We start from the raw sequence: 57,671 nt of genomic DNA, 5'->3' as shown, positions 1-57,671 counted from the left end.
GCAGCACTTCCGGCTCTACGGCGATGGTGCGCGCGATGACCAGACGTTGCTGTTGACCACCGGACAAGCCCAGTGCCGATTCATGCAGACGGTCTTTGACCTCGTCCCACAGCGCCGCGCCTTTCAACGCCCACTCGACGGCTTCATCGAGAATGCGCTTCTTGTTGATGCCCTGGATGCGCAGGCCGTACACCACGTTCTCGTAGATGGTTTTCGGGAACGGGTTAGGCTTCTGAAACACCATGCCGACGCGACGACGCAACTCGGCAACGTCTTCGCCCTTGCGGTAGATGTTGTTGCCATACAGATTGATCGCGCCTTCAACGCGGCAGCCGTCGACCAGATCGTTCATACGGTTGAACGTACGCAACAGCGTTGACTTGCCGCAGCCGGACGGCCCGATGAAAGCGGTCACGCGCTGTTTCGGAATGTTCAGGCTGACGTCGTACAGCGCTTGTTTGTCGCCGTAGAACAGGTTCAGGCCCGGCACTTCGATGGCCACGGTTTCCTGCTCGAGGTTCAGGCTCTGCTTGTCGCGACCCAGGGCCGACATGTTAATGCCGTGGGTATGAGTTTCGTGCTGCATGGTCTCACTCCGTTCGTAGCTGCGAGCTTCTAGCTGCAAGCTGCAAGATTTGAGCAAATGCGGCTTGTAGCTTGCCGCTTGTGGCTAATGGCTTTAGCTATCCAGCGCTTTGTATTTTTCGCGCAGGTGATTTCGGATGTAGACGGCCGACAGGTTCAGTGTCGCGATCACCAGCACCAGCAGGAACGCTGTGGCGTACACCAGCGGCCGCGCGGCTTCAACGTTAGGGCTCTGGAAGCCAACGTCATAAATATGGAAGCCAAGGTGCATGATCTTCTGGTCAAGGTGAAGGTACGGGTAGTTGCCATCCAGCGGCAGCGACGGCGCCAGTTTCACCACGCCCACCAGCATCAGCGGCGCCACTTCACCCGCGGCACGCGCTACAGCGAGAATCATGCCGGTCATCATCGCCGGGCTGGCCATTGGCAGCACAATTTTCCACAAGGTTTCCGCTTTGGTGGCGCCAAGCGCCAGCGAGCCCTCACGCACAGTGCGCGGAATCCGCGCCAGGCCTTCTTCCGTGGCGACGATCACCACCGGCACCGCCAGCAGCGCCAGGGTCAGGGAAGCCCAGAGCAGGCCCGGTGTACCGAAGGTCGGCGCCGGCAATGCTTCCGGGAAGAACAAGCGGTCGACCGAGCCGCCCAGCACGTACACGAAGAAGCCCAGGCCGAACACACCGTAAACGATCGCCGGCACACCGGCCAGGTTGTTCACCGCGATGCGGATGATCCGGGTCAATGCGTTCTGTTTGGCATACTCCCGTAGATAAACCGCTGCCAGTACGCCGAACGGCGTCACGATCATCGCCATGATCAACGTCATCATCACGGTACCGAAGATCGCCGGGAAGATGCCGCCTTCAGTGTTCGCTTCTCGCGGATCGTCGCTCAGGAACTCCCAGACTTTGCTGAAGTAGAAGCGGATCTTGGTGAATGTGCCCATCGCGTTCGGCTGAAAAGCGTGAACCACTTTGCCGATCTCGATCACCACTTCTTTGCCGTTGGCATCGCGGGCGGTGAGGCTGTCGCGGTTGAACTGGGCATGCAAATCGGCCAGGCGCGCTTCGATGTCCTGATAGCGAGCGTTCAGTTCAGCGCGATCGGCGTCCATGTCTGCTTGTGCAGCGGCGTCGACGCCACCGGAGAGTTCCAGCTTGCGACCCTGCAAACGGATGCGTTCGAGCCCGGCGTTGATGGCGCCAATGTCGACCTTCTCCAGGGTCTTGAGTTGAGCCGCGAGCTCGTTGACGCGAGCAACACGGGCCTGCAGCTCCGGCCACGCCGCTTCGCCTTCAGCGATGACTTTGCCACCCTCTTTGACGTTGACCAGGTAACCGTAAAAGTTACCCCACTCGCGACGTTCGATGGCCATCAACTCCGGCGGCGTCGTCTGATTGGTCAGCCACTCGCCGACGATCCAGGTGAAGTCGTTGCCGTTCAGGTCACGGTTGCCGACCTTGATCAGCTCGCGGGTCATGAACTCCGGGCCTTCGTCCGGCACCGGCAGGCCCGCGCTTTTGAGGCGCTCGCGCGGCACTTGCTCTTTCTGCACCACTTCGCCGATCACCAGGTGATTGGCCTGGCCCGGCACGTCGTAGCTGGCGTGCACCAGGTCCGCCGGCCAGAAATGACCCAGACCGCGCACGGCAATCACTGCCAGCAGGCCAATGGTCATGATGACCGAGATGGACACCGCGCCACCGCTGATCCAGACGCCCGGGGCGCCGCTCTTGAACCATCCGTTCAGGGAGTTCTGTTTCACAGACTTCTACCTTTCTTAAAGCGACGAGTATTTCTTGCGCAGGCGCTGACGAATCAGTTCTGCGAGGGTGTTCATGACGAAGGTGAACAACAGCAGCACCAGCGCCGATAGGAACAGCACGCGGTAGTGGCTGCCGCCGACTTCCGATTCGGGCATTTCCACCGCGACGTTGGCGGCCAGCGTACGCAGACCTTCGAACAGGTTCATTTCCATGACCGGGGTGTTGCCGGTGGCCATCAGCACGATCATGGTTTCCCCGACGGCACGGCCCATGCCGATCATCAGCGCCGAGAAAATACCCGGGCTGGCGGTAAGGATCACCACCCGCGTCATGGTCTGCCACGGTGTGGCACCGAGGGCCAGGGAACCGAGGGTCAAGCCACGCGGTACGCTGAATACGGCGTCTTCGGCAATCGAATAGATGTTCGGGATCACCGCAAAGCCCATGGCCAGGCCCACCACCAGTGCGTTGCGCTGGTCGTAGGTGATGCCCAGGTCGTGGGAGATCCACATGCGCATGTCGCCGCCGAAGAACCAGTTTTCCATGTACGGGCTCATGTACAGCGAGAGCCAGCCTATGAACAGGATAACCGGGATCAGAATCGCGCTTTCCCAGCCTTCAGGCACTCTCAGGCGGATCGATTCAGGCAGGCGACTGAAGATGAAACCAGCCACCAGAATGCCGATCGGCAACAACATCAACAGGCTGAAGATGCCCGGCAGATGCCCTTCGACGTAAGGCGCGAGGAACAGGCCCGCGAAGAAACCGAGGATCACCGTCGGCATCGCTTCCATCAATTCGATAACCGGCTTGACCTTGCGGCGCAGGCTCGGGGCCATGAAATAAGCGGTGTAGATGGCGGCGGCAACAGCCAGCGGCGCGGCGAGCAGCATGGCGTAGAACGCAGCCTTCAGCGTACCGAAGGTCAGTGGTGCCAGGCTCATCTTGGGTTCGAAATCGGTGTTGGCGGCGGTCGATTGCCAGACGTATTTAGGCTCGTCGTAGTTTTCGTACCAGACCTTGCTCCACAGCGCGCTCCAGGAAACTTCCGGGTGCGGGTTCTCCAGCAGCAACGGTTGCAGCTTGCCGCCCTGCTCCACGATGATCCGGTTGGCCCGCGGCGACAGACCAAACAGGCCCTGGCCATCGACCACTTGATCCACCAGCAGGGTGCGGTGAGCGGTGCTGTGGAACACGCCGAGCTTGCCGGACGCGTCCAGCGCGACGAAACCTTTGCGGCGTTCTTCGGCAGTGATTTCAACGATCGGTGTGGTGCCCATGTGGAAGGTGCGGATCTGCTTCAAGCGCGATTCGCCATCCGCGTCACGCGCCATGAACCATTGGGCCAGACCGCCCTTGGAGTCACCGAGAATCAACGAGATGCCGCCCACCAGCTGAGCACTGGCAGTGATCTGGTCATCGCCGTTCTCGAGCAGTTTGTAGCGACCGTTGAGACTCTTGTCGCGCAGGCTGAACACGTCGGCTTGAGCACGACCGTTGATCACGTACAGCCACTGTTGGCGCGGGTCGACGAAGATGTTCTTCACCGGCTCGGTCATCTGCGGCAAATCAATGCGCTGCTGCTCGTTGGTCACTTCGCCCGTCATCATGTTCTCTTCGCTGGTGAGCGATAGAACATTAAGTTGCGAACCGGTGGAACCGACCAGCATCAGGGTCGAATCGGTAGCGTTGAGGCTGACGTGCTCCAGCGGACCACCTGCCTCGTTGAGCGCAATCGGCGACTCGCCGTATGGATACTCGATCGCCGGTGAAATGGTTTTCTTGCCGTCCGGGTAGGAGACTTTATAGGTGTGACGGAACACCAGCGCCTGACCGTTGGAAAAACCCACCGCTACCAGCGGTTGGCCGGGCTGGTCTTTGCCGATGGCGGTAACGCTGGCCCCGGCTGGCACCGGCAGGTCGACGCGCTTGAGTTCGGCGCCGCTGTCGATATCAAAGAACAATGCCTGGCCCTTGTCGGACACGCGCATGGCGACCTGATTCTGTTCTTCCAGGGAAATCATCAGCGGCTTGCCAGCATCCTGCATCCAGGCCGGCGTGATCGCGTCCTGCACTTCCAGGTCGGCACCTTTGAACAGCGGCGCAACCACGTAAGCGAGGAAGAAGAAGATCAGGGTGATCGCTGCCAGCACCGCGAGGCCGCCAATCAGGACGTACCAGCGCGTGAAGCGATCCTTGAGCGCGCGAATACGGCGCTTGCGTTGCAACTCAGGCGTATTGAAATCAATTCGCTTGGGGGGATTTGTAGTCATGGGAGCATTGGCCAGATCATTCATGCGCACACCCTAGCGATCCTGTATGACAGAAAGATGACAGTGCAGTGACGCGACAAATCCGCCGCGTGTATGGACAGGCAGCGGATTGAGAATTCGGGTTGTAGGAGACGGCTCGCTGGCGATTCTGTCGACTTGGTCGGACGGTCTCACCGGGGTGAGGCCATCGCCAGCAAGCCGGCTCCTACAAAAATCCGGGGGTTAACCCGGACCTAGGGTTTTACTTCTTTACTACGCTGCCGCCTTCTTGCAGGCCCAGGTCAGCCAGTGCTTTGGCAGCGACTTTGGCTGGCAGCGGGATGTAGCCGTCTTTCACTACAACTTCCTGACCTTGCTTGGACAGAACCAGCTTGATGAACTCAGCTTCCAGCGGAGCCAGAGGCTTGTTCGGAGCCTTGTTGACGTAAACGTAGAGGAAACGCGACAGCGGGTACTTGCCGTTCAGGGCGTTTTCTTCGGTGTCTTCGATGTACTCAGTGCTGCCTTTCTTGGCCAGAGCCACTGTCTTCACGCTGGCGGTCTTGTAACCGATGCCCGAGTAGCCTACGCCGTTCAGCGAAGAGCTGATCGATTGCACAACCGAAGCAGAACCTGGTTGTTCGTTCACGTTGGCCTTGAAGTCGCCTTTGCACAGGGCTTCTTCTTTGAAATAGCCGTAAGTGCCGGATACCGAGTTACGACCGAACAGTTGCACCGGCTTGTTCGCCAGATCGCCAGTCACACCCAGATCACCCCAGGTTTTTACGTCGGCTTTACCGCCGCACAGACGCGTCGAAGAGAAAATCGCATCGACTTGTTCCATGCTCAGACCCTTGATCGGGTTGTCCTTGTGTACGAATACCGCCAGGGCGTCCACGGCCACCGGGATAGCGGTTGGCTTGTAGCCGTATTTGGTTTCGAAGGCTTGCAGCTCGTTGTCCTTCATCTTGCGGCTCATCGGGCCCAGGTTAGCGGTGCCTTCAGTCAACGCAGGTGGCGCGGTGGACGAACCGGCGGCCTGAATCTGGATGTTTACGTTCGGGTATTCTTTTTTGTAGTTCTCGGCCCAGAGGGTCATGAGGTTGGCCAGGGTATCGGAACCGACGCTGGACAGGTTGCCCGACACACCAGTGGTCTTGGTGTAGCCCGGAATAGCAGGGTCAACAGCGGCAACCGCGTTGGCAGTCGCAACGCCAGCAGCGACGAAAGTCATTGCCGCCATCAAACGCTTCAGTTTCATGCCTTACTCCTAGCAGATAGGGTGTTTAAGTCGGGGCCAAGTATCAGCAGGCCGTGTGAACACTCTATGGCTGAAATATGACAATTGGATGAAAGGCCACTATTGAGTGTCTAGCGTTGTACCGCGTGATCGTTCATCGCGAGCAGGCTCGCTCCCACAGGGGATTTGCGGCGTACACAAAACCGGTGGGAGCGAGCCTGCTCGCGATGGGGCCAGTGCAGTCGATGCAAAGCGTTGGCCTAACGCCCCTTCTTCCAAAGATACCCACCCACCGCAATCCCCACGCCGCACAGCACGGCCACATAATAGGCAGGCCCCATCGGGCTTTCTTTCAGGAGCAGGCTGACAATCATCGGCGTCAAACCGCCGAAGATCGCGTAGGCGACGTTGTACGAGAACGACAAACCGCTGAACCGCACCACGGGCGGGAACGCTTTGACCATCACGTACGGCACCGCCCCTATCGTGCCCACCAGAAAACCGGTCAATGCGTACAGCGGGAACAGCCAGTCCGGGTGATCTGCCAGGCTGTGATAAAACGTCCAGGAACTGACCAGCAGCCCGGCGCAACCGATTGCAAGTACTTTGCCCGCGCCGATGCGGTCCGCCAGGGCGCCGGCGATGATGCAGCCGATGCTCAGGAACAAGATCGCGATGCTGTTGGACTGCAGCGCCGTGGTTGGCGAAAAGTGGTAGACCGTCTGCAGCACAGTCGGCGTCATCAGGATCAGCACCACGACACCGGCGGACAGCAACCAGGTCAGCAGCATCGAAATCAGGATCGCCCCGCGATGATCACGCAACACGGCGCGCAGCGGCACCTCTTCCGCCAGGGCTTTACGCAATTGCAGCTCGGCGAACACCGGTGTCTCGTGCAGCCAGCGACGCAGGTACACCGAGAACAGGCCAAACACACCGCCCAGCAGGAACGGGATGCGCCAGGCGTAATCCGAGACTTCCGCCGGTGTATAAATGCTGTTGATCGCCGTCGCGACCAGTGAGCCCAGCAGGATGCCCGCCGTCAAGCCACTGGTCAGGGTGCCGCAGGCGTAGCCTATGTGTCGCTGCGGTACATGTTCGGAAACGAAGACCCACGCGCCCGGCACTTCACCGCCGATCGCCGCGCCCTGAATCACCCGCATCAGCAGCAACAGGATCGGCGCCCACATGCCGATCTGCGCATACGTCGGCAGCAAACCCATGATCAGGGTCGGTACCGCCATCATGAAGATGCTCAGGGTGAACATCTTCTTGCGCCCCAGCAAATCACCGAAATGCGCCATGACAATGCCGCCCAGCGGCCGCGCCAGGTAGCCGGCGGCGAAGATGCCGAAGGTCTGCATCAGCCGCAGCCACTCTGGCATGTCCGCCGGGAAGAACAGCTTGCCGACCACCGTGGCGAAGAACACGAAAATGATGAAGTCGTAGAACTCCAGCGCGCCGCCCAGGGCGGACAGCGATAAAGTCTTGTAGTCATTGCGGGTCAATGGACGCGCGGGCTGTGTCGGTTGCGCGACGCTCGAGGGCGCTGTGGTCATGGCAAGGGCTTCTCTTATAGTCGAATCTGCAACCCCGACAACGCTGGCCGAGGCTTGGGCAGGTCCGGCACGATAACAAATTGTTCGAAAAAGCACATGAAGGTGCGTAATAGACGGTCAAAATCAGAACCGGACGGTCGTCTCGGAGTCAACCGACCGATATACTCGCGGTCCTGCAACAGTTTGAAAGGGTTGCTGTGCGAAAACGCCTGCCCGCTTCACAGGCGATTTCGCAGAGTTTCCCTTCAGGCGCCTTACGAAAAACACTACGAACAGCGTATGTTCGGGGCTGGATCGTTTTTCCAAGACGGCTACTTATCCGCAATACCAATGAAGAGTCACGGGTCAGAGGCACCCCCGGCATGATAGAGCTCGAACAAGAAGATCCAATCCCGCAAGGCGACCTGGCCCTGCAAATTACCGCGCTCCCTCGCGAAACCAATGGCTTTGGCGATATTTTCGGTGGCTGGCTGGTGGCGCAGATGGATCTGGCCGGCACCGCAATGGCCAGCAAAGTGGCTGGCGGGCGCGTGGCGACGGTTGCCATCGATCGCATGGCGTTTCTGGTCCCGGTGGCCGTCGGCGCCCAACTCTCCTTTTATACCCAGGCGCTGGAAATCGGCCGTAGCTCGATCCAGATGATGGTTGAAGTGTGGAGTGACGATCCACTGTCCAGCGAATGGCGCAAAGTGACCGAAGCGGTGTTCGTGTTTGTCGCCATCGATGGCAGCGGTCGCACCCGTTCCGTGCCGTCCAGAGCTCGTTAAACCAGGCAGCGTTAAACGCAGCGACCGTTTCGCGGTCCATTGCAGTCATTGTTCCTGATCGAGAGTTGCCCCCATGAGCACGCCCAACGTTGAAGCCATGAAACTGGATGACCTGAACTGCTGGCGCATTCGCCACGGTCAGGCGGAATTGCTGGTCGCCCAACAGGGCGCGCACATCCTCAGTTATCAGCTGGCCGGCCAGCCGCCGCTGATCTGGCTCAACGACGAAGCTGTGTTCAAGACCGGCAAAAGCATCCGCGCCGGTGTGCCAGTGTGCTGGCCGTGGTTCGGCAATCTCGCGCGCAACCCGCAAAGCGTTCAAGCGATGCGCGTCAGTCATGAGGAGCCGCCGGCTCACGGCCTGGTACGCGCGATGGACTGGGAACTGGGCAGCATCGAAACCGAAGGTGAGAGCCTGAAAGTGGAGTTCGTCCTGCCCTACCCCGAAGGCGGCTTGCCGGGCTGGCCGCACCAAGTGGACTTGAAGCTCAGCATCCGTCTGGACGAACAACTGCACATCAGCCTGACCAGCCTTAATCAAGGCGCCAACGAGGTCACCATCAGCCAGGCATTGCACAGCTATTTCGCCGTCAGCGATGTGCGCAATGTGCATGTTGAAGGCGTGAGTGGCCTGAGTTACATCGAGACGCTGGAAGACTGGAAGCTCAAGCCTCAGGTCGGTGACTTGCGGTTTACCGGCGAGACTGACCGGATCTATCTTGATACGCCTGCGCTGCTGAGCATTGTTGATCCGGCGTGGGAACGGCGCGTCGAGCTGACCAGCAGCGGATCGCGTTCGGCCGTGATCTGGAACCCATGGATTGATCGCGCGGCGGCGTTCAGCGATATGGCGGATGACGGTTGGCAGCGGATGCTGTGCATCGAGACGGCGAATGTGATGGATGACGTGGTCACGCTGGCGCCGGGCGCGAGTCATACCCTCGGGGTCAGCATCGGTAGCAAGCCTCTGTAAGCAACACCGCAAAACCAAAGTAGGAGTGAGCCTGCTCGCGATAGCGCCGGGTCAGCCGACTCAAGTGTCGACTGACTCCGCCCCATCGCGAGCAGGCTCACTCCTACATTTTGATCGTTGCAGGCTGCTACAAATCCGATTCCTGCACCACTCTGACTGTCGCCGCATCCAGCGCATACGCCGCGTCAGCCAGGTCATTGCTGACCTTCTCTACTTTCAGCGTGCCCGTTACCCACAACGGCGTGTAGATATCCTCCAGCTTCAATCCCTTCGGATAACGCACCAGCACCAGTTGGTTAGGCGGTGGCGGTGGCACGTGGATGCAGGCGCCCGGGTAGGGCACGAGGAAGAACAAGGTGCTGCGTCCTTCAGCATCGGACTCCAGTGGCACCGGATAGCCACCCAGACGAATATTCCTGTCGTTCATCGACGCCACGGTTTTTGTCGAATACATCACGGCCGGCAAACCCTTGCTCTGCTTCATGCCACCTTTTTCGGTAAAGGTGCCGTTGGCTTCGGGCGAGTCGTGATCGATTTCGGGCATGGCCTCGAGGGCCTTCTGGTCCGACTTGGGCATCAGCTCCAGCCAGTCGGTTTCTGGCAGGTCGCCGGCGTGGGCATAGCCCGAACCCAGTAAAAGGAAGGTCAGTAAAAGATGGCGCATGAAGGTGCTCGGCAGAAGAAAGGACTGTAAAACGCCGAGCATTCTAGCCCTCCCCGCGCGTTTGGCAGAGAGGGCTTTGTCGCCTGGATCAGCGCTTCTTGATCAAACCGTAGATCACCAGCAGCACCACGGCGCCAACCAGCGCACCCAGGAAGCCTGCACCTTCGCCCGCGCGATAGATGCCCAGCGCCTGGCCGCCATATGTAGCCGCCAGCGAACCGCCGATACCGAGCAGGATGGTCATGATCCAACCCATGCTGTCATCACCCGGTTTCAGGAACCGGGCCAGCAGGCCGACGATCAAGCCGATAAAGATGGTTCCGATAATTCCCATGACATTCCCCTCTGATTGATTAGCTATGCGAAAGCCTAGTCAGACTTTGGCATCCTGCCATGAGAGAACGGCGGCCCCGGAATGGTTCCGCCGATGTCTGCAGAAACTATTCGGCGATGAGCGCTTCGACCTTGAGGATCTGCTCAGCCAGGGTTTCACGGTTTGCACAACGCAGGTTGGCGTGACCCACCTTGCGGCCGACCTTGAAGGCCTTGCCGTAGTGATGCAAATGGCAATCGGCGATGGCCAGGACCTTTTCGGTGTCTGGCACTTTACCGATGAAGTTGAGCATCGCGCTCTCGCCGACCTTGGCGGTCGAACCCAGCGGCAAGCCGGCCACCGCCCGCAGGTGGTTTTCGAACTGGCTGCATTCGGCGCCTTCGGTGGTCCAGTGCCCGGAGTTGTGCACGCGCGGGGCGATTTCGTTGGCCTTGAGGCCGCCGTCAACTTCAAAAAACTCGAACGCCATCACGCCGACATAATTCAGCTGTGTGAGCACGCGGCTGGAATAATCTTCCGCGAGCGCTTGCAGCGGATGATCGGTACTGGCCACGGACAGCTTGAGAATGCCGCTGTCATGGGTGTTGTGAACCAGCGGATAGAACTTCGTTTCACCATCGCGAGCACGTACAGCGATCAGCGACACTTCACCGGTGAAGGCCACGAAGCCTTCCAGCAGGCAGGCAACGCTGCCCAGTTCGGCGAATGTGTCGACCACATCTTCAGGCTTGCGCAGGACTTTCTGGCCCTTGCCGTCGTAACCCAGCGTGCGGGTTTTCAGCACGGCGGGCAGACCGATCGCAGCTACTGCGGCGTCCAGATCAGCTTGCGACTGAATGTCGGCGAACGCAGGCGTCGGGATGCCCAGGTCCTTGAACATGCTTTTCTCGAACCAGCGATCACGGGCGATGCGCAGCGCTTCGGCGCTCGGGTAGACCGGCACGAATTGCGAGAGGAATGCGACGGTTTCCGCCGGGACGCTTTCGAACTCGAAGGTCACCAGATCGACTTCATCGGCCAGCTGACGCAGGTGATCCTGATCGCCGTAATCGGCTCGCAGGTGTTCGCCCAACGCGGCTGCGCAAGCGTCTGGCGCAGGGTCCAGAAAAGCGAAGTTCATGCCCAGCGGAGTGCCCGCCAGCGCCAACATGCGACCCAACTGGCCGCCACCGATTACACCGATCTTCATCGTCAACAACCTCAGGCGATGCGTGGGTCTGGATTGTCCAGAACGCTGTCTGTCTGCTCAGCGCGGAAGGTTTTCAGCACCTCGTGGTACTGCGGATGCTTGGCGCCCAGGATGCTCGCCGACAGCAGCGCGGCGTTGATCGCGCCGGCCTTGCCGATGGCCAGGGTGGCAACCGGGATACCCGCTGGCATCTGCACGATGGAGAGCAGCGAATCGACGCCCGAGAGCATTGACGACTGCACCGGAACGCCCAGCACCGGCAGGTGGGTTTTGGCCGCACACATGCCTGGCAGATGGGCCGCGCCACCGGCACCGGCGATGATCACCTCGATGCCACGCGCTTCGGCCTCTTCGGCGTACTGGAACAGCAGGTCCGGGGTGCGGTGGGCAGAAACCACTTTCACCTCGTAAGGGATGCCGAGCTTTTCCAGCATATCGGCGGTGTGGCTAAGGGTGGACCAATCGGACTTGGAGCCCATGATCACGCCAACCAGTGCACTCATCGTCGTGCCTCTTCTCTCTGGGCGCCCGCAGGCGCGTCAAAAAACAACAAGCCACGCAAAAAAGCGTGGCTTGTTGTACGAATTTTGGCCAGTCGAGCCGGCCGAAGGCCGCGCAGTATACCGCAATGAAGCCAATAAACAGCCCCCATAGCGACCATCTGTCATACGGCGCAAAAGCCCGGTTTTATTGACTGGAAGGTCAGGCAAAACACCACCACCCCTGTAGGAGCCGGCTTGCTGGCGATCCAGTCAACGCGGTGTGACAGAAGGACCGTATCGACTGGATCGCCAGCAAGCCGGCTCCTACAGTCCGGTGGGTGTCTGGGCCGCACCGCCTTCCAGCTTGCGCCACAACAACCGCACATTCGCCTTGCGCACCAGCGCGCAGCGGTACAAACGAATCTCCAGCGGCACATGCCATTGCGGCCCACCGCAGACCACCAGTTCACCGCGCGCCAACTCCGCCCGCACGCTGAGCTGCGGCACCCAGGCGATCCCCAACCCTTCCAGCGCCATGCTTTTCAGGCTGTCGGCCATGGCGGTTTCGTAAATGGTGGTGAAGCGCAGCCCGCGCTGGCGCAGCAACAGGTTCACCGAACGCCCGAGGAATGCTCCGGCGCTGTAAGCGAGCAACGGCACACTGGCGTCGCCTTCCAGATCGAACAGCGGCTTGCCGTCGGCGTCCGCAGCGCAGACCGGCAGCATCTCGGTCTGACCGAGGTGTAGCCACGGGAAGATTTCCGGGTCCATCTGCATCGCTGCATCCGGGTCATAGAAGGCCAGCATCAGATCGCAGCCGCCCTCGCGCAGGGCATGCACAGCATCGCCGACGTTGGTGGCCACCAGACGCGTCGCGATGTTCAGGCCTTCATTGCGCAACTGTGCGATCCAGCGCGGAAAGAATCCGAGCGCCAGAGAATGCGCGGCAGCGACCTGCATCACCTCGCCTTGCCCGCCTTCCAGGTGATGAAGATGACGCAGCACTTCCCCGAGTTGTTCGACCACGGTTCGCGCCGTCACCAGAAACAATTGCCCCGCCGCGGTCAGCTCGATCGGCGTGCGCGAGCGGTTGACCAGTTGCAACCCCAGCGCGGCTTCCAGGCTACGGATACGCCGACTGAACGCCGGTTGCGTGACGAAACGCCGCTCGGCCGCCTGGGAGAAGCTGCGGGTGGCGGCCAGAGCACTGAAGTCCTCAAGCCATTTACTTTCCAGATTCATCACGTCCTCCCGGACACGCACCAAATGAGGTCACACGCTCGCCGCGATCACGGCGTCACATGGGCATTATGCCGAATGTGCATAGGCCAGTGTTTAACAGCATTGGCCGAAAAATCTCTACAAGCCTAGCATTTGCAGTGTTCCGGCACAGACCGGGTTCTTATCGAGATGATTTCTATCATGTCCTCCGCTGCATCATTCCGCACAGAAAAAGACTTGCTTGGCGTACTTGAAGTACCGGCTCAAGCGTATTACGGCATCCAGACCCTGCGAGCGGTGAACAACTTCCGTCTCTCCGGCGTCCCGATTTCGCATTACCCGAAGCTGGTCGTCGGCCTGGCGATGGTCAAACAGGCCGCCGCTGACGCCAACCGTGAGCTGGGTCATCTGAGCGAAGCCAAGCACGCTGCCATCAGCGAAGCCTGTGCACGATTGATCCGCGGCGACTTCCACGAAGAGTTCGTGGTCGACATGATTCAAGGCGGCGCCGGCACTTCAACCAACATGAATGCCAACGAAGTCATCGCCAACATCGCGCTGGAGGCCATGGGTCACCAGAAGGGCGAATATCAATACCTGCACCCCAACAACGACGTGAACATGGCGCAGTCGACCAACGACGCCTACCCGACCGCGATCCGTCTGGGTCTGCTGCTCGGGCACGATGCTTTGCTGGCCAGCCTCGACAGCCTGATTCAGGCATTCGCCGCCAAAGGTGAAGAATTCGGCCACGTGCTGAAGATGGGCCGTACCCAACTGCAGGATGCGGTGCCGATGACCCTCGGTCAGGAATTCCGTGCCTTCGCCACCACGTTGGGCGAAGACCTGGGGCGCCTGAAAACCCTCGCTCCGGAGCTGCTGACCGAAGTGAACCTGGGTGGCACCGCGATCGGCACCGGCATCAACGCTGACCCGCGTTATCAGCACCTGGCCGTTCAGCGTCTTGCCTTGATCAGCGGCCAACCGCTGGTGCCTGCCGCCGACCTGATCGAAGCCACGTCCGACATGGGCGCTTTCGTGCTGTTCTCCGGCATGCTCAAGCGCACCGCGGTCAAGCTGTCGAAGATCTGCAACGACTTGCGCCTGCTGTCCAGCGGCCCACGCACCGGTATCAACGAAATCAACTTGCCGGCGCGTCAGCCAGGCAGCTCGATCATGCCCGGCAAGGTCAACCCGGTCATCCCGGAAGCGGTCAACCAGGTCGCGTTCCAGATCATCGGCAACGACCTGGCGCTGACCATCGCGGCCGAAGGCGGCCAGCTGCAACTGAACGTGATGGAGCCGCTGATCGCGTTCAAGATCTTCGACTCGATCCGCCTGCTGCAACGCGCCATGGACATGCTGCGCGAACATTGCATCGTCGGCATCACCGCTAACGAAGCACGCTGCCGTGAGCTGGTCGAACACTCGATCGGCCTGGTCACCGCGCTGAACCCGTATATCGGCTATGAAAACGCCACCCGCATCGCCCGCATCGCGCTGGAAAGCGGCCGCGGCGTGCTGGAACTGGTGCGTGAAGAAGGTTTGCTCGACGAAGAAATGCTCGCCGACATCCTGCGCCCGGAAAACATGATTGCTCCGCGTCTGGTTCCGCTTAAAGCCTGAACCGACACGTTACCTGTAGCACCGCTCACCAGGTCGAGGGACTAGACACCTCTCACCTTTTGAGGGCTTGGGGATTTATTCCCCGGGCCCTTTTTTTTATCCGCAGCACCGCAACGCCTGTAGGAGTGAGCCTGCTCGCGATCGCGGTTGTCCATTCAACATTGTTGGCGACTGACATACCGCTATCGCGAGCAGGCTCGCTCCCACAGGAAAGCATCGGTATAGTGCCGCCCCTCTTCGTATGAGCGGTCGTCGGTAACGAGGCTTTAACCCATGCGATACCCGAACTAACAACAAACCCGCGATTTGGAACCGGGACGAAACCTCTGCCTCGCCTGTTTTGCCGTGCGCAAACCGGTGTAACACGATGTTTCTGCCTATCCAGCTTCTGCTTACATAAAAAACAGCGAGGAATACTCCATGCTCGAAGTCATCAACGGCTTCCTCTCAGAGAAAGTACTGATCGTGCTCATTGTCGGGCTCGGTGGTTACTTCACGATCCGCTCGCGTTTCGTACAGCTGCGTCACTTTTTCCACATGTTCGCGGTGTTCCGCGACAGCCTGAAAAGCAGCGCCGGTCAGCTCAGCTCGTTTCAGGCGCTGATGCTCAGCCTTGCCGGTCGCGTCGGTGCGGGCAACATTGCCGGTGTCGGCATCGCCGTCACCATGGGTGGCCCGGGCGCGGTGTTCTGGATGTGGGTGACCGCGCTGGTCGGCATGTCCAGCAGCTTCTTCGAATGTTCCCTCGGCCAGCTCTACAAGCGCTGCGATAGCGACGGCAGTTATCGCGGCGGCCCGTCCTACTACATTCAGCATGGTTTGCAAAAACGCTGGCTGGGCATGGTCATGGCGTTCCTGCTGCTGGTGACCTTCGGGTTTGCCTTCAACGGTCTGCAATCTCACGCGGTGACTCACTCGCTGCAGGACGCTTTCAAACTTGACCCGACTTACTCCGGTGCGGCGCTGGCCGTGTTGCTGGGGTTGGTGTTTTTCGGCGGGATCAAGCGCATTGCCAAGGTCGCAGACCTGCTGGTACCGGTGAAAACCCTGGTGTACATCGGCGTGACCGTTTACGTGATCGTGCTGCAATTCGACCAGGTTCCGGCGATGCTGATGACCATCGTCAGAAGTGCCTTTGGCCTGGATCAGGCTTTCGGCGGGCTGATCGGCAGCGCGATCATCATGGGCGTTAAGCGTGGCGTGTTCGCCAACGAAGCTGGCCTGGGCAGCGCGCCAAACGTGGCCGCCGTGGCGTCGGTCGAGCACCCGGTGGCGCAGGGTGTGGTTCAGGCGTTCAGCGTTTTTCTCGATACGTTCGTGATCTGCACCTGCACCGCGTTGTTGATTCTATTGTCGGGTTTCTACACCCCGGGCTTCGAAGGCGACGGCATTGCCCTGACACAGAACTCGCTGGCCGCCGTGGTCGGTGACTGGGGCCGCAGCTTCATCTCCGTGGCGCTGTCGTTGTTCGTGTTTACCTCGATCCTCTACAACTACTACCTGGGCGAGAGCAACCTGCGTTTCCTGATCGGTGAAAACCGCGCGGCGCTGATGGCTTATCGCGCCCTGGTACTGGTGCTGATCTATTGGGGCGCCATCGAAAACCTTGGCACAGTGTTCGCGTTTGCCGACATCACCATGACCCTGCTGGCGTTCGTCAACCTGATCGCACTGTTCCTGCTGTTCAAGATCGCCATGCGCGTGCTGCGTGACTACGATGACCAGCGCGCCGCTGGCGTCAAGACGCCGGTGTTCGATTCGAGCAAGTTTCCTGATCTGGACCTGGACCTGAACGCCTGGCCGGCCAACCCGCCTGCTGCCGCAGTCAAGGCTGATGTCGAGTCGCAAGGCATACCCGCAGCGCAACGCTGATCGGTTAAAGTGCGCAAAATCCCTGTGGGGGCGGGCTTGGTCTGGGCGGCATTCCGACGAAGCGTTGTATCAGTCGACACCCATGTTGAATGAAACAATGTATTCGTCGGAATGCCGCCCAGACCAAGCCCGCTCCCACAAGACGTCATCGTTCTCGGAGCACCTCCATGAATTCCTCGACCTACCCAGCCGCCCAACACGTCATGGTGCTCTACACCGGGGGCACCATCGGCATGCAGGCCAGCGCCAACGGCCTGGCCCCGGCGTCCGGATTCGAAGCGCGGATGCGCGAGTATCTGCACAGCCAGCCTGAGCTGGCGGTGCCGCAGTGGCGCTTTCGCGAGATGTCGCCGCTGATCGACAGCGCCAATATGAGCCCGGCGTATTGGCAGCAGCTGCGTGAAGCGGTGGTCGATGCGGTTGATGTACAGGGCTGCGACAGCGTGCTGATCCTGCACGGCACCGACACCCTCGCCTACAGCGCGGCGGCCATGAGTTTCCAGTTGCTCGGCCTGCACGCTCGCGTGGTGTTCACCGGTTCCATGCTGCCGGCCGGCGTGGCTGACAGCGACGCATGGGAAAATCTCGGTGGTGCGCTGGTCGCTCTGGGCCAGGGCGTGGCACCGGGCGTTCACCTGCATTTCCACGGCGAATTGCTCGATCCGACCCGCTGCGCAAAGGTGCGCAGTTTCGGCCGTCATCCCTTCAAGCGGCTGGAGCGTCAGGGCGGCGGTATCAAAGCAACGAGCCTGCCGCCGCAGCTCAACTACAACCAGCCCGGGCAAATGGCGAACGTCGCGGTGCTGCCGCTGTTTCCCGGCATCGGCGCCGAGCTGCTGGATGCTGTGCTCAACAGCGGTATTCAGGGCCTGGTGCTGGAGTGCTACGGCAGCGGGACTGGACCGAGCGACTATCCCGAGTTCCTCGCCGCTCTTTCGCGAGCGCGCGATAACGGTGTGGTGGTGATTGCCGTTACGCAATGCCATGAAGGCGGCGTGGAGCTGGATGTCTACGAAGCCGGAAGTCGCCTGCGCGGTGTTGGCGTTTTGTCCGGTGGCGGCATGACCCGTGAAGCGGCATTCGGCAAGCTGCATGGGTTGTTGGGGGCCGGACTTGAGATCACTGAAGTGCGACGCCTGGTCGAACTCGACCTCTGCGGCGAACTCAGCTGACTTCACACTGATCGCGTCCCAGAGGCATTCCCACGCAGACGGTTCGACGTGGAAACGATCAACACAACACCTACCCTGTGGGAGCGAACCTGCTCGCGATAGCAGTCGACCATTCAACATTAATAGTGGCTGATACGACGCTATCGCGAGCAGGCCCGCTCCCACAAGGATCTGCGTCGGGCACATAACTTGCTGCCGTTCCAGCATCCCAGTGCTGGAACATCCCATGCTCCACTCCCACCTCACCACTCTCAACGCCGTTTCCCTGGTGCTCAACACCTTCAAGGCCGAAGGCTTGCCCAGCGAAGCACTGCTGGCAGGCAGCGGCATCAGCCCGGCGGATTTACACCGTGCGGACACGCGCATCACCACCAATCAGGAGATGCAGGTCTGCGCCAACGCCGTCGCGCTCAAGCGTGACATTGGCCTGGAACTGGGTCGGCGCATGCACGTTTCCTCGTACGGCATACTTGGCTACGCGCTGCTCACCAGTGCCACCTTCGGTGACGCTTTGCGGTTGGCGATGCGTTATCCGGCGCTGTTGGGAACACTTTTCGAACTGAGCCTTGAGGAGGATGGCGAGCGTGTCTGGTTTGTCGCTGCCGATTACCGGGAAAACCCGGCACTGGCGGTGTTCAACGCCGAGTTTTGTCTGGTATCGCTGAAAGTCATCTGCGACGACCTGCTCGGGCATTCGTTGCCGCTGGTGAGTGCGCGCTTCGAACACACCGCGCCCGATTATCAAGCGAGCTACAGCGAGCACTTCAATTGCCCGCTGCACTTCGGCGCGCCGGACAACGCCTTCGCTTTCGACAGACAGTGGCTTGATCAGCCTCTGCCGCTCGCCGACGCGATCACTCATCAGGCCATGATCGAGCGCTGCCGCAAACAGAACACTGAATTCACCGGCCGCCAGCTGTGGCTCGGGCGAATCCGCCAGTTACTCAGTGCGCAGTTGAATGCCGCGCCCGGCCTCGAAGGCTTGGCCGAACAGATGAACTGCTCGGCGCGCACCCTGCGACGGCACCTCAAGGAACTGGGCTGCAGTTATCAGGAACTGCTCGATGAACTGAGGTTCGAGCAGGCCAAGTACATGCTCTGCGAAGAGCACATGCCGATCTATCAGATCGCCGAGGCGCTGGGCTTCAGCGAGACCGCGAGTTTCCGCCATGCGTTTGTACGCTGGAGTGGCGTGGCGCCGAGTCAGTTCCGTCCGTAATAAGCTCCGTAGGAGCCGGCTTGCTGGCGATCCCTTCAACGCGGTGTATCAGATACAGCGCGCTCTCATTTTTTCGCCAGCAAGCCTGCTCCTACAAAAAAGTGCACCTAAGGGAGGCATGTTTGCGCCAACAAGGGGCGAATTTCGGTCAAACGTTTTGGCCATATCAATCCCCTTTTGGCCTCTCCTGCCGTTCTCTTCGAAGCTGTGCGCCGCAAGACTGTGGTCAACCGAATCAGCCTGCGGAGAACAAGAAAATGCTGACGATCTACTCGGACGATCACCACCTGCACCATGGCCGTTGTGAATTGATGGACGGGCAACTGATGCCCTGCTTCGAAATGCCGTCGCGCGCCGATCACGTGCTGCAACGCGTACAGACCCAGAACCTCGGCCCCGTGCAGGCACCCACGGATTTCGGCGTGGACCCCATCGCGCGCGTTCACAGCCGCGAGTACCTCGACTTTTTCAAAGGCGCCTGGGCGCGCTGGACCGAGTTCAACACCGACGGCGATTTGCTGCCCTACACCTGGCCGGCCCGCACCCTGCGCCGAATCATGCCGACCAGCCTGCACGGCCAACTCGGTTATTACAGCTTCGACGGCGGTGCGCCGATCACCGCTGGCACCTGGCAAGCCGCCTACAGTGCAGCGCAAGTCGCCCTCACTGCCCAGGCTGAAATCCAGCGTGGCGCGCGCAGTGCTTTCGCGTTGTGCCGTCCACCGGGTCACCACGCCGCCAGCGATTTGATGGGCGGTTATTGCTACCTCAACAACGCCGCCATCGCCGCTCAAGCGTTCATTGATCAAGGCCACAAAAAAGTCGCAATCCTCGACGTCGATTACCATCACGGCAACGGCACGCAATCGATTTTCTACGAGCGCAGCGACGTGCTGTTCACCTCGATCCATGGCCATCCGGAAGCCGAGTTTCCGTTCTTCCTCGGTTACGACGACGAGCTCGGCGAAGGGCCGGGTGAAGGCTTCAACTTCAACTACCCTTTGCCCGCCGGCTCGGGCTGGGACACGTGGAGCGCCGCGCTCGATCAAGCCTGCGAGGAAATCGAGAAGTACGCTGCAGACATCGTCGTCGTGTCCTTGGGTGTCGATACGTTCAAGGATGACCCGATCTCGCAATTCAAGCTCGACAGCCCAGATTACCTAGCCATGGGCGCACGCATCGCCAAGCTCGGCAAACCGACCCTGTTCGTGATGGAAGGCGGCTACGCTGTGGAAGAAATCGGCATCAATGCCGTGAACGTTCTCGAAGGTTTTGAAAGCGCCCACTGAGGAATGAAAAGAATGAAAAGACTCAAGCGTTTTATCGCGCCGGCGCTTTGCGCTGCGGTGCTCAGTAGCGCGGTGCAAGCTGAAGAGCGAACGTTGCGCGTGCTCAACTGGTTCGACTACATCACGCCCAAAGCGCTGGAAGACTTCAAGGCGCAGAACACCCAGACCAACCTGATCTACGACATCTTCGACACCAACGAGGCGCTGGAAGCCAAGCTGCTGACCGGCAACTCCGGCTATGACGTGGTGGTACCTTCCAATGTGTTTCTTGCCAAGCAGATCGAGGCTGGAGTATTCCAGCCGCTGGATCGCAGCAAGTTGCCGAACTGGAAGCACCTCGATCCCAAGCTGATGAAGTTGATCGAGGCCAACGACCCGGGCAACAAATTCGCCGTGCCGTACATGTACGGCACCATCCTGATTGGCTTCAACCCGGACAAGATCAAAGCCGCGCTCGGCGACAATGCGCCGGTGGACAGTTGGGACCTGATCTTCAAGGAAGAGAACCTCAGCAAGCTCAAGCAGTGTGGCGTCGCCCTGCTCGATTCACCGTCGGAAATCCTGCCGCTGGCCCTGGCGCATCTTGGCCTCGACCCAAACAGCAACAAGCCTGCGGATTACGAGAAAGCTGAGGCATTGCTGATGAAAATTCGGCCATACGTCACCTACTTCCACTCCTCCAAATACATGGCCGACATCGCCAACGGCGACATCTGTGTGGCCGTCGGTTATTCCGGCAGTTTCTCCCAGGCCGCGAACCGCGCCAAGGAAGCCAAAAACGGCGTAACCGTCGACATGCGCCTGCCGAAAGAAGGCGCGCCGATCTGGTTTGACATGCTCGCCATCCCGAAAGGCGCGAAGAACCCGCAAGACGCCTACACCTTCATCAACTACCTGCTGCAACCGCAGGTGATCGCGCCGGTCAGCGATTTTGTCGGTTACCCGAACCCGAACAAGGACGCCACTGAAATGGTCAACCCGGCGATTCGCAACAATCCGAACCTGTACCCGACCGAGGCGGCGATGGGCACGCTGTACACCTTGCAACCATTACCACGCGACGCCGAGCGGGCTCGCACCCGGGCCTGGACCAAGATCAAATCCGGGACCTGATCCAAAGGTGAAATGACAAAACTGGAGCAGGCGTCAGTGGCGCCCGCTCCTTTTTTAGCCCGTGATAATTAGTTACCGCACTTCAGGCCGTGCCGCCTTTTACCTTCGATGCCATCGCCAGGAATTCATCCTGATTACCAGCATCGAAGGAAACAGCCATGCAAAACCACACTGCGGACAGTGACAGTTCCGATCCCCTGGTGGAGAAAAATGATCAGGTCAACCTGATCAGTCGCGGCCCGCTGCTGCATGAGGTCGCTTCGCAGTTACTGCGTCGAATGCTCAAGGAAAGCTACCCCGACCTGAAGATTGATCCTGATAAAACAATGATCGGTTTCCCGCAGTGGCAAGTGGTCGATGGTCAGGTGGAAAAGGGTCCGCTCCTCTTCGAATCGCTGACGTTTGCGCTGATGCAATACGGCCTGGATGGCACGACGGCCGATTTCATTGAAGGCGAACAATTCCTGACCCTTGAGCCGCAGACCGAGGACCCGGTTCAACTGTCGGTGGGCATTGAGGACATCGCCAGGACGCTCAACCAAGCCGCCGCGATATTGTTCGTCGAGCTGCAGGACCGTCAGCTCAATTACTGGAACGCAACCAGCCATGGCCACATACGCTGGCAGGCGTTATCCAATTCGCTGCGCAAAGCGTTCAACGTCAAACAGGTCAAGGGCTGGGACGCCAACGAATGCGCCATGGCCCGTGCCATATTTGCCGACCCTGACAGAGAGACGCGCGCGAATGCCGCCACCGGTTTTACTGACCTCAAGGCGTGCCTGATCGATATCGATATCGTTGAAAACGGAAAAACCCGACACCTGCTGATGGGCGGCGCGCTGGTCGCACAGGCGACCTACGATGATCGCAAGCTCATCGTGATGTACACGGTCGATTACGGTTATGAGTCTTTCAGCACGCTGGAAAAGTTGGGCGATTCACTGCCTCAACGTCTTGATCGAGCCGAAGGTACCGAGCTGAAATGGCGCTTGTACGAGCCCGATGGCGACGTGTTCGATCACATGGCCCTCGCCTTGGTTTCATCGCAGATCGAGAGCATTGATTCGCTGGGTCATGCCAGTGAGTTCGCCGAATCGGCAGAGCCGGAAAGCGGCCTGGATACCGACGAGCAGGCGCATTACAAAACACTCGACGCGGCAATTCCGCAGTGGCTGCGCAAGGCGCTGCCCAACGACCTGGATGATTACCGCCGCTACATCACGGCATTGGGCAAACTGTACCGAGACCCCAAGCATCAGGTTGCCCGCCTCGAAATCCCTTCAATGGCGCGATACGCCCACCAAAAAATGAAGGACGCGATTATTGCCGACAAGCGTGCGGACGCCGCTGCAAAACTGCCTTGGGATCAGTTGCGCATCAAAATCACCAACAGCTTTACCGTCGACAACCTGGTATTACCCAACCCGCACGATCAGCACACTGAAACCCTGGCCGAATACGCGATGGAAAACGACGCGCCGTACATGGCCAGTCTTTCCTTCAAAACCGGTGAGAAAGTACCCGCCTGGTTGACGGCTGAATTTCTGACCGAGATTGCCGGCCAGGTCGACATCGGCAGCGCTTACCCCGCGTTGATCAAACGCCAACTGATCGATGATCCGCTGACCTCAAAACGCCAGGCGAGCTTGCACCGCGAACAACTGCATTCGCTGCTGCCGCTCAAGGCGCTGGAGGGAAAGATCAAGAAGGAGGCCGGCATCGACGAACAGGGCTACCAGATCATCTGCGAATGGATGGATGGGGTCGGCGAGGCAAACGACGACATTGCGCTCTATGCGCTGTCGATGACGCCGCAACATCGTCTGATCCGCTCAAGCGATACCGTGACCAACATGTACATCATCAGCCCGCGGGTCCGCCAAAACGCTCCATGCCTGCTGTATCGGCCGATGCAGGATACGCCGCTGATGCAATTCCCTTCGCGGCAGAATTTGCTGTATGCCCTGCACCAACCGGGTGAACTGCGCGATTCGATACTGGCGTGGCTGCCGAGCAAAACGCTGAGTTTCGAGTATTCGCAATACGTCTTCCCTACCGGATGGCCGTCGCCATGGCTGACCGTCGAAGAACTGGTCAATCCCACCCACCGCGCCGACCAGTTTGGCCGTGTGGTGCTGGATGGCGAGGAAATCACCGGGAACGTTCTCTCCGAGTTGTTCAAACGCAATGCGCAAGCGCTGGTCACGCTGGCGGACCGTCAATCGCAATCGAACGCTGAACGTCGTTGGACCTTATTGAAGGACAGCAGCTGGGCCTTGTTTGGGGCGGCGGCCAATTGCCTCAGCGGTGCGGTGGGTACTGCTGTCTGGGCCTGGCAAACCATCGAGCAGATTCAGCAAACCGTTGATGCTCATAAACGCGGCGACACGTTCGTGCAGTGGAAGTCCACGGCCGATATTCTGCTGGCGCTGGGCATTCTGCTCAGCCATCACGCGGCGATGCGGCACAAGGCGCTGTCCAGCAAGCTGCGGGGCGTTGCCGCACCTGTGGCGGAGGTCGCCACCTCCGAGCAGGAGATTATTGAACCGGTAAAGGAAGTTACCGAACCTGAGGCAGAGATCACTGAACCGGTGCAGGATATCTCCCAGCCTGTGAAAGACGTCACCGCGCCCTCCACGACGACTATCACGCTGGACCCGGACGCCTTGGTCGGCAAGCTCCCCTCAGCCCACGAACCCGCGGTGGACCCTGGCGCAGCGGTGCCAAGACGGACCCCGGCAGGACTGGTGGTTTATCTGGACTCCCTTCAGGTGACACTCACCGATCTCAAATCCGACGACGCGGCTGGCAGCCAGAGCGCCGCACGTTATCTGCACAAAGTGGCGGACAAAACCTACGCCCAGGTCGGCAAGCGCTGGTTCAATGTCAGTGTCAACGAGGATGCGGACGCAGATCCACAACTGCAAATTCTCGACCCGAAGAATTCGAAAATTACTGGCCCGTATCTGACCGCTGATCCCGACGGTCGCTGGGTGATGGATCTGCGTATGCGCTTGCGAGGCGCCGGGCCGACAGGTCGCCTCAAGGCTCTGAAAGCAGCCAATGAGCTGCGCAGAACCGAGCTGAAAAAAGAACTTCACCAGTTTCAACGCCGCAAGCTCAACCAGACTGATGAAGGCGGGACCGAGATTCAAAAGCAGGCTCAGGTGCGCAAGGCGCAGGCTGATTACGTGGCTGCGACAGACGAGAACCGCGACCAATTGTCGGCGACGTTTACAGAACAACTGGACGACTTGATCAGCGCGTATCAAAAGGCCCTCGAGCAATCGAAGGAGTGGCACAACCTGGGGGGAGGCCCTGGCTACATCAACGATTCACTACGGATGCATACCGAGTTACAAAAATACATTTCAATATGGTTCGCCGTTAAACGAAATGAATATGCCCTGGGCACGCGTCTGCTGCAGTCCGAAACCACAATCACCCAAGACACCAGGGACGCCCATGTCGTGCAGGTCAAGCACGTAACGGACCTGAGCGAGGCCATGGTCAAGAAACTTTCGATCTCACAGAAGGCACTAGACGCCCTGAACGCACTTGGAAGAGCCGGTATCGAACAAGCATCGAACATCCACAAGCTACTGCCGAGTTTCACTGAATGGGACCTCAAAGCAAACGAAATAGGCATCGCGCAGGAGCTGTGCATGGAGGAGCCGATAACTTCGGTGTTCTCGCACGCTCACGACCAGGTCGGTGACCTGCTCTACCGAGGCGCCGGGGCCGCACATCGGGTTTCGCAGCTGCTCAAAGGCACACCGGGGGAATCCACCCCGCAAGGTCAGGTTGAAGAACTCAGCGCAATAATCGACACGTTTGCCGACGTTGACCAGAGACTGGGCGATCTGCCGGAGAGCTACCCGGGTGCCTTTAAGCAATCTCAACTCGAGCATTTGCGCGGCCTGCTCGGCGCGTTCGCTGCACACGCGCAATCTTTGCGATCCTCGTTACTCGACGAAGACCAGATTGCCCTGCGGAAAGAGCCTTCACGGCCATCGACCTCGGGCGGATCTCGCCAAACGGTGAAAATCAGGAAGACCCGCCCGCGCCAACCTGCCAAAGAGGAAACAGCGCCCGAGGCTGCGGCGCCCATTGGCGCGATCGCCTTGGAAGTGCGGCAGCGACCCACTCCCACACTTGATGACAGAGACATCATCAGCACCAGCCTGAATCTGGTCTTGGAGGCGCCTGCATTCATAAAACGCACCCTGAAAGACGCTGATAAGCCCTCTCGTATCCCTGCGGACATGCAGGACATCTTCGATCAGCAAGCCAGCAAGCTTGAACAAAGCGCAGCCAGCGTCGATGAGATTCTGGCCCGCACCAAAGAATTTCCAGTGCACACCCTCGGGGAGGAATTGCGCGCCGCTGCGGTGACAATGCGTGAGTCTGGCATCAGTGTGCGCGCCAATCTGTACAAACTCAGGAAGCCCACCCAAAGCACCCTGCGCTGGATGCATGAGAATGGCCAAATCAAACTGCTGCGAGACAAAGGCCGGATCAAAACCAAACAGCTGGGCGACTATTTTCAGGAGTACCGGGTACTCGACAAGAAACATGACGACAAGGAGCTATGGGTCGCGCATTTCCATTACGAGAGCCTGAAAAGCCCGGTCGGTAATCCCACTGCGGCGCATTTGAAAATTGCCGACACATATTTGCAGAGCCTTACCGCGGAACAACAAAAAACCCTGACCACCTTCGAACCGGTGGACGGCGTGCTGCGCAAGATCAACGATGCGGATGTGCGCCAGTGGTTTTTTGACCTCGAACCGCCCGCCAGGAAATGAGCCATTGAACGACAGGCTTAGGTAAGCCAAACCCGGCGCAGTCGCTCAAGTGCTGCACTGATATCAGCCTCGCGCACCGCCGCAAACCCCAGGACCAGCCCTGCTCGCTGCTCCGGGGTTAGCGTCGAGTCCGGCAGCCAATAGCTGCTGAGCGGATTGATTTCCACGTCAACGCTTGCAGCTTTTTCAATCAGCTCCTGCTCTCGGGCCAGCGACTCGACCGCCACTGTCAGGTGCAACCCGGCCGCGACCGTCGGCAATTGGCCGACACCGGCAACGTCCTTCGGCCAACCACTCAACAGCCTGTTGAGCCGACTCAACGCCGCCCGGCGCATGCGGCGAATGTGTCGCTGAAAATGTCCTGTCGCCATGAATTCGGCCATCACCGCCTGAGTGCTGACCTCCGAGTGGCGCATGTCCACCGCTCGGCGCTGGGTAAAGGCTTCCACCAATGCGGGGGGCAACACCAGATAACCAAGCCTCAGCGCCGGGAACGCAACCTTGCCAAATGTGCCGACATACAACACGCGACCCTGCTGATCGAGCGCAGCCAATGGCGCCAGCGGTGCGCCGCTGTAACGGTATTCGCCGTCGTAGTCGTCCTCGACAATCCAGCCCTGATTACGCTCCGCCCAGGCCAGCAATTCCAGGCGTCGCGCCAGGCTCATGACCACACCGGTCGGGTACTGATGAGACGGCGTGACGTAGGCCAGTCGGCAGCCACTCAAGGCGTTGAGCTCTGCGCAACTGAGGCCCTCGGCGTCTACCGCAACACCGTGCAATGTTGCTCCTGCCACAGCGAAGGCATGGCCCGCCGCTCGGTACCCTGGATTCTCGATCGCCACCCCATCCCCAGGCTCTACCAGCAGCTGTGCACAAAGGCTTATTCCCTGCTGCGCGCCACTGGTGATCACTATTTGTTCAGCCGTGCACTGCAGGCCACGGGAGCTGCGCAAATACGCGGCAATCAGATCGCGCAAGCGTTCATCACCGGCCGGATTGCCGTAGCACAACATCTGCAAATCGGGCTTTCGCCAGAAAGCCGCATTCAGCTTGGCCCAAACGTCGAATGGGAATAAATCAAATGCCGGCACACCGACCCGAAAAGCGCGAGGCGGACCACTGGGAGGCAGGGCTAAATGGTTGTTTTTAATCCGGTCGAAACGCTCATTGTGGATAACTTTACTGGATGGAATCACAGGTAAATCCAGCCAATTTGTGGATAAAGCTGTGGATAAGCCTGTTGAAAACCCTGTGGATACTTTTGTGGATAGTTTTTTTGCGATGGGTGAGGTTTGCGGCAACTGGGCGACGTAAGTGCCATCACCGATCCGCCCTTCAATGAAGCCCTCGGCGTAGAGTTGGTCATAGGCCCGGACCACGCTGTTGCGCGAAATGCAGAGTGCGGCAGCCAGGTCGCGACTTGCCGGCAATCGTGTGCCGCTGACCAGCCGGCCATCCAATACCCGAACTCGCAAAGCCTGGTACAGCTGACGACTCAACCCTTGGCGACGATCCAGTTCGATGCCCGCAGGATTGAAGGACAGGGAAAGCGAGGTATCAGCCATGGCATTGGACCTACGAAATTGGCGGTTAATGGCTCTTACAACAGACCAATAGCCTGCCTAGGATGTGTGCATTCGCCAAGGGAAATCTCCATGTATACGCCAAGCAGTTTCGCCTTCAATGACTTGCATGAACTGCATCAGCACATACTTGGCACTCGCCTCGCCGTGTTGGTCACGCACGGTGAAGATGGGCTGCAAGCAAGCCATCTGCCGCTTCTGCTGAATCCTGATGAAGGTGCCAAAGGCACGCTTTACGGTCACTTCGCCCGCGCCAATCCGCAGTGGAAAGCCTTGCAGCAAGGCGCCGAAGCTATGGTTATTTTTTCCGGTGCCGACGCTTACATTACGCCGGCGTTTTACCCGGCCAAAGCCGAGCATGGCAAAGTCGTACCGACCTGGAATTACGTCGCCGTTCATGCGTATGGCACAGCCGAAGTGTTCACTGACGCGGACCGCTTGCTCCAGCTTGTGAGTGCGCTCACGGATCGTCACGAATCCGCGCGTGACCAGCCATGGAAAGTCGCCGATGCTCCGGCTGATTACATCGACGGCATGCTCAAGGCCATCGTCGGTTTTGCCCTGCCGATCCAGCGCCTGGAAGGCAAGCGCAAACTCAGCCAGAACCGGAGCACTGCAGACATTGCCGGCGTGCGCGAGGGGCTTGCTGCCAGCCCCGATGTGCACGATCAGGCACTCGCCCACTTGATGCGTTAGAGGATCGAACATGAATCAGATCGACATTCGCCAGGTCAGCGGCGATGACTACGCCGCCTGGTTGCCGCTGTGGCAAGCCTACCTGCGTTTCTACAACACCGAATTGCCTGAAGCCGTCACCCAAAGCACCTGGCAGCGCATGCTCGACCCCAACGAGCCGACTCACGCCGCGTTGGCCTGGGCTGGCGATGAGGCGGTGGGCATGGTGCACTTCATCTACCATCGTTCGAACTGGAGCATCGAAAACTCCTGCTACCTGCAAGACTTGCTGGTGACGCCTGAAACGCGCGGCACCGGCGTGGGGCGGCAGTTGATCGAATACGTTTACGCCACAGCCAAACAGGACGGTTGCTGCAAAGTCCACTGGCTGACCCACGAAACCAACGCTACCGCGATCCAGCTCTACGAGCGCATCGCCGAACGCCCTGGTTTCATCCAGTTTCGTAAAGGCCTCTAAGGTTCAAGGAGAACACCATGTCGACTTCCCTCGCCGACTGGAAAGGCGCCCCGGCGCCGTCGGTAAAAACGATCGAAGGGCGTTTCATCCGCCTGGAAAAATTAGACCCTGCGCGTCATGGCGACGATTTGTGGAATGCCCTGCAAGGTCCGGGCGGCGATCCGAAGCTGTGGGACTATCTGCCTTACGGTCCTTTCCCGGAACGTCAAGGTTTCAACGACTGGCTGAACAACCATGCGGCGAGCAGCGATCCGTACTTCTTCACCGTGATCGACCGTGCCAGCGGTGAAGCGCAAGGGCTCCTCAGCCTGATGTCGATCGTGCCGTCCCAAGGCCGCATCGAAATCGGCCACGTGACCTTCGGTGCACCGATGCAGCGCTCGCCAAAAAGCACAGAAGCGGTTTACCTGCTGGCGAAGGAATCTTTTGCCTTGGGTAACCGGCGTCTGGAGTGGAAGTGCAATAACGGCAACGCGCGCTCCAAATATGCGGCCGAGCGGTTGGGCTTCAGTTTTGAAGGTGTGTTTCGCCAGCACATGGTGGTCAAGGGACAGAACCGCGATACCGCGTGGTATTCGATTCTGGACGCGGAATGGCCGGCGATTGGCGCAGGGTTTGAACGCTGGTTGAGCGATGAGAACCAGACGAGTTCGGGACAGGTTAAAACGCTGGCCGAATGCCGCGCCTGAACGATTGTTCCCACGTTTCTGGCGTGGGGAACCCTTGCGCTAAGGCTATGCCATTAACTGAAATCGCGCCGAATCCGCACGACGCCCATCTTCAAGCCAAAAGGACGAAACACCGAATTCAACGATTTCAACGTCTGATTCCCTTCGCCATGTTCGATATGCACCAGGGTGCGTACCGAGATTTTGCACATTTTGGCGAATTGGCTTTGATGTAAACCCGTAACCTCGACACGCAAGCGCCGCACCGCCTCGCCAATCTCCAGCGTGCCCTGGGCCAGCCCGTCCTGGATGCTTTCGATCACTAATGCGCGGGCGTCGATGGAGAGAGTCATTTCAGCCCCCAGTGCTGCATTCGTTGGTCGAGGTTTCGCAAGGCAATCGCAGGATGGTTCAGCGTGGCTTCGGGCAGGCCACTGGCTGAGAGAATGTCCGGCAACGCCAGGAAGCGGCGCGCGTCGTCGCGCAGACCTTCGAACAACGCCTCTGGATCTCCGATCATCGACAATGCTTCGCAGACGGCGCGCCATTTCACCTCGCCGCCCACTTCGAGGTCCTTCGACCATTTGGTCGTCCGGGTCACGCCCTCGTCGTCCATGACCATCGGTGCCAAATCGTAGATGGGGGCAAGACGCACACTGCTTTCCTCGCGAATGATGGATATGTTGCGGCCGTGATTGTCGGAGTTGCCGAGAATTTTATTGAGCAAATCACGACGCAGATAATCGGCGATCAAATCAGGGATCTGCTCGGCCTGTCCTGCTTGTTTCCACAGGCGTGCCAACAGCTGGATGACTTCCATATGGTCCATATAGCTGCCCGGGACGGTCACACCGGCGAGCGAGTAAACCGACTCAACGGCTAATCGCTCAACGCCTAGCGGGCTCACCGTGCGATCAAAGCGCTTCATCCAGAGACTGGGCTTGGTAGCCTCTTCCAGGGCAAGGCCATCCGCAGCCACTGTCTCGATTCCGAGTGTGTGCAGCGCTTTGTAGTAATGGAACTCGCTTTTAAGGATGGTCTGGTCCATCTGGGTTGCCCGGTTACGGGCAAATTTCACAAACCAGTGCTGTGCGACCTGATCATCTGACAGGACTGCGTCTGGATACAGCAACCCGTCGCGAGCTTGCGCCATAAGCAATTTCGGCGCTTCTCCCCCCGCCCCGGTTGCGCCACCGATTGCAGCGCCCTGCTCGTAGGCGTACTCCAGAAAAGAGTTGTCCCGCGCGATGACCTCCTCGCGACTAAACCCCATGACGGCCCGGTCATCCAAAGCCTCGATGGATTCCTTGACGCGCAGATGGCCGATGGGTGCAGGCGTGGATCGTCCCAGCAGAAACAAATCGGCGCTAAGGTCCTCAGGCTTATCCTGTCCAAGGCGTGCCATGAGAAAGCGCCGGGCCGCCCCCGCAGGCGCGATATCGAACAGGAAGGCAGGCGCTTTCTTCAGCGAAGTGCTGTCCCAGTCCAATGGCAACCTGGCACTGACTGCCTTGCAAAACGGCAGATCAATCGATTCCAGATGATTGGCGATGTAGTCAGTCTTGTAGCCGATTCGGCAAGCGCCTTCGAAGCCCTTTTCCGGCTCGACGAATATCAGCGTCATTGCGTCTGACCATTGTCGGTTGGCATACGCCTGCAACGTAAGTGTGTACATTTTTAACCGCCCCACATTGCGCCTTGGCTTTTTAACAGAAATCCCCGTACGCAATATAGTGCATAAAATAATCTTCTGCAGTTTTAGAAATGCAAAATAATGCGTAAATCACCCATTTCACCTTTGAAAAATGCATTTAAATGCAGGGATGAAACTTTCAACAGACATCAATCTGTAAACACCTTCCGCTATACAGGACGCCCCGCTTATAACAAAAAGGCTGTTAGCTCATGTCCTTCTCGCCCCATCGTCTCGCGCTGACCATCGCTCTTTTGGCGAGCGCTTCAGCCCATGCCAAAACCGTGCAAATCGACACGGCCACGACTGCCGCGCAAACACTCGGCGGCAGCGACTCGCTGAAAATTTCGGCACCCGGCAGCATCACCAACAGCGGCAAAACCGTGAGTCTGAAAGACAGCACCAGCGGCGTGGGCGTGGTGATCGATAACGCGGGCAAGATCGTTTCCACAGGCGGGCGGGCGATCGACAGCAGCGGCGACCTTACCAAGGCCCGCAATTACAGCATCTACAACCGCGCTGGCGGGCAAATCCTCGGCGCTAACGATGCGCTGCGCATCGACAGCAATTTTGTCAGCGGCGCATTGTTGATCGATAACAGTGGCGTGATCCGCTCCAGCACGGGTCAGGGCCTGGACCTTGATGCGTTGCGCAGTGACGGCGCCACCACCACGATTATCAACCGTGCAGGCGGACTGATTCGCGGCGAGGCCAGCGACGGCATGAAGACCGGCGCCAACGCGAGCATCACCAACCATGGCGAGATTTCGACCGGCGACTCGCGCAGCGCCGATGACAAGTTCGACGGTATCGACATCGACACCGCGACCGGTGTGAACGTGACCAACTACGGGACGATTTCCGGCGGTCGGCATGGCATCACCACCGACCTCGGCGCCACCCTGACAAACTACGGGACCATCACTGGCCGCAACGGCTCGGGCTTCGGCTCCGACGGCGACGGCACGGTGATCAACCACGGCACCATCACCGGCGCCTACTCCGGTCTGCAAGCCAACGGCGACGGCGATGGCGTAGACATCGACAACCTCGCGCACATCGAAAACTACGGTGTCATTCAGGGCATCGGCGCGGGTGGCGTGGACAAGGGCGGCTTTGCCAACGGCAGCGAAGGCATCGCCCTGGGCGGTGGTTACGTATTGAACGCCAAGGACGCGCTGATCAGCGGCGCCACCAGTGCGATCCTGGTCGATGACGGCAGCGGCGGCGCGAGCATGGCAGCGACCACACTGGAAAACTTCGGCACCATTCAGGGCCTCGACGGCTTCGGCGTGAAGCTGGTGGGCGAGTACGACGACCGCGTCATCAACGGCGGCACGATCAGTGGCAGCAGCGGCCTGGCACTGGATCTTGGCGCTGGCGACGACGAGCTTGCATTGCGTAGCGGCAGCCGCTTTGTCGGCGTGGTCGACGGTGGCACAGGATACGATCGCGTGGTGATGGCTGACTCGGCCGGCGGCAGTTTTGCGGCCAGCCGACATTTCGAATGGCTGGAGGTTAGCCAAGGCGCATGGACACTCACCGGCCAAGGCGACTTCAGTGACGGCGGCGCGGTGCGTAATGGCGCGACCCTGATCAATCAGGGCGGGGTTGCCGGCGATCTGACTGTCGACTCGGGCGGCGTGTACGCCGGCGGCGGGTCGGTGGGCAATCTTCTGGTCAATGGCACCCTGCGCACCGATACCCGGCTGGGCACGGCGACGGTGGTCGGTGACCTGACCATGGGCAGCGGCTCGACCCTGGCCTATGGCGTCAACGCCGACGGCAGCAGCGCACCGATTCAGGTGGGCGGCGTTGCCAGCCTGAATGGCGCAACACTGGCGGTGAATCCGGGCAGCGGAACCTGGCCGTGGCAGAGCCGCTACACCGTGCTGCAAGCCGCGAGCATCGACGGCACTTTCGGCAGTGTCACCAGCGATTACGCGTTCCTCACGCCGACCCTCGCCTACACGCCCACCGAGGTCGACCTGACTTATACGCGCAACGACATCGCCTTCAACCAATTCGCTAACACCGCCAACGGCAGCAGTGCGGCGAACAGCCTGGCGTCGATGAGCAAGAACAATGCGCTCTATAACGCGTTGCTCAATACCACCAGTGCCACCGCCGGCAACGCAATCGAACAATTGGCCGGCGCGAGCAACGCCAACCTGACCAGCGCAACACTGAGTGCGAGCAGCCAGATCGGTGGCAGCATGCTCTCGGCGATGCAGCAGATGAGTACCGGCTCAGGTTTGCTGGCAGGCCTCGATCAACACGACACGCCAATGCTCGCAGCCACCGGCGTACCCTCCGACGCGCGCAACCTCAACGATCCCAACGCTCGGGGTCGGCTCTGGCTGCAAGGCATTGGTGGCTACGGCAAGCTTAATGGGGAACACGGCAGCAGCGGTCTGGAACAGCGCACAAAAGGCAGCGTGATTGGGGCCGATTGGGCACTCGATCCGCAATGGCGTCTCGGGGTGCTCGGCGGTTATTCGAAGACAGATCTGGACGCCACAGGTGTCGATGGCAACGTCGAGAGCTGGCATGCCGGCGTTTACGCCCTGCGTCAGAGCGGCCCGTATGCCTTGCGTCTGGGTGCCGCCTGGAGCGGTCATCAGGGTGAAAGCAAGCGCACGGTCGCCTTCAACGGTTTCAGCGATCGGCCGAAGGGCGATTACGACGCCGACAGCCAGCAAGCCTTTGCCGAGCTCGGTTATGCGATGGGCAGCGGCCGCCTCAGCGCAGAACCCTTCGCCAGCCTCGGCTACCAGCGGTACCACCGCGACAGCTATCAGGAAAAAGGTGGATCTGCTGCGTTGCAGGTCGACGGGCAAACCCAGGACAACTTCAACAGCACCTTCGGCGTACGGCTGGCGCACCTGAGCACCCTTGAGAATGGCATGAGCCTGACCCCGCGCATGACGGCCGGCTGGAAGCATACGTATGGCGATGTCAGCAATTCGACGCGTCAGGCGTTTGTGGTCGGCGGCACAGCGTTCAGCGTGGACGGCAGCTCACTGGATCGAGACAGCCTGGTGCTGGAGGCCGGAGTCGATCTGGCCATTTCGGCACGCCATTCGGTGGGCGTCGGCTACAGCGGTGAGCTCGGCAGCAACAGCCGCAATCACGGGTTGATCGGGCAGTGGCAAATGAGTTTTTGATTGTACGAAAAGTGCTCATGCGTTGATGGGGCGTAGGTAATTGCTGCGCTCCATCATCAGTAAAAACCATCGTCGCGCCGCAACCTGCACTTTTTCTGCAAAACAGTTCGACAAAGCCTGCGCGGGTCACAGAACCGGCTGACATCAGCGCAAAACGCCTTCTTTTAGAGTTTGGCCTCCTGTCCACAGAGGCCAAATTCGATGCCCGTTCAACATAAATACCGTCCCCATCATCTTGCTCTGGCGATCGCGCTGGGGGTGGGTTGTGCTGATTTTTCGCTGGCTCAAGAGATGCCAAGCGATACCGTTTCCGCTGCCGTAACTCCAGAACAGCTCTTGGGGCAACTGGATGAGTTCATCAAACATGCCGACACTGTTTCATTGTCGATCAATAAACCAGCAGAGGGTGAAAACCGGACCTTCGGAGAAGAAAACCATTTGGTAACAGTTGCAGCCAAAGGGAGCATCACCGGGTTCATAGACGGCGGCGGCGGTGATAATTTTCTGCAGCTCGATACCACGACCGGAGGAACGCTGGACGACAGTCGCAACTTCGAAGGACTGGAGGTCAAACGCAACACCTGGACGGTGAAAAGCTCTGGCGATTTCGCCACCGGTGTTCTGGTACGTCCAAAAGCGACCTTGATCAACGAGGGTAATCTTGCCGGACTCGCGTTGGTTCAAGGTGCACTGATCAACAAAGGCACAATCGCCGGCGCCGTTATCGTGGATAAAAAAGGCGTGTACGCAGGCGATGGCGATGCAGGCTCAATGGAGGTAAATGGCAAGGTTCATGTGGGTGGGGTGAACGGCGCTCCCACGGTTAAGGGTGACTTGAACATGACAAAATCCGCAGTACTGATTTACGAGGTGGGTGCCGACGGTTCAAGTAGCACGATGCAGGTCGACGGTACCGCCCGTCTCGGTGGCGCCACGTTGAACATTACCGCTCCCAAAGACTTATCGCTGGCAAGCCAGCACAAGATTCTGGAAGCGGAACAATTAGAGGGTAAGTTCGGAAAAGTCGTTAATGATCTGGCTTACCTTAAACACGAGATTACCTACCCAGGCGCGGCAGTGCAGCTGACTTTTGTACGTAACGACGTCCCCATCGAAAGCATGGCTACCTCCGATAACGCACGTGAGTTAGGTGAAAATATCGAAGAGCCGACTCATGCGGCTCAAGTCCAGGAAGTGCCTGAAAATACGTTAAACATCGTCGAATTGCCGATTTTACCTACCGACGACACCCCCGCCATTGTGGCTGTGCAAACACCCGTTATCGAACCGGATCAACCTGTCTTGCCTGCCGTAGTAATTGCACAGACGGTAATCGTCGAAGCATCTCAGGATGTCACCGCAGATGCGCCCGCTGTCGTCATAAGCGCCCCTGCCACCGCTGAACCGTCCGCTGAAGCCGCAGCGCAAGCCGCCGTCGCTCAGCCCGTCGTTGTTCAACCCGTCGCAGCTCAACCCACATCCGTTGCTACCGCTGCCAACCCCACTGCCGCCACACCGAAGCCAATCGCCACAGCCAAAAATGCCGCAATCGCCGCCCTGCTCCGCAGCGACAAACTCACCGCCTCCCGTGCACTCGAACAACTGGCCGGCGGCAATACCGCCAATCTCGCCAAAGCCACCCTCAACAGCGACGCTCCCATCGGAGCGTCCATGCTCTCGGCCATGCGCCAACTTGACCGAACCTCTAATAATTTCGGCGCGCGCAATGCACCACGTCTCGCCGCCGGCAGCGAAGACACCGGCAGAGTCTGGCTGCAAGCCCTGGGCCATGGCGGCACACTCGACCGCGACAGGGACGCCTTGAAGCATTCCAGCAGAGGTCTGGTGTTGGGGGCGGACTGGAGCGTCGGCGAAGCATGGCGCCTGGGGATGATCGGCGGTAAATCCGACACGCGTCTGGACAGCCGTGGACTCGATGGTGATCTCGACAGCTGGCACTTGGGTGCTTACGCGCTGCGCCAAAGCGGGCCTGTCTCGCTGCGCCTCGGCGCCGCTTACAGCAAGCACGACGCAGCCACCAAACGTCGCGTTGCCTTCAACGGTTTCAGCGATCGTCTGAAGGGCAGTTACGACGCCAACACCCAACAGGCATTCGCTGAACTGGGTTACAAATTGGACATTGCCAGCACCAGTGTCGAGCCATTTGCCGGCATCGGCTACCAACGTTATCAGCGCGACAGTTACACAGAAAAAGGCGGGGCCGCCGCTCTGCAGATCCATGGTCAAACGCGGGACAACATCAGCAGCACCTTCGGCCTGCGTCTGGCGAAGCTCAACATACTGGATAACGGCATGCAGCTGACTCCACGGATGAGTGCCGGCTGGAAGCACACCTATGGCGAGCTCGACAATCAGACGCGCCAGCGGCTGGTTACGGGCAGCCGTGACTTCACGGTCTCGGGTGCGGCGCTCGATCGCAACAGCTTGCTGGTGGATGCCGGGCTGGATCTGGCTGTATCGGCAAGCCATTCGCTTGGCATTGGGCTCAACGGCGAAGTCGGCACAGACAGTCGAAACCAGGGTGTCACGGGCCAGTGGCGGATGAGCTTCTAACCGGTCCTCCACAAACCGCGGGCGAAAAAAAAGGGGAGCACATGCCCCCCCGAGGTTTAAAGCGGTGTATCGAGGCTGTTAACTCAGCCTTCGATCTCGATCAGGATCTCGCCCGGGTTGACCCGGTCGCCTTTGGCCACGTGAATGGCGGTGACTTTGCCAGCGATGGCGGCCTGCACTTCGGTTTCCATTTTCATGGCTTCGGTGATCAGTACAGCCTGGCCAGCCTTGACCATGTCGCCCTCGCTGACCAGCACATCGACGATGTTCCCCGGCATGGTCGTGCTGACGTGGCCCGGTGCAGTGGCTTGCTTGCGCTTGCTGCTGCCGCCGCTGACAAACTCGTTGAGTGGCTCGAACACCACTTCTTCCGGCATGCCGTCGATGGACAGATAGAAGTGGCGCTTGCCCTCAGCCTTGACGCCAACACCGGTGATATCGACGCGGTAGGTTTCACCGTGGACGTCGATGACAAATTCGGTCGGGACGCCTTCGCCACTGGCGGAGGTCACCGCGCCGGCTTCCGGAATCGGCAACAGCACTTCAGGGGTCAGCGTGCCGGCAGCACGCTCTTCAAGGAATTTACGCCCGATGTCCGGGAACATGGCGTAAGTCAGCACGTCCTCTTCCGACTTGGCCAAGGCGCCGATGTCGGCACGCAGCTTGGTCATTTCCGGCTTGAGCAGATCCGCCGGACGGACGTCGATCACCTCTTCGCTACCTATCGCCTGACGACGCAGTTTTTCATTCACCGTGCCCGGCGCCTTGCCGTAGCCGCCCTGCAGATAAAGCTTCACTTCGTTGGTAATGGTCTTGTAACGCTCGCCGGCCAACACGTTGAAAAATGCCTGGGTGCCGACGATCTGCGAGGTCGGGGTCACCAACGGCGGGAAGCCGAGGTCTTCGCGAACACGCGGAATTTCCGCGAGCACTTCGCTCATGCGGTTCAAGGCGCCCTGCTCTTTCAACTGGTTGGCCAGGTTGGAAATCATCCCGCCCGGTACCTGGTTGACTTGCACGCGGGTGTCGACGGCGGTGAACTCGCTTTCGAACTGGTGATACTTCTTGCGCACGGCGTAGAAATACAAGCCAATCTCCTGAAGCAGTTCCAGGTTCAGGCCGGTGTCGAATTCGCTGCCTTTGAGGGCCGCGACCATCGACTCGGTGCCTGGGTGACTGGTGCCGGAAGCGAAGCTGGAGATGGCGGTGTCGATGTGATCGGCGCCGTTCTCGATAGCTTTGAGCTGGCACATGGTGGCCAGGCCGGCGGTGTCGTGGGAATGAATGAACACCGGCAGCGACTGCTCGCTTTTCAGAGCCCTGACCAACTCACCGGTGGCGTACGGGGTCAGCAGGCCGGCCATGTCCTTGATCGCAACGGAGTCGCAGCCCATGGCTTCCATTTGTTTGGCCTGCGCCACGAACGCGTCGATGGTGTGAACCGGGCTGGTGGTGTAAGCGATGGTGCCTTGAGCATGTTTGCCGGACGCTTTCACCGCTTCGATGGCAACACGCAGGTTACGCACGTCGTTCATCGCATCGAAAATACGGAACACGTCGATGCCGTTGACTGCTGCCTTGGCGACGAAAGCCTTGACCACGTCGTCGCTGTAATGGCGATAGCCAAGCAGATTCTGGCCGCGCAGGAGCATTTGCAAACGCGTGTTAGGCAGTGCGGCGCGCAATTGGCGCAGGCGCTCCCACGGGTCTTCTTTCAGGAACCGGACGCAGGCATCAAACGTCGCGCCGCCCCAGCATTCCAGCGACCAGTAGCCGACTTTGTCGAGCTTGTCGCAGATCGGCAGCATGTCTTCGGTGCGCATGCGGGTGGCGAGCAGCGATTGGTGGGCGTCGCGCAGGATAGTGTCGGTGACGTGGATTTTCTTGGACATTTTGTTATTCCTCACAGGCCTGCGTGGGCGGCGATGGCGGCGGCGATGGCCAGGGCCAGCTCTTCGGGTTTGCGCTTGATCGAGTAGTTGGTCAGTTCAGGGTGGGCTTCAACGAAGCTGGTGTTGAACTGACCGCTACGGAATTCCGGGTTGCGCAGGATTTCCTGGTAATACGCGGCGGTGGTCTTGACCCCTTGCAGACGCATGTCGTCGAGGGCGCGCAAGCCACGGTCCATTGCCTCTTCCCAAGTCAGTGCCCAGACCACCAGTTTCAAGCACATGGAGTCGTAGAACGGCGGAATGGTGTAGCCGGTATAGATCGCGGTATCGGTGCGCACGCCAGGGCCGCCGGGCGCGTAATAACGGGTGATCTTGCCGAAGCTCGGCAGGAAGTTGTTTTTCGGGTCTTCAGCATTGATCCGGAACTGCAAGGCGAAACCACGGTGCTGAATGTCTTCCTGTTTCACTGAAAGTGGCAGGCCGGAAGCGATGCGGATCTGCTCACGGACGATGTCGATGCCGGTGATTTCTTCTGTGATGGTGTGCTCCACCTGCACCCGCGTATTCATCTCCATGAAGTACACCTCGCCCTCGGCGAGCAGGAACTCCACGGTGCCGGCGTTCTCGTAGCCGACAGCCTTGGCCGCACGCACCGACAGGTCGCCGATGTAGGCGCGCTGTTCCGGAGTCAGTTGCGGGCTCGGGGCAATCTCGATCAGCTTCTGATTGCGGCGCTGGATCGAGCAATCGCGCTCGAACAGGTGCACCACGTTGCCGAAGCTGTCGCCGAGGATCTGCGCTTCAATGTGTTTGGGATTGACGATGCATTTTTCGAGGAACACTTCCGCCGATCCAAATGCCTTGGTGGCTTCGGAAATGACCCGAGGGAAGGCTTGTTCGAGTTCTTCGCGGCTGTTGCAACGACGAATGCCGCGGCCGCCGCCACCCGAGGTGGCTTTGAGCATCACCGGATAACCGATGCGATCGCCCTCAACCAATGCCTCTTCGATTCCTGCGACGTTGCCTTCAGTGCCCGGTGTGACCGGCACGCCCGCCTTGATCATGCTGCGGCGCGCTTCGGTCTTGTCGCCCATCCGGCGAATCACTTCTGCCGATGGACCAATGAACTTGATGCCGCGCTCGGCACAAATGTCTGCAAGCTCGGCGTTTTCCGAAAGGAATCCGTAGCCGGGGTGCAACGCATCGCAGCCGGTTTCCACGGCCAGGTTCACCAGTTTGCGCGGGTTCAGGTAACCGGCCAACGGGTCGGCACCGATGCTGTGGGCTTCGTCCGCACGCTTCACGTGCAGGGCATGGCGGTCGGCGTCAGAAAAAACCGCGACCGAGCGAATGCCCATCTCGGCGCAGGCGCGCACGATTCGTACGGCAATCTCACCACGGTTGGCGATCAGGATCTTTGTTATCACTTGGAGTTTCCCTTGAGCCGGTGGCACCCACGACCTGCTAGACCAGGTCGACGCGTGACTAAATGTTTCGATTTAGTCGCAGCTCCACACTAGCCCTCACAAGGGATTAACAAAAATGAATAATAATTGGGTCAGCCATAAGTAAAGACTTATAGTCGACGCACCAGACTGGTTCGGAAGCCTCCAAATATGCGTAAGTCCTTGATGCGTATGACATTGCGTCAATTACAGATCTTCAATGAGGTCTGTGATCTGAGGTCTTATAGCCGTGCAGCCGAAGAAATGTCGCTGACACAACCTGCCGTCAGCTTGCAGATTCGTCAACTCGAAGAGCTGATCGGTCAGCCATTGTTCGATTATGTGGGCAAAAAACTCTACATGACCGAAGCGGCGGAAGCCCTGCAGCGTGCGAGCCGAGACATTTTCGGGCGCCTCGAAAATCTCGACATGCAGTTGTCGGACATGCAGGGTTCGTTACAGGGTCAATTGAAACTGGCGGTCGAATCCAGTGCCAAGTATTTCGTCCCACATCTGTTTGCTGCCTTCAAACGCCAGCACCCGGAAGTGAACCTGCATCTGACCGTGGTCAATCGCGGACAGGTCATCCGGCGGCTCTCTGACAATCGCGACGATCTGGTGATCATGTCGATGGTGCCGCAGGACATGGGGCTCGAATTTTTGCCATTTCTCAATAACCCGATCATCGCCGTAGCGCCGCCGGATCATCCGCTCAGCCACATGGGACCGTTGCGCCTGCAGGATCTGGAACCCTATACGTTGCTGCTGCGTGAACCGGGCTCCGGCACAAGGTTGGCCTGCGAAGAATATTTCAAGGAAAAGCGCGTGCACTTCACCCAGACCCAAGAGGTCGCATCGGCGGAGGCGCAACGTGAATGTGTGCTGGCGGGTCTGGGCCTGGCGCTTCTGACGCGCCACGCCCTGAACCTTGAGTTGGCGACCGGCGCGCTGATTGAGCTGCCGGTCGAAGAGCTGCCGTTGTATCGCAGCTGGTGCCTGGTGCAAGCCAAGGCGAAGCGGCTGTCACCGGTCGCGCATGCGTTCCTGGCGTTTATCCGCAGCGAACGCGTGCAGATCAGCGCGCTGGTTGAGCGCTTCGACGGGAAGTTACCGGTGCTGCCTGCCAGTAATTGAGTTGCAGATCGTCAGGGTAATCGCCGATCTCGGCCAGCAGCTGGCGGCGTTCGCAACGATCTTCGATCGCGCGGCGAAACTCCATGCGGCGCTGATCTTCCTGCTGACGACGGGTTTTGACAGCGCTGTTGCGTTCTTCGTAGGGCTGGGCCATTTCGAGTCTCCCAAGGCGATTACGGGAGTTTCAAGATAGGCGCTGGAGATGACGGTTTGGTAGCGGGTGAGTTACAGACAGATGAATGTTTTTGCCATGGCGATATTTATTGTGGCGAGGGGCTTGCCCCCGTTCGGCTGCGCAGCAGTCGCATAATCTCTGGGGCTGCTGCGCAACCCAACGGGGGCAAGCCCCCTCGCCACAGTAACTGTCTCGTCACACGTCAGTCATCCAGCGCTTTCACCGATTTGGGCGACAAACGCAAACTGCGCAGGCTGCGCTTCACACTCTTCAGGTGATTGACCAGGCTCGGCCCGCGCGCCATGGCCACACCCATCGCCAACACGTCGATTACCACCAAGTGAGCAATCCGCGACGTCAACGGCGTATAGATTTCAGTGTCTTCGTGCACATCGATCGCAAGATTGACAGTGGACAACTCGGCCAGCGGCGTCTGGCTCGGGCACAGCGTGATCAGCGAGGCGCCGCTTTCGCGTACCAGATTGGCGGTGATCAGCAGGTCCTTGGAGCGCCCGGACTGGGAGATACAGATCGCCACGTCGGTCGGTTTCAGCGTCACTGCCGACATCGCCTGCATGTGCGGATCGGAATACGCCGCAGCGGTCAGCAACAGCCGGAAGAATTTGTGCTGGGCGTCCGCCGCTACCGCTCCAGAGGCGCCAAAGCCATAAAATTCGACGCGTTGCGCCTGAGACATGAGCGTAACGGCGCGCTGCAACTCCACCGGATCGAGCCGCTCGCGGACCTCCATCAGGGTATGCAGCGTGGTGTCGAAAATCTTCAGGCTGTAGTCGGCGACCGAATCGTCTTCATGGATCGCAAACTGGCCGAAGCTCGCACCGGCCGCGAGGCTTTGCGCCAGCTTCAGTTTCAGGTCCTGAAAACCGGAGCAACCGATGGCGCGACAAAAACGCACGATGGTCGGTTCGCTGATGCCCACGCTGTGAGCGAGGTCGGCCATGGAGCTGTGCATCACCGCCGCCGGATCAAGCAGCACGTGGTCGGCGACCTTGAGCTCCGACTTGCGTAACAGGTGGCGTGACTGGGCGATGTGTTGCAGCAGATTCAAGGGTTGGACTCTTTGTTATTGGCAGGTGCCGGGGATGTAGCACGCTTGTAGTTATACTACATGAATCGGCATTTTGCCTGCTCAATACGTAACCAATCCCTAGAGCCGCCGTGCGCGGGCCCTCATGTAGCGCAACGGAGCAGTATCCAGGGAGGCACCTCGCGCTTATCCGGCATCAACGCTTCAAACAAACTAACTACCTATTATCAAGTCAGACTAAAACTCTACACCCGAAACTTACAACACACGGCTTTACAATTGGAACGGTAAAACTTTCACAACATGGAAGTTGCTTCAGTTAGACTACACCTGCAGGACGCAATCAACTTAATTATGGAGCTACACCTTATGAGTATTAAAACCAAAAACTGGGCTGCACAAATCAATCGCATGCCCGGCGACGCTTTTTTCCGTACGACCGGGATTGTAACCGTAGCGAACCCGGGCATTACGCCAACCCTGGTTTTCTGCCCGATCCAGGACAAATCTTTCGATCTGCGCTTGGAGTTGAAACTTGAAACTTCCAGTGAAGTAGCTTTGCAAGTAGTGACGGAAAAACTAGTCGAATACAAAGTACCGGGCGACTCTAACGTCTCCGGTGTAAGTATCTTCTATAAAGGCAAACTAGTTCATCACATCGACAAAGTTGACGTTACTAACTAACCGCCATTGCCTTCCCACCAACTGGCGGGGAGGCTTTAACTCGCAGTATTGTCAGTTCCCGGGTTGCTCTCGCAGCAAACTTGCCAAATCATCCGCCTCGACCGGCCGACTCACCAGGTAGCCCTGAACTTCATCGCAGTGCTCGGCCTTCAGAAACGCCAGCTGCTCCGGCCTTTCCACACCCTCGGCAACGACCTTCAACGACAAGCCGTGAGCCATCGCAATGATCGCCCGAGTGATGGCCGCATCCTCACTGCCTTCGCCCAGCCCGCGAATAAACGCCTGATCAATTTTCACGTAATCTACCGGAATCCGCTTCAGATAGCTGAGCGACGAATAGCCAGTGCCAAAATCGTCGATCGCCAGCTTCACGCCCAGATTGCGTAACTGCTGGAACGTCGCAATGATGTGCTCGACGCTGTCCAGCAACTGGCTTTCCGTGAGCTCCAGTTCGAGGTATTGCGGCGCCAGCCCGGTTTCTTCCAGCACCTGACGCACCAAGCTGACCAATTTGCCCTGCCGCAGTTGATGCACGGACAGGTTCACCGACACGCGGATCGGCTCAAGACCCTGGCGCTGCCATTCGCAGGCTTGCCAGCAAGCCTGACGCAGGACAAATTCGCCGATGGGGCCGATCAGCCCGGTTTCCTCTGCCAGCCCGATGAATTCTCCCGGCGGCACACTGCCCATCACCGGATGATCCCAGCGCACCAGCGCCTCGGCCGCGTTCAACCGACCCGTGGCGAGACACAGCTTCGGTTGATAAAACACTTTCAGCTGCTTCTCTTCGATCGCTTTGCGCAACTGGTTTTCCAGCTGCAGACGCTCGAGGGTGCTGGCTTGCAGGCTGTCGGTGTAGAACTGGAAATTGTTGCCGCCCAAGTGTTTGGCGTGTTGCATGGCGATGTTGGCCTGGCTGACCAGCGCGGAGATCTCCCGTGCGTTGTCCGGCAACATGCTGATGCCCATTGACGCACTGACCACCAGCTCGTGGCCTTCGACAGTCACCGGCAGGCGCAGCTTGGTCGACAGGCGAGTCGCCACCCGCGCCAGACTCGACAGGTTGCCGTAGCTGTCGAACAGCACGGCAAACTCATCACCGGACAACCGCGCGATGGTGTCAGCCTCAGGCACCGCATTGATCAGGCGCCGGGCCAGCTTCTGCAACAGTTGATCGGCAACGTCATGACCGAGGCTGTCGTTGAGCAACTTGAAGCGATCCAGATTGATGTGCAGTAACGCCAGGCTGCGGCCGCCCTGACGCATGCGCTGATGGGCTTCGTGCAACCGTTCGCGAAACAGCGATCGATTGGCCAGCCCGGTCAGTTCGTCATAGTGCGTCAGGTATCGCATGCGCTCTTCGGACTCACGCCGTGCCGACAGATCGGCGAAAAATCCGACGATGTGGCTGACATTTCCCCGGGTGTCGCGAACCGCGTTCAGTTGCAGCCATTGTGGGTACAGCTCGCCATTCTTGCGTGTTTCGATCAGCTCGCCCTGCCAGCTGCCATGTTGTTCCAGCGCCTGATGAATGGCCGCGTAATGCCGGCGGGCATCGCGACTGCACGGCAACTCGACGACGTTGCGCCCCAGCATGTCTTCGACGTCGTAGCCGGTGACGCGGCTAAACGCCTGGTTGATTGCGATCAGCGCGTAATCCGGATCGAAGATCACGATGCCTTCACTGGCGGCTTCGAAAACGGTGGCGGCCAGTTGCCGTTGCTCCTCCAGCGCCTTGCTGACGCTGATATCGCGGCGCGTGCCGACCATGCGGATGACCCGGCCGTTTTCGCTGCGCTCGACTGCTCGACCACGGTCCTCTATCCACACCCAGTGGCCGTCGCCATGGCGCACGCGGTACTCGATCTGATAATCCTCGCTGCGGCCCTTCAAATGCTCGACCAGCGCGCGCTTGAGCGCCGGTACATCGTCGGGGTGCAGACGCGGCTTGAGGTGGCGCAGCATGGCCGTGACGAATTCCGGCGCCAGGCCGAACAATTCCTGAATCTGTGTGTGGTGAACTTCGTCGGTCTGCAGGTTCCAGTCCCAGAGGCCCAGCTCGCTGGCTTTCAACGCGAGCGCAAGGCGCGCTTCACTTTTGCTCAGGGCCTGAGTAGCCGCATCGAGTTCCAGGCTACGCTGGGCGACGTGGTCCTGGAGGCCGACCTGAATACCGAGCAGTTCCTCCTCGGCCCGGCGACGCTGCTCGATTTCCTTGGCCAGCGCCTGGTTGAGCTGATCGCTGCAGCTTTGGGCTTTGCGCAAGTGCTCGATCAAGGACTGATTCTGGAAGCGTCGCAGCAACTCACGGTCAATCAACCTATTGACCTGCCAGGCCACTACGCTCAGGGATCCCAGCAAAATCAGACCAAACCAGCCCCAACCCTGCCCTTGTTGGTCACCGCCCCAGAACTGATAGGCAATCGCCGGCAAGAGACAGGGCAAGGTGAAGGACAGGAAGGCCGGCAAACTGACGGCATAGGCCACGCTGGCCGACAGGGCCGCTGCGCCGATCAGGCCGAATACCCAGGCCTGTTGCATGAAATTGTCGACGGGGATCAGTGCGATACCCGCCCCGGCCAACGTCAGACCGGTCATGGCCGAGCCCAGCAAAAACATGCGTCGCCAGACCGGATGGGCCTGACGGTTGGGGATGGCCGAATCGAACGCCGCTACCTGAATCACCCGAAGCGCCACCAACGACAGCAACCACACGAGCCAGACACTCAGCACAAAGTAGCGCTGCGGGCTCCACAGCAGCCACGCACACACCAGACCATTGATCAGCATGAACAGCGTCGGCAGCAGCGAGCCCTGATACAGCAAGCGCGTGCGTTCGACCGCCATCTCCATGGCGTACTGTTTGCGAATAACCCGAGGCTCCACAGTGGGGCCCGACAGGTCGAAGCTGACGGTCATAGGCGTGGTTCTTGTTCTTATCATGATGAGCATGAGCCCGAAACGTGGACGGAGCATACACAAGCCAATGGCCTTACCAAACAGCCCCCGAGCATATATTCGACGAAAGCCCAGGCTGCGTTTACCCGCCAAAAACCCTGCAGGCTAACCCCGCCAATGCCTGTGGCCGGTGACTGACCGGTCGTCCCGCATGTATCTTTCATCGGCTAAAGCAAAGCGATGTTTGCCCGGTGTGCTGCGGCCCCCTAGAATGCCCCGATGCGCGATGATCTCTCCCTTCTGCTGAACTCCCTCAACGATGCCCAACGTCAGGCCGTAGCCGCCGCCGTGGGTCGTCAGTTGGTCCTGGCCGGTGCTGGTTCCGGTAAAACCCGAGTGCTGGTGCACCGTATCGCCTGGTTGATCCAGGTCGAGAACGCGTCGCCCCATTCGGTCTTGTCGGTGACGTTCACCAACAAGGCCGCTGCCGAGATGCGCCATCGCATCGAGCAGTTGATGGGGATCAATCCGGCCGGCATGTGGGTCGGCACATTCCACGGCCTGGCGCACCGCTTGCTGCGGGCGCACTGGCAGGAAGCCGGCCTGAGCCAGACTTTCCAGATTCTCGACAGCGACGATCAGCAACGGCTGGTCAAGCGTGTGATCCGTGAACTGGGACTGGACGAGCAACGCTGGCCGGTCCGTCAGGCGCAGTGGTTCATCAACGGGCAGAAAGACGAAGGCCTGCGACCGCAGCACATTCAGGCCAGCGGCGATCTGTTTCTGTCGACCATGCGCAGCATTTACGAAGCCTATGAGGCTGCGTGCGCGCGCGCAGGTGTGATCGATTTTTCCGAGCTGCTGCTGCGTGCCCTCGACCTGTGGCGCGACAACCCCGGGCTGCTCGCGCACTATCAGAAACGCTTCCGGCACATTCTGGTGGACGAGTTCCAGGACACCAACGCCGTGCAGTACGCCTGGCTGCGTCTGCTGGCCAAGGGTGGCGACAGCTTGATGGTGGTCGGCGATGACGACCAGTCGATCTACGGCTGGCGTGGCGCGAAAATCGAAAACATCTATCAGTATTCCGATGATTTCCCGGATGCTGAAGTGATTCGTCTGGAGCAGAACTATCGCTCCACCGCCGGCATTCTCAAGGCGGCTAACGCCCTGATCGCCAACAATACCGGGCGCATGGGTAAAGAGCTGTGGACCGACGGCGGTGAAGGCGAAGCGATCAATCTTTATGCTGCCTTCAACGAACACGATGAAGCGCGCTACGTGGTGGAAACCATCGAAAGTGCGCTGAAAACCGGCCTCGCCCGCAGTGATATCGCAATTTTGTACCGTTCCAACGCGCAATCGCGCGTTTTAGAAGAAGCCTTGCTGCGTGAACGTATCCCGTATCGCATTTACGGCGGTCAACGCTTCTTCGAACGGGCAGAAATCAAGAACGCCATGGCCTATCTGCGGTTGCTCGAAGGTCGTGGCAACGATGCGGCCCTGGAACGGGTGATTAACGTTCCGGCACGCGGCATCGGCGAGAAAACCGTGGAAGCGATACGTGAACATGCGCGCCATAGCCACGTCTCGATGTGGGAAGCCATGTGCCAGCTGGTGGCCAATAAAGGTTTGACCGGCCGCGCCGCCGGCGCCCTCGGGGCGTTTGTGGAGCTGATAGAGAACCTCGCCGCCAAGTGCATGGAGATGCCACTGCATTTGATGACACAGACCGTCATCGAGCAGTCAGGCCTGATCGCCTATCACCAGGCCGAAAAAGGCGAAAAAGGCCAGGCCCGGGTGGAAAACCTTGAGGAACTGGTCAGTGCCGCGCGCAACTTCGAGAACGCTGAAGAAGAGGAAGACCTCACGCCATTGGCAGCTTTCCTCGGTCATGCCTCTCTGGAGGCGGGAGATACTCAGGCCGAAGAGCATGAAGACAGCATTCAGTTGATGACCCTGCACAGCGCCAAAGGCCTGGAATTCCCTTACGTGTTCCTGGTGGGCATGGAAGAAGGTCTGTTCCCGCACAAGATGAGCCTGGAGGAACCCGGCCGTCTTGAAGAAGAACGTCGCCTTGCTTACGTCGGCATTACCCGGGCCATGCAGAACCTGGTGATGACTTACGCGGAAACCCGACGCCTGTATGGCAGCGAGACCTACAACAAGGTGTCGCGTTTCGTACGGGAAGTGCCAAAAGGCCTGATTCAGGAAGTGCGCTTGTCCAACAGCGTCAGCCGCCCTTTTGGCGGTGGTCAGCAGCAGAGCTCCAGCAGTCTGTTTGGCGGCAGCGAAATCCCGGACACCGGCTTCAGCCTCGGCCAGGCTGTGCGGCACTCGGTGTTTGGTGACGGTGTCATCCTCAACTTCGAGGGCGCCGGGGCTCAGGCTCGGGTGCAGGTGAATTTCAGCGAAGGCAGCAAGTGGTTGATGCTCGGTTATGCCAAGCTGGAAGCAATTTAGTACGGCCTGATCATGACGCTCTGTGTCACAGTGGACGCAGAGCGTCCATGGCGGCGTTACCACGCAGAGCGTGGGAACGATCCGAAGGGGAGCCAGCTCGCTCCGGCAAGATCGCATTCCCACAGAACTTTATCACTCGTCCTACAGACCAACGTTAACAGGCCTTACAGCGCTGACCGAAGCTGAACCCCAGCTGTCAGGCAAAAGCCCGAAACACTCTGCCGCTAGCCAGCAACACTTCAGCTGTGCAACATGGCGCGCGTGCCTTCCACAAATGGGAATTCCCTATATGAAACGTTTTCTTAGCATCGCCATGGCGTTGTGCATCGGCCTGACGATGAGCCTCGACGCCAACGCCAAGCGCTTTGGTGGCGGCAAGAGCTCCGGCGCTGCGCCGACTCACCAGACCAGCCAAATGGCTCCTTCTTCTGCCGCCGGTGGCGCTGCTGCCACTGCCGGTGCGGCCGGTGCCGCTGGCGCTGCCGCCAAAGCCGGCGGCGCTTCGCGCTGGCTCGGCCCTCTCGCCGGTATCGCTGCCGGTGGTCTTCTTGCTTCCATGTTCATGGGTGGCGGCTTCGAAGGCATGCAGATCTTCGATATCCTGATCATGGCGGTCATCGCCTTCCTGGTCTTCCGTTTCATCGCCGCTCGTCGTCGCAAGCAGCAGGCGCATCTGGCGCCGGCCGGCGCACCGATGCAGCGTGAAGTGTTCGAGCAGAAGCCAGCAGGCATGGGTTCGATCTTCGGCGGTTCGGCCGCTCCTGTTGCCGCTCGCCCGGTGATCAACGCGCCAGCCTGGTTCAATGAGAACAACTTCATTGAAGCGGCCCGCAACCACTTCCAGTCCCTGCAGCAGCATTGGGACGCAAACGAGATGGACAAGATCTCCGAGTTCGTGACCCCGCAACTGCTTGAGTTCCTCAAGCGCGAACGTGCTGATCTGGGTGACGGTTTCCAGTCCACTTACATTGATAACCTCAGCGTTCAGCTGGACGGCGTCGATGATCGTGCGGACAAGACCATTGCAACCCTGACCTTCAGCGGTCTGTCGAAGACGTCGCGTTTCGACCAGGGCGAAGCATTCAGCGAAAGCTGGAACATGGAACGTCCACAAGGCGAGAACCAGCCTTGGCTGGTGGCCGGTATCCGCCAGAACGGCTGAACCGACCCGCAGTAAACGTGTCGCAATAAAAAGCCCCGGCCTTTGGCCGGGGTTTTCTATTTCACGGTTGCATCTATTGCGAGCTACTGTATAAACCGCCCCAACCAAACCGCGCCAACAGCAAGAGGATCCCGGACGTGGAAGAAATCATCGAACAACTACGTGAAGCCAACGAACCAGTACCGGTCCCCTTGGAGTTGCCCGACGAAGACGTTCTGGTCGAAATCGAAGAACAGCTGTTCATCGACATTCCGTTTGTCTTCAGGGAGTTTCTGCTGACGGTCAGTGACGTGGTTTACGGCAGCCTGGAACCGGTGACCGTCACCGATCCGCAATCCCATACTTATCTGCCGGACGTGGCTGCCAATGCCTGGGATGTGGGCGTTGATCGTAGTCTTATCCCTATCTGCCAGGACGGCGACGACTACTACTGCGTCGAAGAAGACGGCACCGTGGTGTTGTGGCAGGCGGAAGAAGAGCTGATCGCTGAAGAGACCTGGGAATCGGTGTGGCACTGGGCGCGGGATGTGTGGCTGGAAAGCTGAGCAAACCGAAGCTCCGACTGTGTAGCAGCTGGCGCAGCCTGCGTCCTGCTGCAAAGCAGTCGTAAACCCGGTTGAGCCGCTCAACCAAAAATGCTTCGTCGACTCTTTTTACGACTGCTGCGCAGCCGGACGCAGGCTGCGCCAGCTGCTACAGGTGGGATCAATGACCTGTGGAGTCCTTGTGATTATCAAGGGTTTCCAACAGCGCTACTTGCATGCGCGTGTGCACGCGGATGAACCAGCGCCACAGCAGCGCCGCTACAGCAGCCGCCACCACCACGATCAACATCAGCAACTCGTTGGTCGGCAAAATGCTCGCCGACAAGGCTGCCAGAAGCAGGAAAATCACCAGCAGCGAGAGGATCGGGATGACTTCGGCGATCACCCGACGCACCCGCTCCGTATGGCGCCCCGCCATTTCCGGCTTCACGCCCATCTCTGCCAGCAACATCGACAGCGCCTTGAGCTTGCGGTAAGCCGCAATCAGGAACGGCAGCGACAGCAGCAGCGCGCCACCCCAGATCAACGCCTTCTGCCAGCTCGGGTCGCTGATCCAGTCCTGAATGTATGCCGACATACGCTCGGCAAAAAAAGCACCGCAGATGAAAATGGCAATCACCAGTGCCAGATTCACCCCTACCTGCAGCAAAATCCGCCTGATCATCGATGCCAGCAGCGCGCCCTCGCCCTGCGGTTGAATGCTGCGCAGCCATTCGCCGTACATGCTCAACACGCGTCCAAGCCGTTTCGGCACGACGGCGGCAAGCTTGATCGACAGTGGATCGGCCGCCCGAATCAGGTAGGGCGTCAGTAGAGTGGTCAGCACGGAAACCGCCACTGCGACCGGATAAAGAAAGTTGCTGGTGACCTGCAGGGTGATGCCCAGCGACGCGATGATGAAGGAGAATTCGCCAATCTGCGAAAGGCCCATTCCTACGCGCAATGAGGTGCGTCCATCATTGCCGGCGATAAAAGCACCCAAGCCGCAGGACACTATCTTGCCGAGTACGACGGCGACAGTGATCACGGCGATGGGCCAGGCGTATTCCAACAGGATCATCGGATCGAGCATCAGCCCGATCGCGACGAAGAAGATCGCGCTGAACAGGTCGCGAACCGGTTCGATCAACCTTTCGATTTTCAATAGCTGACGGGATTCGGCCATGATCGCGCCGATCAGGAACGCGCCGAGCACCATACTGTATTCAAGTTTCACTACCAGCAGACAGAAACCAAAACACAGGCCCAACACCGTGATCAGGAGCATCTCGTTGCTATCGAATCTGGCCACGTAGGCCAACAGGCGCGGCACCAGCAGAATGCCGATGACCAAGGCGACGATCATGAACAGTGACAGTTTGCCGACCGTTGAAAACACTTCACCGGAACTCACCGTACCGCTGACGGCGATGCTCGAGAGCAAAGCGATGATGCCGATGCCAAGAATATCCTCAACAATCAGCACGCCGAAGATCAGCTGAGCGAAGCGTTCGTTTTTCATCTTCAAATCGTTAAGCGCTTTGACGATGATGGTGGTCGAGGAAATCGCCAGGATTGCGCCGAGGAACAGCGAGTCCATGGTGTTCCAGTCAAACCAGCGGCCGATTTCATAGCCGATCCAGATCATCAGCACGATTTCCAGGAACGCCGCGATAAACGCCGTGGCGCCGACCTTGAACAACTTGCGCAAACTGAACTCAAGCCCCAGGCAGAACATCAGGAAAATCACCCCCAGCTCGGCGAGTGTCTTGATGGTTTCTTCATCGTGGATGAAGCCGAAGGGCGGGGTATGGGGGCCGATAATGAAGCCTGCAACGATATAGCCGAGAACCACCGGTTGTTTAAAGCGGTGAAACAGCACCGTCACCACACCCGCAACCAACATGATTACCGCCAGGTCCTGAATAAAACTGATGGCATGCATGGTGGGGGCTCCTTGGGGACAGAGCTCAGTCGCCGAACGCAGGAAATGTCTGACTGAGCAGAGTAAAAATCCGGTTTACGTGTAGGAATCGCCCTTGATACGAGCATTTGCAGGGTAACACCGCGACTTCCGGCAGAAAGGCAGTGCAATATATGGAAACAGATCGATTAAGCGTGACGGCAGTGTCATGCCCGGCGTCCCGATAACTGTGGTTTGCAAAGACCCGTCAGGCACCCGCAGAGGTGCACATTTCCCGAACCTGCCCTGAACCTTGAGAACGCTATGGAACCCGGAAACGCCCAGCTGTCGATGACAGTATTGATGACTCCCGACATGGCCAACTTCTCTGGCAATGTTCACGGCGGCACCCTGCTCAAGTACCTCGACGAAGTCGCCTACGCCTGCGCGAGCCGTTACGCAGGTCGCTACGTGGTGACGCTGTCGGTGGATCAGGTGATTTTCCGTGAGCCGATTCACGTCGGTGAACTGGTGACCTTTCTGGCCTCGGTCAACTACACCGGCAACACGTCCATGGAAGTCGGCATCAAAGTAGTCACCGAAAACATCCGCGAGCGCTCGGTGCGGCACACCAACAGTTGTTTCTTCACCATGGTCGCGGTGGATGACCAGCGCAAACCCGCGCCAGTCCCTCCGTTGCAGCCGCAGAATAGTGAAGACAAGCGCCGCTTCATCCAGGCTCAGCAGCGCCGGCAGATCCGCCAGGAACTGGAAAAGCGTTATCAGGAAATCAAGGGCGACGTCTGAGCTGGTCTTATAGCCTGACGGTGTTCTTTAAAGAGTCTTCGCGAGCAAGCCCGCTCCCGCACTGGATCTTCCGTGGACACATCTTTGTGCACGACGAAGATCAAATGTGGGAGCGGGCTTGCTCGCGAATGGGTTTGCCGCCGCCTTCAAAGGCTGATCGCAGTCGCCTCGAACCGTACTCGCGGATGCGCAATTCTATCCTGCGCTCGCACCAATTGCAGTTCGTAGCTGGCGCACGCCTGAGTCTCGAGCAGCACCTCATGCACCGCCGCCGCTGCGAACTCAAAAGCCGCCACCAGGCTATCGCCCAAGAGCACCCGCGCCAGAAACAACCCTGAAGTCAGGTCGCCGACGCCCACCGGCTGGCGCGGGAACGCCAGCAGCGGGCGGCGCAGATGCCAGCTCCCCTCTCCCGTCACCAGTAACATTTCGAAGACGTCCGCCGGTTTGCCGGGATAGTCCAGATGCTTGACCAGCACCGCTTTCGGACCTCGAGCCAACAAGGTGCGCGCCATCGCCAGGCAATCGAACAGCGATTGCGGCTTGCGTCCTGTAAAGCTGTCCAGCTCCAGTTGGTTCGGGCACATGAAATCGGCCATGGCGGCGGCTTCCTCCAGGAGGAAATCGCTGACTTCGGCCGGCACGCTGCAGCCTTTTTCCGGGTGACCCATCACCGGATCGCATAGATACAGCGCGTTGGGGTTGGTCGACTTTATGCGCGCCACACCGATGAGGATCGCCCGGCCCTGAGCCGCACTGCCGAGGTACCCGGACAACACGGCGTCGCAGTTGCCCAGCTCGCCGATGGCGGCGATGCCTTCGATCAACGCGGGAATCTGCTGCGGCGCCAGCACTTCGCCGCTCCACTGACCATACTGGGTGTGATTGGAGAACTGCACGGTGTTGAGCGGCCAGACATTCACCCCGAGCCGCTGCATCGGGAAAACCGCCGCACTGTTACCGGCGTGACCAAACACCACGTGGGACTGGATGGCGAGCAGATGGGGCGTTCGTTTCATGCGTCAGTTCCGCCAAACGGTTGGAATTCAAGCCGCGCAGTATGCGACGAAACGCAGCCTGTACGACACACCGGCGAGGCAGTTAAGCTGACGCTATCTTGTTGGAGCACCCTGCTGATGCTGACCCTCGGAAATATCTTCGTGCTGATGCTGCTCGCCGCTGGCGGCGCGTGGCTGTGGCACAACCATGGCTTGCGCGAACGGGCGTTGGAGCGGGTCAAGCAACATTGCGGCAAACTCGGCATCGAGCTGCTGGACGGCAACGTCGCACTGAAGAAAATCGCGTTCATCAAAGACGCCAACGGCCGTCGACGGCTGGCCCGCGTGTATAACTTCGAGTTTACGGTGACCGGCGAAAGTCGCCATGTTGGCACTATTACCCAGTTCGGCGCACACAGTGCGCAGATTGAACTGGCACCCTACCCGATGCCTTTTGACGACACGCCGGTTGTCGACGACGTGGCGAAGCCCCGGGCGCAAATCATCGAGTTGAGTCAGTGGCGGCAGGAACACACCAAGTGGCGGCCCTGAATCAAATGGTCAACCCGAACGGCAATTGAGCAGCGCTGCCTGCAGGGCGTCAACTTCCTGCGGTTCATTGAAGATCAATTCGATCCGCGAATCATTCCGCCACTCACTGGGTCGCCATTCCAGGCCTGAATTATCCAGCGCATTCGCCGAGACCCAACCCTGACTGCTGTGAATCACCAGCTTCGCGCGCCGCCATTGCAGACTTTGAAGCCATTCAGCGATCCGCGCTGACTCGAGAACCTGCGCGGGATGCCAGCGCCAGCCAATGCTCCAACCGCCCTCCTGTGCCTGACTTGAGCAAATTGGCAGCGAGGGGTCGGGCCAGACCGCAGGCATCCGGGCGAAACCCTTGGGGACAACAAAGTTATCCACACCCGCCAGTGCTTTCGTCCCGAATCCTGGAAGTTTCTCCAGGGGCAGCGCGGCCTGGCGGGTCCAAACCACAGGAAGTGAAGGTAATTGTGAAGCGATTCGCTCGCGGGCGGACTCGTCGAGGCCTTCGGACTTGTTGAGCAACAATAATCCTGCGCTGCTCAACGCCTCCTGCTGCGCCGCTGGCAAGCGTTTGCCGGCAGCAAGTGCCTGAGCGTCGAGTACCAACACACACGGCTGCACGGTCAACACACCAAGCCACGGCGCCTCGCTCAACTGCGCCAGCAACTGCGCCGGGTGACCGAGGCCCGACGGTTCGATAAACAAACGCTCAGGCCGCGCCTTGCGCAGCAACCGTCCAAGACCGATCTGAAACGGCGCACCGTTGACGCAACATAAACACCCACCGGCCACTTCTCCCAATGCGATACCCTCGTCATCCCGGGTCAGCAACGCAGCGTCGAGCCCGATCTGGCCGAACTCATTGATGAGCACTGCCCAACGTTCATTCGGCGGTCGCTGCGCCAGCAGATTTTTGATCAGGCTGGTTTTACCAGCGCCCAGTGGCCCGGCAATAACGTGTGTGGGAATGTTATGCAGCATGGTGATGTTATCTAAGGAGACAAGAATGGGGTTGAGGGGATTGTCGTTGTTGTTGGCGCTGATGTCAGGCGAAGTGTTGGCTCAGGCATGTGTGGTACATAGTACAGCTGAACGACTCGACGTGAAGGTCTGCCAACAGAACCGCACCATACCGCAGAAGCTCTTCGCCGATGGCTTCTGCCAGCCCAACCTGCCCGGGCAGAAAGTCGAAGTGCAGTACGTCGATGAGTGTCCTGCCGGCGCTTTTGGCGTATGCAGCAACGCGCAAGTCGCCAACATGCCGTACCGGCAGGACATTCACTATTACGGTGTGGCCACGGATGCAGCCTATTTGAAACCGTTTTGCGAAGGCCAGAGCCAGGGTACGTGGCTCAAGCCCTGAGGCAGATGCAGAGCCTAAGCTGCTTCGTCATCGTGCCAAGGGCCAAACGGGTCAGGCAGCTGCAGCCAGGCCGTCACGCCTGAAGCCATCTCAGCATCTGTCAGAAGGCAGTTATCCAGCGCTGCGGTAAGCAATTCAAAATCGATGTTCTGACCAATGAACACCAGCTCCTGCCGGCAATCGCCGGTGGCCTGCGTCCAGTTTTTCATGATTGCTGCAGTACTTTCTGCGTCCTCGGGCCATTGGTTTTTCGGCACGAAGCGCCACCAGCGACCGGCAAACCCGTGGCGCATCAAGCCACCTGCCTGAGACCAGCTTCCGGCATCCATGTGCTTGCTCGCCAACCAGAAGTAACCTTTCGAGCGCAGCAGCTTGCCGTTGGTCCAGTGCCCGTCGATAAAGTCGAAAAAGCGTTGCGGATGGAAGGGTCGCCGGGCCCGGTAGGCCGTGCTGGCAATGCCGTATTCATCGGTCTCCGGCACATGTTCACCGCGCATTTCACGCAACCAGCCCGGCGCCTGGGCGGCTTTGTCGAAGTCAAACCGGCCGGTGTTGAGGATCTTCTGCAGCGGGATTTCACCCATGACCATGGGGACGATCTCTGCCTGTGAGTTGAGTCGCTGGAGTATCGCCATCAGCTCTTGGCGCTCGTGGCTGCCGATCAAATCGATCTTGCTGATCAGGATGACGTCGGCGAATTCAATTTGTTCGACCAGCAGGTCAGTGATGGAACGTTCATCCTCAGTACCCAACGTTTCGCCACGAGACGCGAGGCTTTCAGCAGCCTGGTAGTCGAGCAGGAAATTCACACCGTCGACGACGGTGACCATGGTGTCGAGCCGGGCAATATCGGCCAGACTCTGTCCGCTGTCGTCGCGAAAAGTGAAGGTCTCGGCCACGGGCAGTGGCTCGGAAATACCGGTGGACTCGATCAACAAGTAATCAAAACGCCCTTCCTTGGCGAGCTTGCTCACCTCTTCCAGCAAGTCTTCGCGCAACGTGCAGCAGATGCAGCCGTTGCTCATCTCCACGAGTTTTTCTTCAGCGCGATTCAGGCTGACGTCGCGCTGAACATCGCTGCCGTCGATGTTGATCTCGCTCATGTCGTTGACGATTACAGCGACCCGAAGATGTTCACGGTTGCGCAGTACGTAGTTGAGCAGCGTGCTTTTGCCGGCTCCGAGAAAGCCTGAAAGAACCGTAACGGGGAGTCGATTGGGCATCGGGTATTCCTCAAGGGGAGACTGAGCGAGCGCCCTTTACGGCAAGCAATATGATTGCTTCGGCAAAAAGGCGTGGTCGATTTAGATGTAATAACATAACATAAACTAATCGATTTCCACGACGGACTTGCTCATGAATGCGCTAACGCTCCCGGATATCTGCGCCCAGACGTCCCACACTTCGCTGCCTCTTGAATGGGTGGGCATGCACGGCATCGCCCTGCCGGTCGTATTCGACGGGCAACGCCTCAGCGCAAGAGCTGACGCCGGTGTGAGCCTGGATAACGGCGATGCTCGCGGCATTCACATGTCACGGTTGTATCTCGCACTGGGAATACTTGAACGCGAAAGCCTGACTCCGGCCCTGTTGCGCCAGCTCCTGCAAAGCTTTCTTGATTCCCACCGCGGCCTTGCAAAAAATGCATATTTGAAAT

General features: G+C 59.2%; 45 protein-coding genes (2 of these 45 only partly in view). 23 read left to right on the top strand and 22 right to left on the bottom strand.

Annotated features, from left to right (window positions below; genetic code table 11):
- From pstB to ACYZTS_RS07615, 5 genes are all read right to left on the bottom strand, one after another.
- Positions 1-586, bottom strand: the 5' portion of a protein-coding gene (pstB, locus tag ACYZTS_RS07635) for a phosphate ABC transporter ATP-binding protein PstB (protein ID WP_028620430.1). 248 nt of this gene lie to the left of the window's left edge; only the first 586 of its 834 coding nucleotides appear in the window; it begins with the start codon at positions 584-586; the stop codon falls past the left edge of the window.
- A 93-nt stretch (positions 587-679) separates the two neighbouring features.
- Positions 680-2,350, bottom strand: coding sequence for a phosphate ABC transporter permease PstA (gene pstA / locus ACYZTS_RS07630; RefSeq protein ID WP_461995108.1), 1,671 nt, complete (start codon positions 2,348-2,350; stop codon positions 680-682).
- A 15-nt stretch (positions 2,351-2,365) separates the two neighbouring features.
- On the bottom strand, positions 2,366-4,648 hold the full coding sequence (locus ACYZTS_RS07625) for an ABC transporter permease subunit (RefSeq protein WP_461995106.1): 2,283 nt from the start codon (positions 4,646-4,648) through the stop codon (positions 2,366-2,368).
- A gap of 217 nt (positions 4,649-4,865) precedes the next feature.
- Entirely contained in the window at positions 4,866-5,864 is a 999-nt protein-coding gene (locus tag ACYZTS_RS07620; protein WP_028620427.1) for a phosphate ABC transporter substrate-binding protein PstS family protein, read from the bottom strand.
- A gap of 239 nt (positions 5,865-6,103) precedes the next feature.
- Positions 6,104-7,402 (bottom strand): MFS transporter, encoded by a 1,299-nt coding sequence (locus ACYZTS_RS07615; protein ID WP_028620426.1) that lies wholly within the window; start codon positions 7,400-7,402, stop codon positions 6,104-6,106.
- Between the two features lie 362 nt (positions 7,403-7,764).
- Between ACYZTS_RS07615 and ACYZTS_RS07610 the strand changes: the two genes are divergently transcribed.
- Positions 7,765-8,169, top strand: coding sequence for an acyl-CoA thioesterase (locus ACYZTS_RS07610; RefSeq protein ID WP_003176975.1), 405 nt, complete (start codon positions 7,765-7,767; stop codon positions 8,167-8,169).
- Between the two features lie 73 nt (positions 8,170-8,242).
- The gene (locus tag ACYZTS_RS07605; protein ID WP_461995101.1) at positions 8,243-9,142 is read left to right on the top strand and encodes a D-hexose-6-phosphate mutarotase; all 900 of its coding nucleotides are present in this window, start codon (positions 8,243-8,245) and stop codon (positions 9,140-9,142) included.
- A 127-nt stretch (positions 9,143-9,269) separates the two neighbouring features.
- Here ACYZTS_RS07605 and ACYZTS_RS07600 read toward each other — a convergent pair whose 3' ends face one another.
- The 5 genes from ACYZTS_RS07600 to ACYZTS_RS07580 form a co-directional block, all read right to left on the bottom strand.
- Positions 9,270-9,806: a DUF3299 domain-containing protein gene (locus tag ACYZTS_RS07600; RefSeq protein WP_461996374.1), complete on the bottom strand. Its 537-nt coding sequence runs from the start codon at positions 9,804-9,806 to the stop codon at positions 9,270-9,272.
- A gap of 88 nt (positions 9,807-9,894) precedes the next feature.
- A complete protein-coding gene (locus tag ACYZTS_RS07595) occupies positions 9,895-10,140 on the bottom strand; it encodes a GlsB/YeaQ/YmgE family stress response membrane protein (RefSeq protein WP_028620423.1) in 246 nt (81 codons plus the stop codon).
- Between the two features lie 106 nt (positions 10,141-10,246).
- Complete coding sequence (locus ACYZTS_RS07590; protein WP_461995099.1) at positions 10,247-11,329, bottom strand: 5-(carboxyamino)imidazole ribonucleotide synthase; 1,083 nt, start codon at positions 11,327-11,329, stop codon at positions 10,247-10,249.
- Positions 11,330-11,340: 11 nt separating this feature from the next.
- Positions 11,341-11,832: a 5-(carboxyamino)imidazole ribonucleotide mutase gene (purE, locus tag ACYZTS_RS07585; RefSeq protein WP_028620421.1), complete on the bottom strand. Its 492-nt coding sequence runs from the start codon at positions 11,830-11,832 to the stop codon at positions 11,341-11,343.
- 303 nt (positions 11,833-12,135) lie between these two features.
- Positions 12,136-13,053 carry a LysR substrate-binding domain-containing protein gene (locus ACYZTS_RS07580; protein WP_461995097.1) on the bottom strand — a complete coding sequence of 306 codons (918 nt, stop codon included), beginning with the start codon at positions 13,051-13,053 and terminating at the stop codon, positions 12,136-12,138.
- 180 nt (positions 13,054-13,233) lie between these two features.
- Between ACYZTS_RS07580 and aspA the strand changes: the two genes are divergently transcribed.
- The 7 genes from aspA (at position 13,234) to ACYZTS_RS07545 (ending at position 26,131) form a co-directional block, all read left to right on the top strand.
- Positions 13,234-14,658 (top strand): aspartate ammonia-lyase, encoded by a 1,425-nt coding sequence (aspA, locus tag ACYZTS_RS07575; RefSeq protein ID WP_461995095.1) that lies wholly within the window; start codon positions 13,234-13,236, stop codon positions 14,656-14,658.
- 420 nt (positions 14,659-15,078) lie between these two features.
- Entirely contained in the window at positions 15,079-16,530 is a 1,452-nt protein-coding gene (locus ACYZTS_RS07570) for an alanine/glycine:cation symporter family protein (protein WP_461995093.1), read from the top strand.
- A gap of 167 nt (positions 16,531-16,697) precedes the next feature.
- A complete protein-coding gene (locus ACYZTS_RS07565; protein ID WP_461995092.1) occupies positions 16,698-17,702 on the top strand; it encodes an asparaginase in 1,005 nt (334 codons plus the stop codon).
- A 226-nt stretch (positions 17,703-17,928) separates the two neighbouring features.
- A complete protein-coding gene (locus tag ACYZTS_RS07560) occupies positions 17,929-18,921 on the top strand; it encodes an AraC family transcriptional regulator (protein WP_461995090.1) in 993 nt (330 codons plus the stop codon).
- A 257-nt stretch (positions 18,922-19,178) separates the two neighbouring features.
- Positions 19,179-20,210, top strand: coding sequence for a histone deacetylase family protein (locus ACYZTS_RS07555; protein ID WP_461995088.1), 1,032 nt, complete (start codon positions 19,179-19,181; stop codon positions 20,208-20,210).
- A 12-nt stretch (positions 20,211-20,222) separates the two neighbouring features.
- On the top strand, positions 20,223-21,323 hold the full coding sequence (locus ACYZTS_RS07550) for a polyamine ABC transporter substrate-binding protein (protein ID WP_461995086.1): 1,101 nt from the start codon (positions 20,223-20,225) through the stop codon (positions 21,321-21,323).
- Positions 21,324-21,481: 158 nt separating this feature from the next.
- Positions 21,482-26,131 carry a dermonecrotic toxin domain-containing protein gene (locus ACYZTS_RS07545; RefSeq protein ID WP_461995084.1) on the top strand — a complete coding sequence of 1,550 codons (4,650 nt, stop codon included), beginning with the start codon at positions 21,482-21,484 and terminating at the stop codon, positions 26,129-26,131.
- A gap of 17 nt (positions 26,132-26,148) precedes the next feature.
- Here the strand turns inward: ACYZTS_RS07545 and pdxR are convergent, their stop codons facing one another.
- Positions 26,149-27,699, bottom strand: coding sequence for a MocR-like pyridoxine biosynthesis transcription factor PdxR (gene pdxR, locus ACYZTS_RS07540; protein ID WP_461995082.1), 1,551 nt, complete (start codon positions 27,697-27,699; stop codon positions 26,149-26,151).
- Between the two features lie 90 nt (positions 27,700-27,789).
- Here pdxR and ACYZTS_RS07535 point away from each other — a divergent pair, with 90 nt between their 5' ends.
- Genes ACYZTS_RS07535 through ACYZTS_RS07525 form a run of 3 tightly spaced genes read left to right on the top strand, consistent with a single transcriptional unit; the run spans position 27,790 to position 29,559 of the window.
- Complete coding sequence (locus tag ACYZTS_RS07535; RefSeq protein WP_461995080.1) at positions 27,790-28,413, top strand: FMN-binding negative transcriptional regulator; 624 nt, start codon at positions 27,790-27,792, stop codon at positions 28,411-28,413.
- A gap of 10 nt (positions 28,414-28,423) precedes the next feature.
- On the top strand, positions 28,424-28,870 hold the full coding sequence (locus ACYZTS_RS07530) for a GNAT family N-acetyltransferase (protein WP_461995078.1): 447 nt from the start codon (positions 28,424-28,426) through the stop codon (positions 28,868-28,870).
- 17 nt (positions 28,871-28,887) lie between these two features.
- Positions 28,888-29,559 (top strand): GNAT family N-acetyltransferase, encoded by a 672-nt coding sequence (locus tag ACYZTS_RS07525; protein ID WP_028620408.1) that lies wholly within the window; start codon positions 28,888-28,890, stop codon positions 29,557-29,559.
- Between the two features lie 53 nt (positions 29,560-29,612).
- Here the strand turns inward: ACYZTS_RS07525 and ACYZTS_RS07520 are convergent, their stop codons facing one another.
- Together ACYZTS_RS07520 and ACYZTS_RS07515 are read right to left on the bottom strand one after the other, a co-directional pair.
- Entirely contained in the window at positions 29,613-29,891 is a 279-nt protein-coding gene (locus tag ACYZTS_RS07520; RefSeq protein ID WP_028620407.1) for a helix-turn-helix domain-containing protein, read from the bottom strand.
- Complete coding sequence (locus tag ACYZTS_RS07515) at positions 29,888-31,213, bottom strand: type II toxin-antitoxin system HipA family toxin (RefSeq protein WP_461996372.1); 1,326 nt, start codon at positions 31,211-31,213, stop codon at positions 29,888-29,890. The genes ACYZTS_RS07520 and ACYZTS_RS07515 overlap by 4 nt, the downstream gene beginning before the upstream one ends.
- Before the next feature lie 230 nt (positions 31,214-31,443).
- On the opposite strand from ACYZTS_RS07515, the gene ACYZTS_RS07510 reads away from it, so the two are divergent.
- On the top strand, positions 31,444-34,398 hold the full coding sequence (locus ACYZTS_RS07510) for an autotransporter outer membrane beta-barrel domain-containing protein (protein WP_461995075.1): 2,955 nt from the start codon (positions 31,444-31,446) through the stop codon (positions 34,396-34,398).
- 201 nt (positions 34,399-34,599) lie between these two features.
- Positions 34,600-36,972 (top strand): autotransporter outer membrane beta-barrel domain-containing protein, encoded by a 2,373-nt coding sequence (locus tag ACYZTS_RS07505; RefSeq protein WP_461996370.1) that lies wholly within the window; start codon positions 34,600-34,602, stop codon positions 36,970-36,972.
- An 83-nt stretch (positions 36,973-37,055) separates the two neighbouring features.
- Here the strand turns inward: ACYZTS_RS07505 and oadA are convergent, their stop codons facing one another.
- Both oadA and ACYZTS_RS07495 read right to left on the bottom strand, forming a co-directional pair.
- A complete protein-coding gene (gene oadA / locus ACYZTS_RS07500; RefSeq protein ID WP_461995073.1) occupies positions 37,056-38,864 on the bottom strand; it encodes a sodium-extruding oxaloacetate decarboxylase subunit alpha in 1,809 nt (602 codons plus the stop codon).
- A gap of 11 nt (positions 38,865-38,875) precedes the next feature.
- Positions 38,876-40,291, bottom strand: a complete 1,416-nt coding sequence (locus ACYZTS_RS07495) for an acetyl-CoA carboxylase biotin carboxylase subunit (protein WP_028620402.1) — start codon at positions 40,289-40,291, stop codon at positions 38,876-38,878.
- Positions 40,292-40,495: 204 nt separating this feature from the next.
- On the opposite strand from ACYZTS_RS07495, the gene ACYZTS_RS07490 reads away from it, so the two are divergent.
- Positions 40,496-41,443 (top strand): LysR family transcriptional regulator, encoded by a 948-nt coding sequence (locus ACYZTS_RS07490; protein ID WP_177326937.1) that lies wholly within the window; start codon positions 40,496-40,498, stop codon positions 41,441-41,443.
- Here the strand turns inward: ACYZTS_RS07490 and ACYZTS_RS07485 are convergent.
- Together ACYZTS_RS07485 and hexR are read right to left on the bottom strand one after the other, a co-directional pair.
- Positions 41,385-41,597 (bottom strand): PA3496 family putative envelope integrity protein, encoded by a 213-nt coding sequence (locus ACYZTS_RS07485; protein ID WP_081832425.1) that lies wholly within the window; start codon positions 41,595-41,597, stop codon positions 41,385-41,387. The genes ACYZTS_RS07490 and ACYZTS_RS07485 overlap by 59 nt on opposite strands.
- Before the next feature lie 223 nt (positions 41,598-41,820).
- Positions 41,821-42,687 carry a transcriptional regulator HexR gene (gene hexR, locus ACYZTS_RS07480; RefSeq protein WP_028620399.1) on the bottom strand — a complete coding sequence of 289 codons (867 nt, stop codon included), beginning with the start codon at positions 42,685-42,687 and terminating at the stop codon, positions 41,821-41,823.
- A 348-nt stretch (positions 42,688-43,035) separates the two neighbouring features.
- Here hexR and ACYZTS_RS07475 point away from each other — a divergent pair, with 348 nt between their 5' ends.
- A complete protein-coding gene (locus tag ACYZTS_RS07475; protein ID WP_461995070.1) occupies positions 43,036-43,350 on the top strand; it encodes a hypothetical protein in 315 nt (104 codons plus the stop codon).
- Between the two features lie 51 nt (positions 43,351-43,401).
- Here the strand turns inward: ACYZTS_RS07475 and ACYZTS_RS07470 are convergent, their stop codons facing one another.
- Complete coding sequence (locus ACYZTS_RS07470) at positions 43,402-46,269, bottom strand: putative bifunctional diguanylate cyclase/phosphodiesterase (protein ID WP_028620397.1); 2,868 nt, start codon at positions 46,267-46,269, stop codon at positions 43,402-43,404.
- Positions 46,270-46,527: 258 nt separating this feature from the next.
- Between ACYZTS_RS07470 and uvrD the strand changes: the two genes are divergently transcribed.
- From uvrD to ACYZTS_RS07455, 3 genes are all read left to right on the top strand, one after another.
- Positions 46,528-48,711: a DNA helicase II gene (uvrD, locus tag ACYZTS_RS07465; RefSeq protein ID WP_461995068.1), complete on the top strand. Its 2,184-nt coding sequence runs from the start codon at positions 46,528-46,530 to the stop codon at positions 48,709-48,711.
- 289 nt (positions 48,712-49,000) lie between these two features.
- Entirely contained in the window at positions 49,001-49,873 is an 873-nt protein-coding gene (locus tag ACYZTS_RS07460) for a Tim44 domain-containing protein (RefSeq protein ID WP_461995066.1), read from the top strand.
- A gap of 137 nt (positions 49,874-50,010) precedes the next feature.
- Positions 50,011-50,418, top strand: coding sequence for an SMI1/KNR4 family protein (locus ACYZTS_RS07455; protein WP_028620394.1), 408 nt, complete (start codon positions 50,011-50,013; stop codon positions 50,416-50,418).
- Between the two features lie 160 nt (positions 50,419-50,578).
- Here the strand turns inward: ACYZTS_RS07455 and ACYZTS_RS07450 are convergent, their stop codons facing one another.
- Complete coding sequence (locus ACYZTS_RS07450) at positions 50,579-52,342, bottom strand: cation:proton antiporter (protein ID WP_028620393.1); 1,764 nt, start codon at positions 52,340-52,342, stop codon at positions 50,579-50,581.
- Between the two features lie 282 nt (positions 52,343-52,624).
- On the opposite strand from ACYZTS_RS07450, the gene ACYZTS_RS07445 reads away from it, so the two are divergent.
- On the top strand, positions 52,625-53,107 hold the full coding sequence (locus tag ACYZTS_RS07445; protein ID WP_150582384.1) for an acyl-CoA thioesterase: 483 nt from the start codon (positions 52,625-52,627) through the stop codon (positions 53,105-53,107).
- Positions 53,108-53,253: 146 nt separating this feature from the next.
- On the opposite strand, the gene pdxY is transcribed toward ACYZTS_RS07445, so the two are convergent.
- Positions 53,254-54,126: a pyridoxal kinase PdxY gene (gene pdxY / locus ACYZTS_RS07440; RefSeq protein ID WP_461995063.1), complete on the bottom strand. Its 873-nt coding sequence runs from the start codon at positions 54,124-54,126 to the stop codon at positions 53,254-53,256.
- A 117-nt stretch (positions 54,127-54,243) separates the two neighbouring features.
- Between pdxY and ACYZTS_RS07435 the strand changes: the two genes are divergently transcribed.
- Positions 54,244-54,657 carry a DUF3301 domain-containing protein gene (locus ACYZTS_RS07435; protein ID WP_461995061.1) on the top strand — a complete coding sequence of 138 codons (414 nt, stop codon included), beginning with the start codon at positions 54,244-54,246 and terminating at the stop codon, positions 54,655-54,657.
- A 9-nt stretch (positions 54,658-54,666) separates the two neighbouring features.
- Here ACYZTS_RS07435 and ACYZTS_RS07430 read toward each other — a convergent pair whose 3' ends face one another.
- Complete coding sequence (locus ACYZTS_RS07430; protein ID WP_461995059.1) at positions 54,667-55,632, bottom strand: CobW family GTP-binding protein; 966 nt, start codon at positions 55,630-55,632, stop codon at positions 54,667-54,669.
- 25 nt (positions 55,633-55,657) lie between these two features.
- On the opposite strand from ACYZTS_RS07430, the gene ACYZTS_RS07425 reads away from it, so the two are divergent.
- Complete coding sequence (locus ACYZTS_RS07425; protein WP_461995057.1) at positions 55,658-56,014, top strand: NADH:ubiquinone oxidoreductase; 357 nt, start codon at positions 55,658-55,660, stop codon at positions 56,012-56,014.
- Between the two features lie 14 nt (positions 56,015-56,028).
- Here ACYZTS_RS07425 and zigA read toward each other — a convergent pair whose 3' ends face one another.
- Positions 56,029-57,237 (bottom strand): zinc metallochaperone GTPase ZigA, encoded by a 1,209-nt coding sequence (gene zigA, locus ACYZTS_RS07420; RefSeq protein ID WP_461995055.1) that lies wholly within the window; start codon positions 57,235-57,237, stop codon positions 56,029-56,031.
- A 133-nt stretch (positions 57,238-57,370) separates the two neighbouring features.
- Here zigA and folE2 point away from each other — a divergent pair, with 133 nt between their 5' ends.
- A protein-coding gene (folE2, locus tag ACYZTS_RS07415) for a GTP cyclohydrolase FolE2 (RefSeq protein WP_461995053.1) crosses the window boundary here: on the top strand, positions 57,371-57,671 show its 5' portion. It continues 599 nt past the right edge of the window; 301 of the gene's 900 nt are visible here — the first part of the coding sequence; the start codon lies at positions 57,371-57,373; its stop codon lies off the right edge, out of view.

This window comes from Pseudomonas sp. TMB3-21 (genome assembly GCF_054898145.1).
Note: the sequence above shows the minus strand (reverse complement) of the source record. Positions and strands in the feature narration are given on the sequence as shown.

Coding starts and splice junctions, on each gene's coding strand:
- ACYZTS_RS07595 (WP_028620423.1), bottom strand. CDS start 10,140: ATGGGAATTATCGGAACCATCTTTATCGGCTTGATCGTCGGCCTGCTG.
- ACYZTS_RS07560 (WP_461995090.1), top strand. CDS start 17,929: ATGCTCCACTCCCACCTCACCACTCTCAACGCCGTTTCCCTGGTGCTC.
- ACYZTS_RS07570 (WP_461995093.1), top strand. CDS start 15,079: ATGCTCGAAGTCATCAACGGCTTCCTCTCAGAGAAAGTACTGATCGTG.
- pdxY (WP_461995063.1), bottom strand. CDS start 54,126: ATGAAACGAACGCCCCATCTGCTCGCCATCCAGTCCCACGTGGTGTTT.
- ACYZTS_RS07435 (WP_461995061.1), top strand. CDS start 54,244: ATGCTGACCCTCGGAAATATCTTCGTGCTGATGCTGCTCGCCGCTGGC.
- ACYZTS_RS07545 (WP_461995084.1), top strand. CDS start 21,482: ATGCAAAACCACACTGCGGACAGTGACAGTTCCGATCCCCTGGTGGAG.
- ACYZTS_RS07450 (WP_028620393.1), bottom strand. CDS start 52,342: ATGCATGCCATCAGTTTTATTCAGGACCTGGCGGTAATCATGTTGGTT.
- ACYZTS_RS07610 (WP_003176975.1), top strand. CDS start 7,765: ATGATAGAGCTCGAACAAGAAGATCCAATCCCGCAAGGCGACCTGGCC.
- ACYZTS_RS07520 (WP_028620407.1), bottom strand. CDS start 29,891: ATGACTCTCTCCATCGACGCCCGCGCATTAGTGATCGAAAGCATCCAG.
- aspA (WP_461995095.1), top strand. CDS start 13,234: ATGTCCTCCGCTGCATCATTCCGCACAGAAAAAGACTTGCTTGGCGTA.
- uvrD (WP_461995068.1), top strand. CDS start 46,528: ATGCGCGATGATCTCTCCCTTCTGCTGAACTCCCTCAACGATGCCCAA.
- ACYZTS_RS07485 (WP_081832425.1), bottom strand. CDS start 41,597: ATGGCCCAGCCCTACGAAGAACGCAACAGCGCTGTCAAAACCCGTCGT.
- ACYZTS_RS07605 (WP_461995101.1), top strand. CDS start 8,243: ATGAGCACGCCCAACGTTGAAGCCATGAAACTGGATGACCTGAACTGC.
- ACYZTS_RS07445 (WP_150582384.1), top strand. CDS start 52,625: ATGGAACCCGGAAACGCCCAGCTGTCGATGACAGTATTGATGACTCCC.
- oadA (WP_461995073.1), bottom strand. CDS start 38,864: ATGTCCAAGAAAATCCACGTCACCGACACTATCCTGCGCGACGCCCAC.
- pdxR (WP_461995082.1), bottom strand. CDS start 27,699: ATGGCTGATACCTCGCTTTCCCTGTCCTTCAATCCTGCGGGCATCGAA.
- ACYZTS_RS07475 (WP_461995070.1), top strand. CDS start 43,036: ATGAGTATTAAAACCAAAAACTGGGCTGCACAAATCAATCGCATGCCC.
- ACYZTS_RS07510 (WP_461995075.1), top strand. CDS start 31,444: ATGTCCTTCTCGCCCCATCGTCTCGCGCTGACCATCGCTCTTTTGGCG.
- ACYZTS_RS07555 (WP_461995088.1), top strand. CDS start 19,179: ATGCTGACGATCTACTCGGACGATCACCACCTGCACCATGGCCGTTGT.
- ACYZTS_RS07620 (WP_028620427.1), bottom strand. CDS start 5,864: ATGAAACTGAAGCGTTTGATGGCGGCAATGACTTTCGTCGCTGCTGGC.
- ACYZTS_RS07490 (WP_177326937.1), top strand. CDS start 40,496: ATGCGTATGACATTGCGTCAATTACAGATCTTCAATGAGGTCTGTGAT.
- ACYZTS_RS07515 (WP_461996372.1), bottom strand. CDS start 31,213: ATGTACACACTTACGTTGCAGGCGTATGCCAACCGACAATGGTCAGAC.
- ACYZTS_RS07470 (WP_028620397.1), bottom strand. CDS start 46,269: ATGACCGTCAGCTTCGACCTGTCGGGCCCCACTGTGGAGCCTCGGGTT.
- ACYZTS_RS07460 (WP_461995066.1), top strand. CDS start 49,001: ATGAAACGTTTTCTTAGCATCGCCATGGCGTTGTGCATCGGCCTGACG.
- ACYZTS_RS07625 (WP_461995106.1), bottom strand. CDS start 4,648: ATGAATGATCTGGCCAATGCTCCCATGACTACAAATCCCCCCAAGCGA.
- ACYZTS_RS07425 (WP_461995057.1), top strand. CDS start 55,658: ATGGGGTTGAGGGGATTGTCGTTGTTGTTGGCGCTGATGTCAGGCGAA.
- ACYZTS_RS07525 (WP_028620408.1), top strand. CDS start 28,888: ATGTCGACTTCCCTCGCCGACTGGAAAGGCGCCCCGGCGCCGTCGGTA.
- ACYZTS_RS07550 (WP_461995086.1), top strand. CDS start 20,223: ATGAAAAGACTCAAGCGTTTTATCGCGCCGGCGCTTTGCGCTGCGGTG.
- ACYZTS_RS07615 (WP_028620426.1), bottom strand. CDS start 7,402: ATGACCACAGCGCCCTCGAGCGTCGCGCAACCGACACAGCCCGCGCGT.
- ACYZTS_RS07590 (WP_461995099.1), bottom strand. CDS start 11,329: ATGAAGATCGGTGTAATCGGTGGCGGCCAGTTGGGTCGCATGTTGGCG.
- ACYZTS_RS07530 (WP_461995078.1), top strand. CDS start 28,424: ATGAATCAGATCGACATTCGCCAGGTCAGCGGCGATGACTACGCCGCC.
- ACYZTS_RS07430 (WP_461995059.1), bottom strand. CDS start 55,632: ATGCTGCATAACATTCCCACACACGTTATTGCCGGGCCACTGGGCGCT.
- purE (WP_028620421.1), bottom strand. CDS start 11,832: ATGAGTGCACTGGTTGGCGTGATCATGGGCTCCAAGTCCGATTGGTCC.
- ACYZTS_RS07505 (WP_461996370.1), top strand. CDS start 34,600: ATGCCCGTTCAACATAAATACCGTCCCCATCATCTTGCTCTGGCGATC.
- ACYZTS_RS07535 (WP_461995080.1), top strand. CDS start 27,790: ATGTATACGCCAAGCAGTTTCGCCTTCAATGACTTGCATGAACTGCAT.
- zigA (WP_461995055.1), bottom strand. CDS start 57,237: ATGCCCAATCGACTCCCCGTTACGGTTCTTTCAGGCTTTCTCGGAGCC.
- ACYZTS_RS07565 (WP_461995092.1), top strand. CDS start 16,698: ATGAATTCCTCGACCTACCCAGCCGCCCAACACGTCATGGTGCTCTAC.
- ACYZTS_RS07600 (WP_461996374.1), bottom strand. CDS start 9,806: ATGCGCCATCTTTTACTGACCTTCCTTTTACTGGGTTCGGGCTATGCC.
- ACYZTS_RS07580 (WP_461995097.1), bottom strand. CDS start 13,053: ATGAATCTGGAAAGTAAATGGCTTGAGGACTTCAGTGCTCTGGCCGCC.